Origin of the sequence: Streptomyces sp. NPDC004126 (assembly GCF_050275515.1) — a bacterium.
Lineage (GTDB): Bacteria > Actinomycetota > Actinomycetes > Streptomycetales > Streptomycetaceae > Streptomyces.
On record NZ_JBNNPF010000017.1, the window covers coordinates 99,122 to 154,634 of the forward strand.

Consider the following 55,513-nt stretch of genomic DNA (forward strand, 5'->3'; position numbering starts at 1 on the left):
TGTCGGCCAGCGCCCCGCGCAGCCCGATCGAGGCCTCCAGCTCCGCCCGCGCCCGGTCCAGACGCCCCTCGCACAGCGCGAGGACGCCGAGCTCGTGGTGGAAGTACGCCTGCTCCGCGACCTCCCCCGCCTTCCGCGCGGCCTCCGCGCCCGAGCGCAGCACCCGCCCCCAGGCCTCCCAGGACGGCGCCGCCGCCAGCGCCGGGGCGGCCGTGCGGGCCAGCAGCACGGCGGCCACCACATCGGCCCCGCCCAGCGCGGCGAGCACCGCGTCGGCCTCCGCCGCGACCCGCTCCGGGGTCACCGAGGCGTGCCCGGTCCACCAGGCGTAGTGCCGGGCGGCGGTACGCGCCTCCTCGGCGGCGCTCTCCGCGTACCCGGCCTCCTCCAGCTGCCGCGCGACCCCCTCCGCGAGCCGGTAGCGCGGCCCGACGGGGGTGATCAGGCCGCAGCCGAGGAGTTCCGCGACGGCGGCGTCGGCGTGCGTGTCTCCGACCAGCGCGGGCAGGTGGGCGTGGTGCGGGAGTTCCCCGCCCAGGGCGCAGGCGCTCCGCAGGGCGGCCCGGGCCGACTCGCTCACCCGGGAGGCCAGCAGCTCGGCGGGGGCCGCGGCCTGCGCCAGGGTGGGCAGCGGCACGTGGGAGGGGTCGCGGGGGCGTTCCTCGAAGACCCCGGGCTCCTCGTCCTCGTCGTCGGCGGAGCCTCCGTTGAGCTCGTCGCGCTGCCGCAGCAGGGCGGCGGCCTGTACGAAGCGCAGCGGCAGCCCCTCGGAGGCGAACCGCAGGTCCTCCGCCCAGGCCGTCTCCTCGTCGGTGAGCGGCCTGCCGGTGGCGGCCTCCAGCAGCCGTGCGCAGTCGTCCCGGCCGAGTCCGCCGAGGAAGACCTCCTCCAGGTGCGCGTCGTCGGAGGGGTCCTTGGCGTCGGGGGCGGCGGCGAGCAGGTAGGCGCATTCGGGGGTGGCGCGCAGCAGCTCGTCGAGGGCGGCTCCGCCGAGCTCCAGGTCGTCGAGGAGGACGATCGCGCCGATCTCGGCGACGCCCGCGAGGAGTTGCGTACGGTCGGGGCGCTCGTCGCGGGTGTCGTACACGGTGGAGTAGAGGGTGTGGAGCAGTTCGGCGGGCTGCTGCCTGCCGTGGCCGCCGAGGCGGACGACCCCGTCGGGCGCGAGGTCGGCGCAGTCGGCGGCGACCGCGTCGAGGAGGACGGTGCGGCCGGATCCGGCGGGGCCGGTCAGCCGTACGGAGCGGCCGCGTCCGAGGAGGCGTACGAGCCGCTCCCGCTCGTCCGCGCGCGCCAGGAGCGGCAGGGCGGGCACGGGCGGCCCGGGCAGTACGGGCGGGCGCGCGGCGGCGTCCCGGTCGGCGCGGGAGGCGGCGGAGCGCTTGGCGGGGCGGCGGCCGGCAGCCTGGCGGGCTTCGGGCCGCAGGGGCTCGATCTCGCTGCCGTCGACGGGGTTGACGGTGAGGGTGAACTCCCCGCTGGTCAGGGTCACGACGCGGGCGGGGGCCGGCGGCTGCGCGGCGGATCCCGGTGCCGGGGTCTTGGCCGTCGCGGACTTGGCCGTCGCGGACTTGGCCGTCGGCATCGTGGCGGTCGACGTCGTCGGGGCCGCGGCCGGTGTCCCGGCCGGCCGGCCCGCCGCGGCCCGTTCGTCCCGGCCCGGCTGCCCCTGTGTACGCTCCATGCCCCTGTCCCCCGATCGCGCCGCGCGCCCGCCGCCGTCTTCGTCGTGCCCGGCGCCCGCTCACGTCGTTGTCGCCACCGGTCCGGTTTCGCCCGACCCTAGACCGTTGACGGGGCCGCCGTCACCGCCGGGGTGCCTTCACCACCGGACCGCCACGGTTCCCGCCGCCGGTCCTCGCGGTCAGTCCTTGCGGCCGGTCACGGCGACGGTGACGCCGATGCCGATCATGGCGAGCCCGCCGGTGCCGCCGATCATGGAGAGGCGGCGCGGGGATCCGGCGAACCAGTCGCGGGTGGTGGCGGCGGCGAGGCCCCAGAGGCTGTCGAAGACGATCGCGATCAGGTTGAAGACCAGGCCGAGCACGAGCATCTGGAGCATGACCTGCCCCTGCTCCCGGTCGACGAACTGGGGCAGCACCGCGGCGAAGAAGACGATGGTCTTGGGGTTGGCCACGCCGACCGCGAAGCCCTCGCCGAGGGTGCGCAGGGTGCCGTGCGCCTCGGGGGCCGCCTCGGCGACCGCGGCCTGCAGCGATCCGCGGCCGCGGAAGGCCTTGACGCCCAGGTACACGAGGTAGGCGGCGCCGGCCAGCTTCAGGGCGGTGAAGACCAGGACGGAGCGTTCGACGACGGCGCCGACGCCGAGCGCCACGGCCACGACGAGTACGTACGATCCGAGCGTGTTCCCGGCCACCGTGGTCAGCGCGGCGCGCCGGCCCTGGGCGAGCGCCCGTCCGACGACGAAGAGCACGCTGGGGCCGGGGATCACGATCAGCACGAGGGACATGGCCGCGAAGGCCAGCAGTCTGTCGGTGGACACCATGGACCCATGTAAACCGAGCCCGCCCCGGGGGCGCAGCCCCTTTTCCCCGACCCGGACCCCGACCCGGACCCCGGCCCGGGCCCGGCCCCCTGCCCCCGGTCACACCCGGGGCAGGGACTCCGCTTCCAGCCCGCCCTCGATCGCGAGGATGCGGTGCAGCCGGGTCGCGACGAGCAGCCGCTGCATCCGGTCGGGCACCCCGCGCAGGACCAGGCGCCGTCCGGTCCGGCCGGCCCGCCGGTGCGCCCCCATGATCACGCCGAGTCCGGTCGCGTCCCAGGAGTCCAGGCCGGTGAGGTCGAGCACGAGGTCGCCGTGGCCGTCGTCGAGGGCGGTGTGGAGGACCGTACGGGCGTCAGCCGCGCTGCGCACGTCGAGGCGGCCCCCGACAGCGAGTTCGGCGTGGTCGCCCCTGATGTGCATGTGTGCTCCCCGGCTTTACTGCGTACGTGTGGTCCGACGGGTCCGTGGTCGGCAACTCTCACTGCAACTGACTGCCGTGCGGGCGGTGAAGTTGCCGACCGTGAGCGAACCGATACCTAATTCACCCCGTAGGGTGCGGGGATTCGAACGCTCGTGCTCAGTGCTTGTAGAAGCCCTGGCCGCTCTTGCGGCCGATGTCGCCCGCGTCGACCATGCGGCGCATCAGCTCCGGCGGCGCGAACTTCTCGTCCTGGCACTCGGTGTAGATGTTGCTGGTGGCGTGCAGCAGGATGTCGACGCCCGTGAGGTCGGCGGTGGCGAGCGGGCCCATGGCGTGCCCGAAGCCCAGCTTGCAGGCGATGTCGATGTCCTCGGCGGTGGCCACGCCCGATTCGTAGAGCTTCGCGGCCTCGACGACGAGGGCGGAGATCAGGCGGGTGGTCACGAAGCCGGCGACGTCGCGGTTGACGACGATGCAGGTCTTGCCGACCGACTCGGCGAACGCGCGGGTGGTGGCGAGGGTCTCGTCGCTCGTCTTGTAGCCGCGCACCAGCTCGCAGAGCTGCATCATCGGGACGGGCGAGAAGAAGTGCGCGCCGACGACCCGCTCCGGGCGCTCCGTCACGGCCGCGATCTTGGTGATCGGGATGGCGGAGGTGTTGGAGGCCAGGATGGCGTCCTCGCGCACGATCTTGTCGAGCGCGCGGAAGATGTCGTGCTTGACCTCGAGCTTCTCGAAGACGGCCTCGACGACGATGTCCACGTCGGCGACCGCGTCGAGGTCGGTGGTCGTGGAGATCCGCGCGAGCGCCGCCTCGGCGTCCTCGGCGGTCATCCTGCCCTTGGAGACGAACTTGTCGTAGGAGGCCTTGATGCCGTCCGTGCCCCGGGTCAGCGCGGCATCGGTGACGTCCCGCAGGACGACGTCCCAACCCGCCTGAGCGGAGACCTGAGCGATCCCGGAACCCATCAGTCCCGCGCCGATGACGGCGAGCTTCCCAGCCACTGCACACCCCTCGTTGTTCTCAGTACGACCCGGCCTCGTAGCCTCTCCGGCGGAGACTAGCGCCCGTGAGGGGCGGAGTGACCGCGAAGTAACACGCGTCACGTCTCAGATGACGGACATCACAATGAACCGGCAGTGGCCGTAGACGGGTTCGGCCACTCGTTCGTGTGATCGTCGGGGAATCGGCACGTACGGTCGAGGGCCTCAGCCCTAACGTCACGGCATGACGACCACGCGGATGACCGAAGGGACCGGCTACGCCCGGTACTCCTTCAGGCTTCGCACGTCGTCCGGCGCGCTCGCGGCCCTTCTGGACGAGTGGGACCGGTGCCGGTGGATCTGGAACGAGTGTGTGGCCAAGTCCATGCAGGTCCACGCCCGGAACAAGGCCAGGCCCGAGGGCACCGACAAGGAGACCTGCGGTCCAGCTCAGCTCGACAGAATGCTGACCGACGCCCGCGCCCGAATGGGATGGGTGCGAGAGGGCAGCAGCGTTCCGCAGCAACAGGTAGTCCGCGACTTCGGCAAGTCCAAGGCCAAGGCACAAAAGGACATCCGCGATCGGCTTCCCACGGCGCGCCGGGCCGGGATGCCGAAGTGGAAGACGAAGCGGGAAGCGCTGCCGAGCATGAACTACACAAAGCGCGGCTTCCGGCTGAGGGACGACCGCTTGCACCTGGCGGGCGGGATCGTGCTGTCCGTGGTGTGGTCGCGTGATCTGCCGGCCGAACCGTCCAGTGTGCGCGTCTACCGGGACAGCCTCGGGCACTGGTACGCCAGCTTCGTGCTCCCCGCCCCTGCCGATCCGTTCCCGTCCACGGGACGGGCCATCGGTGTCGACTGGGGAGTCACGGAGACCGCGACCACGACCAGCGACGAACACGACCTGCCGCACGCACGGCACGGGCAGAGGACGGCCAGGGGGCTCGCTCGCTACCAGCGGATGATGGCCAGGCGGAGGCCCGCGAAGGGGAAGGCTGCTTCCAAGGGCTACAAAACCGCGAAGAGGCAGGCTGCGAAGCTGTACAAGAAGGCCGCTCGGCAACGTCAGGACACAGCCCGCAAATGGGCCAAGGCCGTGGTCCGCGATCACGACGTCCTGGCAGTGGAGGACTTCCGCCCGGGTTTCCTGGCCAAGTCGACCATGGCCGGAAAAGCAGCGGACGCCGCCATCGGCGCCGCCAGGAGGGCTTTGATCGAGATGGGCCTCAAGCACGGACGGACTGTGCACCTGGTCCATCCCGCGCACACCACGATGGACTGCGGGCGGTGTGGAGCGAGAGCCAAGCACGCACTGCCGCTGGGTATGCGCACCTACACCTGCACCGCGTGTGGAGCCGTGTCCCCCAGGGACAAGAACTCGGCACACGTGATGCTCGTCCGGGCTGGTCTGGCCCCGGCCGGCGCTGATCGCACAAGACCCGGCCGGGCGCAGCCCGGTCAGGCGGCGTGAGCCGGGAATTTCCGCTCAGACCCGGATACGGAGCCCCCTCCGTCCGGCTGGGAAAGCAGTCAAACTGGAACGGGTCACGAGGCGTGCGCGGCCGCGCAGTTCAGATTTCGCCACCTTCGTACCGGGCCGGCCGCGCCTGGAGGCGGGCCGGTTCCCAGCGGGCCGCCGGGACGCGGCCGAGGGCCGGGGCCGTCGCGGCGCGGCGGGCGGCTTCGTCCCGGTCGCGGTGGTCCTGCGGGGTCCCGGGGCGGCGGCGGGAGGCGAGGGAGCCCGCCGGCTCCTCGATCTCCCGGGCCGCGTCGGCCGGCCGCCGGACCTCGTACGCGTCGTCGTTCGATGCGCCGCTCCCCCGCTCGACGGTACGCGGCCGGCGGGCCCGTCTACGCTGGCGCCATGGTGAACCTGACGCGCATCTACACCCGTACCGGCGACAAGGGCACGACCGCCCTGGGCGACATGAGCCGGACGCGGAAGACGGACCTGCGGATCTCCGCGTACGCCGACGCCAACGAGGCCAACGCCGCCATCGGGACGGCGATCGCGCTGGGCGCGCTGCCGGAGGAGGTGGTGAAGGTCCTGGTCCGCGTGCAGAACGACCTGTTCGACGTCGGCGCCGACCTGTGCACCCCGGTGGTGGAGGACCCGGAGTACCCGCCGCTGCGGGTGGAGCAGTTCTACGTGGACCGGCTGGAGGCGGACTGCGACGTCTTCAACGAGCAGTTGGAGAAGCTGCGCAGCTTCATCCTCCCCGGCGGCACCCCGGGCGCGGCCCTGCTGCACCAGGCCTGCACGGTGGTCCGCCGGGCCGAGCGCTCCACGTGGGCGGCGCTGGAGGAGCACGGCGAGGTGATGAACCCGCTGACGGCCACCTACCTCAACCGCCTCTCCGACCTCCTCTTCATCCTGGCGCGGACGGCCAACAAGGAGGTCGGGGACGTGCTCTGGGTCCCCGGCGGCGAACGCTAGGGGCGCTTGGTTTCGGCCAGTCCGGCGTCCTGGTCCTCGGCGCCCGCCGGGGCCTTGCGGGGCCAGATCGTGTAGCTCGCGGCGATCAGGGCCTGGATGCCGACGATCTTCAGGGCGAGGCCCTGGCACGCCTGGAGCTGGGCGGTGTCGGCAGCGTCGCCGACATACCAGACGCCGGCCTGGAGCAGTCCGTACGCGACCGCGGCGGCGGCCAGGCTGCGCGCCCACAGCTTCCACTCGTGGACGGCGCGGGCCTTGCCGTACTTGGTTCCGGGCGGTTTCGGGCCCCCGGCGAAGCGGTGGGCGGCGTGCCCGTCGAGCCACTTCACGGTGTAGTGCCCGAATCCGGCGGTGTAGCCGATGTAGAGCGCCGCGACGCCGTGCCGCCAGCTCGGTTCGCCGCCGTTCCTCAGGTCGACGAAGGACGCCACCAGCAGGACCAGCTCCAGCAGCGGCTCCAGCAGCAGCAGCGCGGCGCCCAGCCGGGGCATTCCGGCCAGGTAGCGCAGCGCCAGGCCGCCCGCCAGCAGCACCCAGAAGCCGACCTCACAGGCGATGATCAGCCCGACGAGCATGACGGCCCTCCTTCCCTTCCCCGGTTCCCCGTTCCTCCTCCAAGGGTTCCGGCCGCCGCGCCCCGCCGCGTCGTCGCCAGTGACGAAAGCCCACTGCATCCTTCGGTGTAGCGCCGCATCAGCCCGGGTGCCGAGGCCCCGCCGCGCCGGACCGTGTTGGATGGGGGCGTGCTCCCCAAGATCCCCCGCCCGCACCGCGACGACGTCGTGCTCGCCGGCGTCAGCGTGCTCGTCGGCCTGCTGCTGTGGGCGCTGGGCGTGCACAGTTCGCCCAGCCGGAACTTCCTGCCCGACTGGGCGGTGCTGGTCCCGCTGCTGGTGCTCGGCGCCCTGGAGCTGCTGCGCCGCACCACGCCGAGCGTCACCCTGTCCGTCGGCACCGTCGCCGTGGTCATGGACCAGTTCACCATCGGCAACATCGCCAGCGTCATCATCTTCACCGACCTGATGTACGCGGCCGTGGTCTACGGCAGGCCCGCCATGGCCCGCCGGCTCCCGGTCAGCACCGGCCTGGTCACCCTGGCCGTCACCATCGGCTCCCTGGTCTGGCTGCGCACCCCGCAGGCCCTGCTGATCGGCGTGATCACCGGCATCGTGAGCTTCGCCCCGGCCCTGACCGGCGCGACCCTGCGCAACCACCGCGAGGCCGCCGAGGCCGCCCGGCTGCGCGCGGAGCAGACGGCGCTGCTGGCGGAGATGGACCGCAGCCAGGCCGTCGTCGCCGAGCGCGCCCGGATGGCGCGCGAGCTGCACGACATGGTGGCCAACCACCTCTCGGCGATCGCCATCCACTCCACCGCCGCCCTCTCCATCGACTCCCCCGCCACCAGCCGCGAGGCGCTCGGGGTGATCCGGGAGAACAGCGTGCAGGGGCTGGCGGAGATGCGCCGGCTGATCGGGCTGCTGCGGGACGCGGGCGCGGAGCAGGAAGCCGTCGCCGTGCCCTCCCTGGACGGTCTGGACGCCCTGCTGGGGCAGGCCCGTACGAACGGGTCGGCGAGCGGTCTGGACTTCGTCCTGGCGGACGAGCGGCCCGCCGGGGCGGCGCTTCCCGCGCCGGTGGAGCTGGCGGCGTACCGGATCGTGCAGGAGTCGCTGACCAACGCCCTCAAGCACGCCGCCCCCGGCACGGTCCGGGTCCGCGTGGCGCACGGCGCGGGGCTGCTGACCGTGGCGGTGGACTCCCCGTACGGGGACCGGCCGGACCCGCGCGCCCCGGGTTCCGGGGCCGGGCTGATCGGCATGCGGGAGCGTACGGAGCTGCTGGGCGGGACGTTCACGGCGGGCGCGGCGGACAGGGTGTGGCAGGTGCGGGCGGTACTGCCCGCCGAGGAGAGGGCGGTGCAGTCATGACCATCAGGGTGCTCGTGGCCGAGGACCAGCGGGCCGTACGGGCCGGTCTGGTGCTGATCCTGCGCAGTGCGGGCGACGTCGAGGTGGTGGGAGAGGCCGCCGACGGGGAGGAGGCGGTGCGGCTGGCGGACGAGCTGCGGCCGGACCTGGTCCTCATGGACGTGCAGATGCCGAGGCTCGACGGGGTGTCGGCCACCCGGCAGGTGGTGGAGCGGGGGCTGGCGGACGTGCTGGTCCTGACCACCTTCGACCTGGACGAGTACGTCTTCGGCGCGCTGCGGGCGGGGGCGGCGGGCTTCCTGCTGAAGGACGCGGACGCGGCGGAGCTGATCGCGGCGGTGCGGACGGTGGCGCGCGGCGAGGGGCTGATCGCCCCGGCGGTGACCCGGCGGCTGATCGCCGAGTTCGCGGCGCCGAAGGTGGTGCGGGCGCCCGTGCGGCCGGGGGCGGCCGCGGCGGTGGAGTCGCTGACGCGGCGCGAGCGGGAGGTGCTGGGGGCGCTGGGCGAGGGGTTGTCGAACGCGGAGATCGCCGTGCGGCTGGACATGGCGGAGGCCACGGTGAAGACCCACGTCAGCAGGCTGCTGGGGAAGCTGGAGCTGCGCAGCCGGGTCCAAGCGGCCGTGCTGGCGCAGGAGTTGGGGATCTAGACGGCCTCCGGAGCTAAGGTCTGGACCTCTTGACGCTTGGTCCAGACCTTTCTAGTCTCACCGCATCACTGTGGTGAGCGTGCCATGACAAAGAGCGACACGAGGCGTGCTCACGGGCGGCGCAGGTCCCACCCCCATGTACCGGTCGGCCCCACGATCGGTACGGACCTACGGAGGAGCACCCTTGAGCACAGCACCCCCACGACCCAACCGTCTGTTCAGGAGGCTGGCCGCCACCGTGGCGGCCCTCGCCCTGCCCGTCGCCGGCCTCGTCGGCCTGGCCGGCCCGGCGCAGGCGGCCCCCTCCGCGACCGCGACCTACACCAAGGTCTCCGACTGGGGCTCCGGCTTCGAGGGCAAGTGGACGGTGAAGAACACCGGCACCACCACCCTCAGCAGCTGGACCGTGGAGTGGGACTACCCGGCCGGCACCCGGGTGACCTCCGCCTGGGACGCCACCGTCACCAGCTCGGGCAACCACTGGACCGCCAAGAACGTCGGCTGGAACGGCACCCTGGCCCCCGGCGCCACCGTCAGCTTCGGCTTCAACGGCACCGGCGCCGGCGCCCCCTCCGGCTGCAAGGTCAACGGCGGCTCCTGCGACGGCGGCACCAACCCCACCGACAACCCGCCCTCGGCCCCCGGCACCCCCACCGCGACCGGCGTCACCGAGAACGCGCTGACCCTGTCCTGGACGGCGGCCACCGACGACAAGGGCGTCAAGAACTACGACGTCTACCGCAACGGCGGCAAGCTGACCACCGTCACCGGCACCACCTTCAACGACGGCGGCCTGACCAAGGGCACCACGTACACCTACGCGGTCACCGCCCGTGACACCGCCGACCAGACCGGCCCCTCCTCGGGCGAGCTCACGGTCACCACGCCGGGCGGCGGCGGCACCGAGCCCCCGGACCCCGGCGCCAAGGTCAAGCTCGGCTACTTCACCGACTGGGGCGTCTACCAGCGCAACTACCACGTGAAGAACCTGGTCACCTCCGGCAGCGCCGCGAAGATCACCCACATCAACTACGCCTTCGGCAACGTCCAGAACGGCAAGTGCACCATCGGCGACGCCTACGCCGACTACGACAAGGCCTACACCGCCGACCAGAGCGTCGACGGCGTCGCCGACAACTGGGACCAGCCCCTGCGCGGCAACTTCAACCAGCTGCGCAAGCTCAAGGCCAAGTACCCGAACATCAAGGTCCTCTACTCCTTCGGCGGCTGGACCTGGTCCGGCGGCTTCGGCCAGGCCGCCCAGAACCCGGCCGCCTTCGCCGACTCCTGCTACGCCCTGGTCGAGGACCCCCGGTGGGCGGACGTCTTCGACGGCATCGACATCGACTGGGAGTACCCCAACGCCTGCGGCCTGTCCTGCGACACCAGCGGCGCGGCCTCCTTCAAGAACCTGATGTCGGCCCTGCGCACCAAGTTCGGCGGCTCCAACCTGGTCACCGCCGCGATCTCCGCCGACGGCTCCAACGGCGGCAAGCTCGACCTCGCCGACTACGGCGGCGCCGCCCAGTACGTCGACTTCTACAACGTCATGACGTACGACTTCTTCGGCGCCTGGGACGCCAAGGGCCCCACCGCCCCGCACTCCCCGCTGACCTCCTACGCCGGCATCCCGATCGCCGGCTTCAACTCCGAGGCCGCGATCACCAAGCTCAAGGGCAAGGGCATCCCCGGCTCCAAGCTCAACCTCGGCATCGGCTTCTACGGCCGCGGCTGGACCGGAGTCACCCAGGACGCCCCCGGCGGCACCGCCACCGGACCCGCCCCGGGCACCTACGAGCAGGGCATCGAGGACTACAAGATCCTCAAGACCAGCTGCCCGACCACCGGAACCGTCGCCGGCACCGCCTACGCCAAGTGCGGCAGCAACTGGTGGAGCTACGACACCCCCGCCACCATCGCCTCGAAGATGACCTGGCTGAAGAACCAGGGCCTCAAGGGCGCCTTCTTCTGGGAGTTCAGCGGCGACACCGCGAACGGCGAACTGGCGAACGCGATCCACACCGGTCTGCAGTAACCCCCACGCACTGCACTGCCCGGTGTACGACGAAGCCGGGGAGGCGGGACCGTCCCCCGCCTCCCCGGCTTCCTCACGTACGTACCGGCCCGTATCAGGCCACGTTCACCCTCTGCCCGGGCGGCGCCGCCTCCAGCCACGCCAGGAACCCGGTCAGCGCGTCCTCGCTCATCGCCAGCTCCAGGCGCGTCCCCTGGTGGGAACAGCCGAGCACGACGGCGTCGGACAGCAGGGCCAGCTCCTCCTCGCCCTCGGGCGCACGCCGCGCGAGGACCTCGATGGAGGAACGCTCCAGCAGCCGGCGCGGGCGGGGCGAGTACGAGAAGACACGGAACCACTCGATCCGGTCACCGCTGTAGCGGGCGACCCCGTAGACCCAGCCCTTGCCGGAGACGTCGGGCTCCTCGGCCACGCCCCAGCGCATGCTGCAGTCGAAGGTCCCGCCGGACCGCTGGATGAGTCTGCGGCGCAGCCCGAACACGAACAGCCCGATCACCACCAGGGCTACGACCAGGCCGCTCACAAGCAGAGCGAGGAGCATCTTCACCGACCTCCTCGCTCATCGAAAACCGCACAAACAAAAGTACGTACATCGCCTCAGCCGCGACCCGGTCCGGAAAATTCCGGACCCGACCGCGGCTGAGGTATCAAACTGTTCGGTACGGGGCTCAGTGCCCCGCGACCGCGCGCAGCCGGACATCGGCGCGACGTTCGGCGGCCGCGTCGGCCTCCGACTTCGCGCGCTCCAGTGCCCGCTCCGCCCGCTGGACGTCGATCTCGTCCGCGAGCTCGGCGATCTCGGCCAGCAGGGACAGCTTGTTGTCCGCGAACGAGATGAATCCGCCGTGCACCGCGGCGACGACAGTGCCGCCCTCGCTGGTACGGATGGTCACCGGGCCCGATTCCAGCACACCGAGAAGCGGCTGGTGACCGGGCATGACGCCGATGTCGCCGGACGTGGTGCGGGCGACGACCAGGGTGGCCTCGCCGGACCAGACATTGCGGTCCGCCGCGACCAGCTCGACGTGCAGCTCAGCAGCCAAGGTGGCTCCTCGGGTCACCACCCGGCGGGTCAGCCGGGTGTTGGGTCAAATTCTAATGGGCGTGGGGAGAGGGACGGGACACACCCGCCCCCCTCCATGAAACCTGCGAGCCGGATGCGCTCCTCGCGGAGCGCGCCGGATCAGGAGACGCCCAGCTCCTTGGCGTTGGCCTTCAGGTCCTCGATGCCACCGCACAGGAAGAACGCCTGCTCGGGGAAGTGGTCGTAGTCACCGTCGCAGATCGCGTTGAACGCGGTGATCGACTCGTCGAGCGGAACGTCCGAACCGTCCACGCCGGTGAACTGCTTGGCGACGTGGGTGTTCTGCGACAGGAAGCGCTCGACACGACGGGCACGGTGGACAACGAGCTTGTCCTCCTCGCCCAGCTCGTCGATACCGAGGATCGCGATGATGTCCTGGAGGTCCTTGTACTTCTGGAGGATCCCCTTGACGCGCATCGCCGTGGCGTAGTGGTCCGCCGCGATGTACCGCGGGTCGAGGATGCGGGACGTCGAGTCCAGCGGGTCCACGGCCGGGTAGATGCCCTTCTCGGAGATCGGACGGGAGAGAACCGTCGTCGCGTCGAGGTGGGCGAAGGTGGTCGCCGGCGCCGGGTCGGTCAGGTCGTCCGCGGGGACGTAGATCGCCTGCATCGAGGTGATCGAGTGACCACGGGTCGAGGTGATGCGCTCCTGGAGGAGACCCATCTCGTCGGCCAGGTTCGGCTGGTAACCCACCGCGGAGGGCATGCGGCCGAGCAGGGTCGACACCTCGGAACCCGCCTGGGTGTACCGGAAGATGTTGTCGATGAAGAAGAGCACGTCCTGCTTCTGCACATCGCGGAAGTACTCCGCCATGGTCAGACCGGCGAGGGCGACGCGCAGACGCGTGCCCGGCGGCTCGTCCATCTGGCCGAAGACGAGGGCCGTCTTGTCGATGACGCCCGAGTCGGCCATTTCCTCGATGAGGTCGTTGCCCTCACGGGTACGCTCACCGACGCCCGCGAAGACCGACACACCGTCGTGGTTGTTGGCGACGCGGTAGATCATTTCCTGGATCAGAACGGTCTTGCCGACACCGGCACCACCGAACAGACCGATCTTTCCACCCTTGACGTACGGGGTGAGAAGGTCGATGACCTTGACGCCGGTCTCGAACATCTCGGTCTTCGACTCGAGCTCGTCGAAGCGAGGGGCCTTGCGGTGGATCGGCCAGCGCTCGGTGACGTTGGCGTTCTCCTCCGGGTAGTTCAGCACCTCACCCAGGGTGTTGAACACCTTGCCCTTGGTGAAGTCACCGACGGGGACGGTGATGCCCTCGCCCGTGTCGGTCACCGGGGCCTGGCGGACCAGACCGTCGGTGGGCTGCATGGAGATCGTGCGGACCAGGCCGTCACCCAGGTGCTGGGCGACCTCAAGGGTCAGCGTCTTGAGCGCGCCGTCCTCGGCCGGGTCGGAGACCTGGACCTTCAGCGCGTTGTAGATGTCGGGCATCGCGTCGACGGGGAACTCCACGTCGACGACCGGGCCGATGACCCGGGCGACGCGGCCCGTGGCGGCGGCCGTCTCAACAGAGGTCGTCATTACTTGTCACTCCCCGCGGTCGCGTCGGCCATGGCGCTGGCGCCACCGACGATCTCGCTGATTTCCTGGGTGATTTCGGCCTGGCGGGCCGCGTTGGCAAGCCGGGAGAGGCTCTTGATGAGGTCTCCGGCGTTGTCGGTGGCCGACTTCATCGCGCGGCGGCGGGCGGCGTGCTCGGAAGCGGCCGCCTGCAGCAGTGCGTTGTAGATACGGCTCTCGACGTATCGCGGCAGCAGGGCGTCGAGGACGTCCTCCGCCGACGGCTCGAACTCGAACAGCGGAAGGATCTCGCCCTTCGCACCGTCCTCGTCCGCGGCCTGGTCGAGGCTGAGCGGCAGCATCCGGCCGTCGACCGCGTTCTGCGTCATCATCGACACGAATTCCGTGTAGACGACGTGCAGCTCGTCGACGCCGCCCTCGGCCGTCTCCGTCTGGATGGCCTCGATCAGCGGCCCCGCGACGCGCTTGGCGTCGGCGTAGGCCGGGCTGTCGGTGAAGCCGGTCCACGAATCCGCGACCTTGCGCTCGCGGAAGCCGTAGTAGGCCAGACCCTTACGGCCGACGATGTACGTGTCGACCTCCTTGCCCTCGCCGCGCAGCCGCTCGGTGAGCCGCTCCGCCTGCTTGATGGCGTTGGAGGAGTAGCCGCCGGCCAGACCGCGGTCGCTCGTGACGAGCAGAATCGCGGCACGGGTCGGCGTCTCGGCCTCGGTCGTCAGGGCGTGCTTGGTGTTCGAACCGGTCGCCACCGCGGTCACCGCGCGGGTGAGCTCGGTCGCGTACGGCATCGACGCCGCCACCTTGCGCTGGGCCTTGACGATGCGCGAAGCCGCGATCATCTCCATCGCCTTGGTGATCTTCTTGGTCGCCGTGATGGCACGGATGCGACGCTTGTAGACCCGGAGCTGCGCTCCCATGAGTCAGGTCCCTTCCGTCGTCACTTGGAGACGTTGACGGCCGGTGCGTCCTCGCCCAGGAGCTTGCCGTCCGAGGTCTCGAACTGACGCTTGAAGCCGGCGATGGCGTCAGCGATCGACGTCAGGGTGTCGTCCGACATCTTGCCGCCGTCGGCGATGGAGGTGAGGAGGTCCTTGCGCTCGCGGCGCAGGTGCTCCAGCAGCTCCGACTCGAAGCGACGGATGTCGTTGACCGGGACGTCGTCCATCTTGCCGGTGGTGCCAGCCCAGACGGAGACGACCTGCTCCTCGACGGGCATCGGCTGGTACTGGCCCTGCTTCAGCAGCTCGACCAGGCGCTTGCCGCGCTCCAGCGAAGCCTTCGAAGCGGCGTCCAGGTCGGAACCGAAGGCGGCGAACGCCTCCAGCTCACGGTACTGGGCGAGGTCCAGGCGCAGACGGCCGGAAACCTGCTTCATGGCCTTGTGCTGGGCGGAGCCACCGACGCGGGAGACCGAGATGCCGACGTTCAGCGCCGGGCGCTGGCCCGCGTTGAACAGGTCGGACTCCAGGAAGCACTGGCCGTCGGTGATGGAGATGACGTTGGTCGGGATGAACGCCGACACGTCGTTCGCCTTGGTCTCGACGATCGGCAGACCGGTCATCGAACCGGCACCCATGTCGTCGGACAGCTTCGCGCAGCGCTCCAGCAGACGGGAGTGCAGGTAGAAGACGTCGCCCGGGTAGGCCTCGCGGCCCGGCGGACGGCGCAGCAGCAGCGAGACGGCGCGGTAGGCGTCGGCCTGCTTCGACAGGTCGTCGAAGATGATCAGGACGTGCTTGCCGGCGTACATCCAGTGCTGGCCGATGGCGGAACCGGTGTACGGCGCCAGGTACTTGAAGCCGGCCGGGTCGGACGCCGGGGCGGCGACGATCGTCGTGTACTCGAGCGCGCCGGCGTCTTCCAGGGCGCCGCGAACGGACGCGATGGTCGAGCCCTTCTGGCCGATGGCGACGTAGATGCAGCGGACCTGCTTGTTCACGTCGCCCGAGCGCCAGTTGTCGCGCTGGTTGATGATCGTGTCGACGGCCAGCGCGGTCTTGCCGGTCTGGCGGTCGCCGATGATCAGCTGACGCTGACCACGGCCGACGGGCACCATGGCGTCGATGGCCTTGTAGCCGGTCTGCATGGGCTCGTGGACCGACTTGCGGACCATGACGCCGGGGGCCTGCAGCTCGAGGGCGCGACGGCCTTCGGTCGCGATCTCGCCGAGACCGTCGATCGGGTTGCCGAGCGGGTCGACGACGCGGCCGAGGTAGCCCTCGCCGACGCCTACGGAGAGGACCTCACCGGTGCGGTGCACCGGCTGGCCCTCCTCGATACCGCTGAACTCGCCGAGGACGACCGCACCGATCTCGCGCTCCTCGAGGTTGAGGGCGAGACCGAGGGTGCCGTCCTCGAACTTCAGCAGCTCGTTCGCCATGGCGGAGGGCAGGCCCTCCACCTTCGCGATGCCGTCGCCGGCAACGCTGACCGTTCCGACCTCCTCGCGCGAGGCCGCGTCCGGCTGGTACGACTGGACAAAGGTCTCCAGTGCGTCCCGGATCTCCTCCGGCCGGATCGTGAGCTCCGCCATCTGGGTTCCCTGCTCTCCTTGTTGGGCCTGAAGCTTCTTAGGGGTCTGGGGGTGACCCCCAGGAATCTTCTGCAAGTTCTGCACGGCCCAACCGGGCCGCTAGGAATGCTTTGTATCTGTGTGGTGGCGGCTGGTCAGCCGGCCATGCGGCGCGACGCCTCGGCGAGGCGGTCCGCGATGGTGCCGTCGATGACCTCGTCGCCGACCCGCACCGAGATCCCGCCGAGGACCGCGGGGTCCACGTCGAGGTTCAGGTGCATCTGGCGGCCGTACAGCTTGGCCAGCACCGCGCCGAGACGCTGCTTCTGCACGTCGCTGAGCGGGATCGCGCTGGTCACGGTGGCGACCATGCGGTCCCGGCGCTCGGCGGCGAGCTTGGAAAGGGACTCGAGTCCCGCTTCCAGGCTACGTCCACGCGGGTGCGTGACGAGACGGATCACCAGGCGCTCGGTGACGGCGTTCACCTTGCCGCCGAGCAGGCTGCGCAGCAGCTCGCTCTTGGCGGAGCCGGTGGCGGCGCGGTCGGTCAGCGCGGCGCGCAGCTCGGTGCTGGAGGCGACGATCCGGCCGAAGCGGAAGACCTCGTCCTCGACGTTGTCGAGGGCACCGGCCTGCTGGGCCGCCGTGAGGTCGGCGGTGGCCGCCAGCTCCTCCAGCGCGTCCACCAGGTCGCGGGACTGCGACCAGCGGGAGCGCGCCATGCCGGACACCAGGTCGAGGGTGTTCCCGTCGACCTGGCCGGACAGCAGCCGGCCGACCAGCTCGGCCTTGGCCTCGCCGGACTGCGCCGGGTCCGTGATGACCCGACGCAGCGAGACCTCACGGTCGAGCAGCGCGGTGACGGCTGCCAGCTCACCGGCGAGCTTCGCCGCGTCGACGGACGTGTTGTCCGTCAGCGCGTCGAGACGCTCGCGCGCGGAGGCCAGCGCCTCGCGGCTCGCTCCGTTCATCGGGCCGCCTCGGCCTTCTCCTCAAGCTCGCTGAGGAAGCGGTCGATGGTGCGGCTCTGACGAGCGGCGTCCTCGAGGGACTCGCCGACGAGCTTGCCGGCCAGGTCGGTGGCGAGCTTGCCCACGTCCTGACGCAGCGCCTGCGCGGCGGCCTTGCGGTCTGCCGCGATCTGGGCGTGACCGGCAGCGATGATCTCCTCACGCTGCCGCTGGCCCTCTGCGCGCAGTTCTTCCTTGAGCGCAGTGCCCTGCTCCAGCGCGTCCTGGCGCAGGCGCGCGGCCTCGTGCCGGGCCTCGGCGAGCTGGGCCTTGTACTGCTCCAGCACGCTCTGGGCCTCGGTCTGAGCGGCTTCGGCCTTCTCGATACCGCCCTCGATCTGCTCGCGGCGCTCGTCCAGAACCTTGTTGATGTTCGGGAGGAGCTTCTTCGCGAGGAAGCCGAAGACGATGACGAAGGCGATCAGACCGATGACGAGCTCGGGGATCGGCGGGATGAGAGGGTTTTCCATCTCAGCCGCGAGAACCATGAGGTTCACATCAGTGCCTTTCGTCTAGTGGGCTGTTCGTCGAGACCGAGGATCAGGAGCTCGGGTAGACGAACGGCATGACCAGACCGATCAGGGCGAGCGCCTCACAGAAGGCGAAGCCGAGGATCTGGTTGGCGCGGATCAGGCCGGCAGCCTCGGGCTGGCGGGCGAGGGCCTGGGTGCCGTTACCGAAGATGATGCCGACGCCGACGCCGGGGCCGATGGCCGCGAGACCGTAACCAACGGAGCTGAGGGAGCCGGTGACGGCGGCAAGGGTCTGGGACATGCCAGTTCTTCCTTCTCTTTCACGGACCGGTGGGGGTTGGCCACCGGACGAATACGGGGGGCTGAGCGGGGGCGGGCCTGGCTCAGTGGTGCTCGGCGAGCGCGCCCTGGATGAAGCTGCAGGCCAGGAGGACGAAGACGTACGCCTGGACAGCCTGGATGAAGAGCTCGAAGGCGGTCATCACGATCACCATCACGAACGACACACCGGCGTAGGCGATGCCGATGCCGTTCAGCAGGTACCAGCTGGCGATCGTGAAGAGCAGCAGCAGGGTGTGACCGGCGAACATGTTCGCGAAGAGTCGGACCGCGTGGGTGAACGGGCGCACCAGGACGTTCGAGAAGAACTCGATGACCATGATGAGCGGCAGGACGCCGCCGAGGCTCTTGTCGTAGCCGGTGAGGTTCTTCAGGCCGCCGACGAAGCCGTGGCGCTTGAAGGTGACCGACATCCAGATCACGTAGACGATCAGGGCGAGGACGGCCGGGTACGCGATGATCGAGGTCACCGGGAACTGTGCCACCGGGACGATCGACCAGACGTTCAGGATCCAGACGAAGAAGAACAGCGAGACCATGAAGGGGACGTACTTCTCGCCCTCCTTCTTGCCGAGGGTCTCGTAGACGATGCCGCGGCGCACGAAGTCGTAGCCGGCCTCGCCGACCATCTGGAGCTTGCCGGGGACGATCTTCGCCTTGCCGAAGGCGGCCCAGAAGAAGGCCACGATGATGATCGAGCCCAGGAGGGCCAGCAGCATCGGCTTGTTGAAGTAGGCATTGCTGCCCGCTTCGCCCCAGAGCGGCTCGAAGAGGAACGAGTGCAGGCCCGGGCCGGGGAAGCCACATCCGTCGAAGATGTGACAGTCGGTCTCGAAGGCGAGGACCTGCGTCGGGTCAGCACTCACCGCGGGCTCCTTCAGCGTGGCGCATAGGTACGGCAACCTCGTTGTGTCGGCGCGGCGCGAGGCCGCGGTTCGGCACTGGACTGGTGTAACGGGTGTGGGGGCGGCAGTCAGGCATCGAGCCTCGCGATGGAACAGGCGTCAGCTCAGATGCCCGCGCCCGCAGAGCCGCAGTTGGAACCGGACGATAGCAGCATCTCGAACGCACACTTATCCCGGCCCTACCCCTCACGACTTGGACCCCGGGTTTTCGGGCTTTTCACCCTTGGTCGAGTCCGGCTCGACGTAAAGGATCTTCGCCTTCATGTGGGCACGCGTCTGTGCGCCGATCCACACGAGGGTGGTGGCGACGAGCGTGATGGCGAACGCCCGGGGGTTGAACAGTGTCGTGTTCTTGAACACGGCGAGAAAGACGAAGAGCAGCAGGATCTGCGCGGCGTAGAGCATGAGGCCCATGGCCTGGAACAGATGCGGCAGGGATTTCGCAGTGCGCTGCAGGACGACGAATCCGAGACCCATGAACAGGATCACGACCACGGTCGCGACGACTGATCCGACAGCACCCTTGCCTCCGACGACCAGACCGCTGATCACGGCGGCGATTGCGCCGGCGGCAGCAGTGGGTACGGCGGTTTGCAGGAGGGATCGGACGTCATCTGACCGCATGGCGGTTTGCTCCGCGTGGTGGTGGGGGCACGGACTCGTACGGGAACTCGTACGGGGACGAGCGTAAGCCCGGTCCGAGTGAGAGCCTCGGGCCAATGGACCGTCGCACTACGGTCCTTCGGCTCTGTCGCCGGGTTTAGTGAACGGTATCACAAACTATTTGATGAGAGCTTTACCTGTCAGGTGTGCTGACTGTCACACATGAGGGCTAACGCGCCCGTGTGTGCAAGACAAGCCGCCTCATTGTCTGGTAAAGGGCGCCCATGTCGGAAATGCGCCCGGCCCGTCAGCGTGCCGATCCGGCCTTACGCCGGTCGGGGAGGCGCGAACGGGGGCCTACCGCGGTCGCGCCGTTGACGCCCGACACCCCCGCCACGACGGGCCTCGCCGGCTGCGGCTCCACGCCCTCGTCCTCCCGCACGGCCGCCTCCGCGGCCCGCTCGGTGTGCCGGTAGCGCGGCGGGACCAGGCCCTCGGCCCAGCGCGGCGCCCGCGGGGTGAACCGGGGCATCAGGAGCAGTACGAGACCCAGCGCGCTCAGCGCGGCGAGGGACAGCACGATCCACATCGACGCCGAATGCACCGAATAGGCCACCGTGCCGAATGCGATCAGGCCTGACCAGAAATACATGATGAGTACGGCACGGCTGTGGGAATGCCCGAGTTCCAGGAGCCGGTGGTGCAGGTGTCCGCGGTCCGCGGCGAACGGCGACTGGCCGTTCCAGGTGCGCCGCACGATCGCCAGGACCAGGTCCGCCATCGGAATGGCGATGATGGTCAGGGGCAGCAGCAGCGGGATGAAGACCGGCAGCATCGCGTGGGTGGCGTTGCGCTCACCGCCGACGAAAAGCGCCATCGTGTCGGGGTCCACCTGCCCCGTGATCGAGATCGCCGAGGCGGCCAGCACGAGGCCGATCAGCATCGAGCCGGAATCCCCCATGAAGATCCGGGCGGGATGCATGTTGTGCGGCAGGAAGCCCAGGCACATCCCCATCAGGATCGCCGCGAAGAGGGTGGCGGGGGCGGCGGATTCGATGCCGTAGCCGAACCAGATCCGGTAGGCGTAGAGGAAGAACGCGCATGTGGCGATGCAGACCATGCCCGCCGCCAGGCCGTCGAGACCGTCGACGAAGTTCACCGCGTTGATGGTGATCACCACCAGCGCCACGGTGAGCAGGGTGCCTTGCCACTGGGTCAGCGCCACCGTGCCGATACCCGGAACCGGAATCCACAGGATGGTCAGGCCCTGCATGACCATCACGCCCGCGGCGATCATCTGGGCGCCGAGCTTGATGAGCGCGTCGAGTTCGAACTTGTCGTCCAGGACGCCGATCAGCCAGATCAGCGCCGCTCCCGAGAGCAGTGCTCTGGGCTCGTTGGAGCGTTCGAAGACGCCGTTGAGGTTCTGCAGGTGGTCGGCGATCAGCAGCCCCGCGCACATGCCGCCGAACATGGCGATTCCGCCGAGCCGCGGAGTGGGCTCGCGGTGCACGTCACGCGCACGGATCTCCGGCATCGCGCCGGCCGCGATCGCGAACTTCCGCACGGGCCCGGTCAGCAGGTAGGTCACCGCGACCGTGACGCAAAGCGTCAGCAGATATTCACGCACTGGCTGCCCCAGATGTATCGCCGGCCATCTCAGCCCCACACATTAGCCGCGATGTCACCAGGGACGAGGACGCACGGAGGCCCCGTTCCGGTTGCACTACTCCATGCTCGTACCGGTTACGCCCCGTACGGGGGAAATCCACCCGTCAGGGCGGCCACCTCGGCCCGCGTCCGGGCCGCGTCCCCGCCCAGCGCGGCGGCGAACAGCTCGGCGATCCGGGCCATCTCCGGCTCCCCCATCCCCTGCGTGGTCACCGCCGCGGTGCCCAGGCGGATGCCGCGCTGGTCCCCGTACGGCAGCGCGCAGGTGTCCAGGACGATCCCGGCGGCGGCCAGCCGGCCGCGCGCCGTCGGCCCGTCCACGCCGAGCGCCGCCGGGTCGGCGCTGATGAGGTGGGTGTCCGTCCCGCCGGTCGTCACGGCGAACCCGCGCTGCGCCAGGGCGGCGGCCAGGGCGCGGGCGTTGGCCACGACCCGGTGCGCGTACCGGGTGAAGGGCGGGGCGGCCGCCTCGCCGAAGGCCACCGCCTTCGCGGCGATGGAGTGCATCTGGGCGCCGCCCTGGGTGAAGGGGAACACCGCCCGGTCGACCCGCTCCGCGAACTCGCCGCCGCACAGCACCATCCCGCCGCGGGGGCCGCGCAGCACCTTGTGGGTGGTCGCGCAGACCACGTCCGCGTACGGGACGGGACTGGGCGCCGCGCCGCCGGCCACGAGCCCGATCGGATGGGCGGCGTCGGCGATCAGGTAGGCCCCGACCTCGTCGGCGATCTCGCGGAAGGCCGAGTACTCCAGGTGCCGGGGGTAGGAGATGGACCCGCACACGATGGCCTTGGGCCGGTGCGCCCGCGCCAGCCGCTGCACCTCCTCGTAGTCGACGAGCCCGCTCTCGGCGTCGACGCCGTACCCGACGAAGTCGAACCAGCGGCCGGAGAAGTTGGCGGGCGAGCCGTGCGTGAGGTGCCCGCCGTGCGCCAGCCCCATGGCCAGGACGGTGTCCCCGGGCCGCAGCAGCGCCGCGTAGGCGGCCAGCACGGCCGCGGAACCGGAGTGCGGCTGCACATTGGCGTGCTCGACCCCGAAGAGCGCCCTGGCCCGCTCCACGGCCGTCCGCTCGGCGAGGTCCACGTACTCGCAGCCGCCGTGGTACCGGGCGCCGGGGTACCCCTCGGCGTACTTGTTGGAGAGCACGGACCCCAGCGCGGCGAGCACGGCGGGCGAGGTGAAGTTCTCGGCGGCGCTCATCTGCAGCGTCTCCGCCTGCCGGCGCCGCTCCCCGTCCAGCACGTCGGCCATCTGCGGATCCTGCTGGCGCAGGGCGTCCGTGGGCTGGGTCATGACGCTCATGGCGCGACTCCCGCACAGTGGGGGCTACCGGTACCAGCCACTGTAGGCTCCCGCCGCCGCTGCCGCTCCCCGCCCGTTCCCCCGGGGCTCAGCGGCCGGCGTCGACGCCCGTCAGGGCCGTGACGACGGGGTCCAGGGCCTGGTTGATCTCGTCGCCGATCGAGCGGAAGAACGTGATCGGCGCCCCGTACGGGTCGTACACCTCGTCCGCGTCGGCGGACGGCGCCAACAGCCACCCGCGCAGCGCGGCGGCGGCCCGTACCAGGGCCCGCGCCCGCTCCGCCATGCCGTCGTCCAGCGGCGGCAGCGTGGCCGGGTCTATCGCCCGTACGAGCCGGGTGAACTCCTTCAGCGTGAAGGTCCGCAGCCCCGCCGAGTGGCCCATGGAGATGACCTGCGCCCGGTGGTCCCGCGTGGCGGTGAGCACCAGGTCGGCGCGTATGACGTGCTCGTCGAGCAGCTCGCGCCCGGTGAACCCCGACGCGTCCGCGCCGAAGTCCGCCAGCACGGCCGCCGCGTTGGCCTCCATCGGGGCGCCCTCGTGGCCCCAGGTGCCGGCGCTCTCCACGATGAGGTCCTCGGCCGGCAGGCCCAGGACGCCGAGGCGGTGGGCGAGCGCGTGCCGCGTCAGCCGCTCGGTGATGGGCGAGCGGCACACGTTCCCGGTGCTGACGTGGAGTATGCGGAAGGTGTCTCCCTTGGCTATGCCACGCCCCTGAGGGCTCACGGAGCCACCTCGAGGTCGGGTACGACCTCCCGCAGCTGTGCGGCGCTCAGCGCCCCCTCGCGCAGCAGTACGGGAACCTTCCCGGTGACGTCGACGATCGACGACGGCTCGGTGCTCGGCGTGGGGCCGCCGTCCAGGTAGACGGACACGGAGTCGCCCAGCATCTCGCGCGCCGCGTCGCAGTCGGCGGGCGCCGGGTGCCCGGACAGGTTGGCCGAGGAGACGGCCATCGGGCCGACCTCGGTCAGCAGCTCGATCGCGACGGGGTGCAGCGGCATCCGCACGGCGACGGTCCCGCGGGTCTCCCCCAGGTCCCAGGCCAGCGACGGCTGGTGCTTGGCGACCAGCGTGAGCCCGCCCGGCCAGAAGGCGTCGACGAGTTCCCACGCCTGCTCGGAGAAGTCCGTGACGAGGCCGTGGAGGGTGTTCGGGGAGCCGATGAGGACGGGGGTGGGCATGTTCCGGCCGCGCCCCTTGGCGGCGAGCAGGTCGCCGACGGCCTCCGCGCTGAAGGCGTCCGCGCCGATCCCGTACAGGGTGTCGGTGGGCAGCACGACGAGCTCTCCGCGGCGGACGGCGGAGGCCGCTTCGCGCAGACCCGTCTTGCGGTCCGTCGCGTCGTTGCAGTCGTATCGCCGGGCCATCAGCGGATCTCCTCGTGCAGCGTGGGGGTGGCGGGGGCGGCGCCGGCGCGGGTCACGGCATGGCCTTGCGGGCGGTCGCGAAGCGCGGGCGGTTGTTCAGGTCGGGGTGGTCGGCTGCGTCGGCCCAGCCCCGCTCGTCGGCGAAGATCCACGGCACCTGGCCGCCCTGCGTGTCGGCGTGCTCGATCACGACGATGCCGCCGGGCCGCAGCAGCCGGTGCGCGGTGCGCTCGATGCCGCGGATGGTGTCGAGGCCGTCCTCGCCGGAGAACAGCGCCATCTCGGGGTCGTGGTCGCGGGCCTCCGGGGCGACGTACTCCCACTCGGTGAGCGGGATGTACGGCGGGTTGGAGATGACCAGGTCGACCTGTCCGTCCAGCTCGGGCAGCGCGGTGAGCGCGTCGCCCTGGTGGACGGTGACCCGGGAGCCCTCGGCGTTCTTGCGGGTCCAGCGCAGCGCGTCCTCGGACAGCTCCACGGCGTGCACGCGCGAGCGCGGCACCTCCTGGGCCATGGCGAGGGCGATGGCGCCGGACCCGGTGCACAGGTCCACGATCAGCGGCTCGACCACGTCCATGGCCCGGACGGCGTGTATGGCCCAGTCCACGACCGACTCGGTCTCGGGCCGGGGCACGAACACCCCGGGGCCGACCTGGAGCTCCAGGTACCGGAAGAAGGCCCGGCCGGTGATGTGCTGGAGCGGCTCGCGCGCCTCGCGGCGGGCGACGGCCTCCCAGTAGCGGGCGTCGAAGTCCGCGTCCTTGACGTGGTGCAGTTCCCCCCGCTTGACGCCGTGCACGAAGGCCGCGAGCTCCTCCGCGTCGAAACGCGGTGAGGGCACGCCGGCGGCGGCCAGCCGCTGGGTGGCCTGGGCCACCTCGGCAAGCAGCAAGTTCACGCTGGTCCTCCGGGCTGCTGTCATGGGGGTCCCCCCCTGCTCGAGCGAAGCCGAGAGCTTGGGGGAGGGGGGTTGGGGCGAGGGTCAGTGCGCGGCGGCGAGCTTCGCCGCGGAGTCGGTGTCGACGCAGGCCTGGATGACCGAGTCGAGGTCGCCGTCGAGCACCTGGTCCAAGTTGTACGCCTTGAAACCGGTCCGGTGGTCCGAGATCCGGTTCTCCGGGAAGTTGTACGTACGGATCTTCTCCGAGCGGTCCACGCTGCGCACCTGGCTGCGGCGCTGGTCGGAGGCCTCCTGCTCGGCGGCTTCCTGGGCGGCGGCCAGCAGGCGCGAGCGCAGGATGCGCATGGCCTGCTCCTTGTTCTGGAGCTGGCTCTTCTCGTTCTGGCAGGAGGCGACCACGCCGGTCGGGATGTGCGTGATGCGCACGGCCGAGTCGGTGGTGTTGACGGACTGGCCGCCGGGGCCGGAGGAGCGGTACACGTCGATGCGGAGGTCGTTCATGTTGATCTCGACCTCGACCTCCTCGGCCTCCGGGGTGACGAGCACGCCGGCGGCGGAGGTGTGGATGCGGCCCTGGGACTCGGTGGCCGGCACGCGCTGGACGCGGTGCACGCCGCCCTCGTACTTCATCCGGGCCCACACGCCCTGGCCGGGCTCGGTGGCCCCGTTGCCGCCCTTGGTGCGGACGGAGACCTGGACGTCCTTGTAGCCGCCGAGCTCGGACTCGGTGGAGTCGATGATCTCGGTCTTCCAGCCCGCGCGCTCGGCGTAGCGCAGGTACATGCGCAGCAGGTCGCCCGCGAACAGGGCGGACTCGTCGCCGCCGGCGCCGGCCTTGATCTCCAGGAGGACGTCCTTGTCGTCGCTGGGGTCGCGCGGGACGAGCAGCAGGCGGAGCTTCTCGGTGAGCTCTTCGCGCTGGGCGCTCAGTTCCTTGACCTCGGCGGCGAAGTCGGGGTCGTCGGCCGCCAGCTCCTTGGCCGTCTCGATGTCCTCGGCCGACTGCTTCCAGGCTCGGAAAGTCGCGACGATCGGCGTCAGCTCCGCGTAGCGCTTGTTCAGCTTGCGGGCGTTCGCCTGATCGGAGTGGACCGAAGGGTCGGCGAGCTTCTTCTCGAGGTCGGCGTGCTCGCCGACCAGGTCCTCGACCGCTTCGAACATCGGATGCTCCTGGGGTGAAAAAAGTCAAAAAGGGGCTGGGCTGTCGATACGACGACAAAGGCGCCGGTCCGGCCGCCCCCGCGTGGTCAGGGGGCGGCCGGTGACCGGCGCCTGGGTCGCGCTACTTCTTGGCCGCACCCTTGCCGAAGCGGGCCTCGAAGCGGGCCACGCGGCCACCGGTGTCGAGGATCTTCTGCTTGCCCGTGTAGAACGGGTGGCACTCGGAGCAGACCTCGGCACGGATGGTGCCCTCGGTCAGGGTGCTGCGGGTGGTGAACGACGCGCCACAGGTGCAGCTGACCTGGGTCTCGACGTACTCGGGGTGAACATCGCGCTTCAAGGTGTCTCCTAGATTCGGGAGGGCGCCGGGTCGCAGGAGCCGAATTGCGCACTGCGTGAACCGGGGCCGACAGACCAGTCTGCCAGGACCGGGCCGCCTGTCAAAATTCCGGGAACGATGCCTTCAACAGGAGGGGCCCGGCATCTATTCCTGCCGGGTCCCGGCAGGGAAGGACCGGGCCGGGCTAGCGGACGATCGAGCCCGCGGTGCTCTTGTCCCCGTTGGAGTGCTCGGTGGCCGCGGCGGGGATGGGCTGGTCGGCCAGCAGGGCGTCCCAGACCATCTTGGAGTCCTTGGGCAGGATCGCCACCCGGTCCCTGTCGAGCGGGTCCGGGCCCACCGGCAGGGTGATCATGTGCATGTTCTCGGCGCTGATGCCCTGGAGGCCCTGGGCGAAGCTCGCGAGGGACTTCACGTCGCCGAGCGCCTTGTCGGTGGTGATCGCCTTGGTGGCGGAGTCGGCGAGGCCGTAGAGCTTCTTCGGGCTGTCGAACACGCCCACGCCCTTGACCTGCTTGATCAGCGCCTTGATGAAGGCCTGCTGGAGCTGTATTCGGCCCAGGTCGCCGCCGTCGCCGACGCTCTTGCGGGTGCGGACGAGGCCGAGGGACTGCTCGCCGTTGAGCTTGTGGGCGCCGGCCGGCAGGTCGAGGTGGCTGCCGTCGTCCTTGATCGGCTTGGTGGTCGTGAGCTCGACCCCGCCGAGGTTGTCGATGATCTTCTTGAAGCCGGTGAAGTCGACCTCGATGTAGTGGTCCATGCGGATCCCCGACATCGCCTCGACGGTCTTGACGGCGCAGGCCGCCCCGCCGATGGTGAAGGCCTCGTTGAACTGCGCGCGCTGCCTGGGGGCGCTGGTCTTGCCCTTGCCGGTGGGGCAGGCGGGCCGCGGGAGCATCGTGTCGCGCGGTATCGAGACGACGCTGGCCTGCTTGTGGCCCTCGTAGAGGTGGATGATCATCGCGGTGTCGGAGCGGGCCGAGCCGCCGTCGTCCGCGCCGTACTCGCTGTTCGCCCCGTCGCGGGAGTCGGAGCCGAGCACCAGGATGTCCATCGAGCCGTTGTCGACGTTCGGCGGGCGGTCCTTGCCGAGGGCCTGGTCGATGTCGACGCTGTGCAGGTTGCCGTTGAGCTTGAAGTAGAACCAGCCGAGGCTTCCCCCGCCCAGCAGGACCACCCCCGCAGCGGTCCAGGCGGCGACCCTGAGGCCCCTGCGGCGGCGCGGCTGCGCCCGGCGCCCGCGCCTGCGTGCCGCCCTGCGACCGCCCCTGCTGTCCTCGCTCATGCTCTCCTCGGTCCTGGCTCCGTTGCCGACTGCTCTCTCACACAGACGGACTAGCGCATTCCAGGGTTCCACGGAGCGCGGACCGCTCCGCACGCCCCCTCCCCTAAGGACAATCCGTGACCGGAGAGTCACCGAAGGTCCTGCATCCAGGCTCAAAGGGTCGCGTACGGGGCCCCGCGGGCGCAGGCGTGCGGCGAAGCTCGCACAAAAGGAACCGCCCCCGCCGCGGTTGCGGCGGGGGCGGTTCCGTGTTCGGGCGACCCGGTCAGTCGTCGTTCTTGCCGGCCGGGGTCGTCTTGGCGATCTGCATCAGGAACTCGGCGTTCGACTTCGTCTGCTTCATCTTGTCGAGCAGCAGCTCGATCGCCTGCTGCGAGTCGAGCGCGTGCAGCACCCGGCGCAGCTTCCAGACGATGGCGAGCTCCTCGCTGTTGAGGAGGATCTCCTCCTTGCGCGTACCCGACGGGTCGACGTCGACGGCCGGGAAGATGCGCTTGTCGGCGAGCTTGCGGTCGAGCTTGAGCTCCATGTTGCCGGTGCCCTTGAACTCCTCGAAGATCACCTCGTCCATGCGCGAGCCGGTGTCGACGAGCGCGGTGGCCAGGATGGTCAGCGAGCCGCCGTCCTCGATGTTGCGCGCGGCACCGAAGAAGCGCTTCGGCGGGTACAGCGCGGTCGAGTCGACACCACCGGACAGGATGCGGCCGGAGGCGGGCGCCGCGAGGTTGTACGCGCGGCCCAGACGGGTGATGGAGTCCAGCAGGACGACCACGTCGTGACCCAGCTCGACGAGGCGCTTGGCGCGCTCGATGGCCAGCTCGGCGACGGTGGTGTGGTCCTCGGCCGGGCGGTCGAAGGTCGAGGAGATGACCTCGCCCTTGACCGACCGCTGCATGTCGGTGACCTCTTCCGGACGCTCGTCGACCAGGACGACCATCAGGTGGCACTCGGGGTTGTTGGTGGTGATCGCGTTGGCGATCGCCTGCATGATCATGGTCTTGCCGGTCTTCGGCGGGGCCACGATCAGACCGCGCTGTCCCTTGCCGATCGGCGACACGAGGTCGATGATGCGGGTCGTCAGCACGCCCGGGTCGGTCTCCAGACGGAGCCGGTCCTGCGGGTAGAGCGGGGTCAGCTTCTGGAACTCCGGCCGTCCGCGGCCGGATTCGGGCGCCATGCCGTTGACGGAGTCCAGGCGCACGAGGGCGTTGAACTTCTCGCGGCGCTCGCCGTCCTTGGGCTGGCGGACCGCACCGGTGGTGTGGTCGCCCTTGCGCAGGCCGGCCTTGCGGACCTGGGCGAGGGAGACGTACACGTCGTTGGGGCCGGGCAGGTAGCCCGAGGTCCGGATGAACGCGTAGTTGTCGAGGATGTCGAGGATGCCCGCGACGGGGATCAGCACGTCGTCGTCGGCGACCTGCGGCTCGTTCGGCGCGAACTCGTCACGGCCGCGACGGCCTCGGCGGTCGCGGTAGCGTCCGCGACGGCCGCGACGGCCGTCCTCGTCGAAGTCGTCCTGCGGGCCGTTGTCCTGACGGTCCTGACGGCCCTGGCCGCGGCCGCCCTGCTGCTGGCGGTCGCCGCGGTCCTGACGGTCCTGGCGGCCGCCGCCCTGCTGCTGGCCCTGCTGGGCGCCCTGCTGCTGGCCCTGCTGCTCGTCGGCCTTGGCGCCGCGCTCGCGGCGGCCCTGCTGACGCTCGCCGCGCTCACCGCGCTCACCACGGTCGCCGCGGTCACGGCGGTCGCGGCGGGTGCGGCCCTCGCCGGCCTCCTGCGCCTGGCCCTGGGGCTGGGCGGAGACGGCGGTGGCGGCCTCGGCCTTGGCCTCGGGCTGCGCGGCCGGGGCCTCGGTCTTCTGCTCGACCTGCACGGCGGCGGGGGCCGAGGACTCGGGGCTGCCGGAGGGAGCGGTGGCCCGGCGGCGGCGGCGCTCGCCGATCGGGGCGTCGTCGCTGGCCGGCTGGCCCGGGATCTCGATCTGGGCCTGGGCGGCGGGCTTCTCGGCGGGGGCCGCGGCGGCGGCCTCGCCCGTACGGGCCTTGCTGGTGGCGCGGCGCTTCGGCTTGGCCTCGGCGGCGTCGGCGGCGGGGGCCGCGGCGGCGGCCTTGGGGGCGCTGCCGCCCTGCGCCTCCTTGATGACCTCGATCAGCTGGCTCTTGCGCATCCGCGCGGTGCCCCTGATACCGAGGCCCGACGCGACCTGCTGCAGCTCGGCCAGGACCATGCCCTCAAGGCCGGTGCCGGAGCGGCGGCGCTTCGGGGCCGCGCCCGCGGCGGGGGCACTGGTGTCGACGTTGGTGTCGGCAGCGCCCATCAGATCGGTGGTGTCGCTCACGAAGGGTCCTTCCCTGGAGCGGACGTCGGCCTGTCTGGCTCGGCGACCGGTTGTGCTGTCCGACAACGGTCCGGGTGTGTGGACCGTGCCGGGGCGGTGGTCCGCCGGTAAGAGTTACGGCGGAGAGAAACGTGCATGGTGGTTCCGGCGAGAAGCCCCCGAGCTGGAAAGCGTGGGAATGTCACGCCGATTCCGGAGCGTGCTCGAAACTGCTGGCAGCGATCAAAGCAGTCGGGGAGGCTCCCGGAAGAAATGTGGTCCCGGATGGGGACACTGAGCACCGAGCCATGGCGGCTTCGGATGCGCACTTGAGGTTAACACTACCGGATCCAACAGACATTCCCCCTCTCAATCACCGGCAATCGCCCGTCGTGGGCGGGCGGCCTGCCCGGCCGTCCGCCCACGCGGGCCGTGTCGTCACGACACGGGCTGACCGCCCTGGGCGCCCAGCGGCAGGACGCTCGCGCCCGCGGCGTCGAGCGCGAGCCGGTTGGCGGCCCACCCCTCGCCCGCGAGCCGCGCGACCTTGTCGGCCGCGCCGTTGTCGACCAGCGCGAGGACCGTGGGGCCCGCGCCGGAGATGACCGCGGGGATGCCGTCCGCCCGCAGCCGGTTGACGAGTGCCACGCTCTCCGGCATCGCCGGGGCCCGGTACTCCTGGTGCAGCCGGTCCTCGGTGGCCGGCAGCAGGAACTCGGGGCGCCTGGTCATGGCCTCCACGAGCAGGCCCGCGCGGCCCGCGTTGACGGCCGCGTCCACGTGCGGGACGGTGCGCGGCAGCAGGCCGCGGGCGGTCTCGGTCAGGACCGGCTTCGACGGGACGAAGACCACCGGAACGATGGAATCCGCGGGGTCCATCCGGAGCGCCTTGGCGCTGCCCCCCTCCATCCACGCCAGGGTGAAACCGCCGAGCAGACAGGCGGCGACGTTGTCGGGGTGGCCCTCGATCTCGGTGGCGAGCTCCAGCAGCGCCGCGTCGTCGAGCTTGGCCTCCCCGCCTATGGTCACGGCGCGGGCGGCGACGATGCCGGCGCAGATCGCGGCGGAGGAGGAGCCGAGGCCCCGGCCGTGCGGGATGCGGTTGGCGCAGACGACCTCCAGCCCGCGCGGCTGCCCGCCCAGCAGGTCGAAGGCGGTGCGCATGGAGCGTACGAGGAGGTGGCTCTCGTCCCGCGGGAGGGTGTCGGCGCCCTCACCCGCGATGTCGATGTCCAGGCCGGAATCGGCTACCCGGACGACGACGTCGTCGTAGAGCCCCAGGGCCAGGCCGAGGGCGTCGAAGCCGGGGCCGAGGTTGGCGCTGCTGGCGGGGACGCGCACCCGTACGGCGGCGGCGCGGAACGCTGGACCTGCCATCGGTCGATGACACTCCTTGTGACTGTGCGGGATCCGGCTGCTGCGCGGGATCTTCGCTGCGAATGTACTGGAGAACGTACGACACCCGAAGGCCCTTGGGGCAGCACCGCGGTCATATGCGCGGTGGCGGATGTAAGTACAGCGTATCGAAGGAAGGTTCTCCCGCGACATAGGGCGCACAGGAGGCGCACGATGCGTGTCGGTGTCTTCCGCCGGATCCGGAGGGATCGCCGTTGGCCTTTTGGTGCCGTACCGCCCGGGTTGCCGGATTCCGGGGACTTCCGGAATCCGGCAACGGGGCTCGGGGCCCCCTCAGGGGCCGGGAAACGGGGTCAGACCAGGCCGAGACGGACGGCCGCGGCCTCGGCGTCGACCGGGACGGTGACCGGCTGCGGAGCGCCGGCGACGGCCCAGTCGGGGTCCTTGAGGCCGTTGCCCGTGACGGTGCACACGATCTTCTGGCCGGGGTCGACCAGGCCGGCCTCGGCGGCCTTCAGCAGACCGGCGACCGACGCGGCCGAGGCGGGCTCGACGAAGACGCCCTCCTGCGCGGCCAACAGGCGGTAGGCGGCCAGGATCTGGCGGTCCGTCACCTCGTCGATGAAGCCGCCCGACTCCTCGCGCGCGGCGAGCGCGTAGTCCCAGGAGGCCGGGTTGCCGATGCGGATCGCGGTGGCGATGGTGTGCGGCTCCTTGACGACCTCGCCGCGCACGATCGGTGCGGAGCCGGAGGCCTGGAAGCCCCAGACCCGGGGCGTGCGGGAGGCCAGACCGTCGGCCTTGTACTCCTTGAAGCCCTTCCAGTACGCCGTGATGTTGCCGGCGTTGCCGACGGGCAGCACGTGGATGTCGGGGGCGTCGCCGAGCGCGTCGACGATCTCGAACGCGGCCGTCTTCTGGCCCTCGATGCGCACCGGGTTGACGGAATTGACCAGCGCCACCGGGTAGTTGTCGGACAGCGCGCGGGCCAGGTCCAGGCAGTCGTCGAAGTTGCCGTCAACCTGCAGGATCTTGGCGCCGTGCACCAGGGCCTGGCCCATCTTGCCGAGCGCGATCTTGCCGCGGGGCACGAGGACCGCGGACACCATGCCGGCGCGTACCGCGTAGGCGGCGGCGGAGGCCGAGGTGTTGCCCGTGGAGGCGCAGATGACGGCCTTGGCGCCGTCCTCCTTGGCCTTGGTGATGGCCATGGTCATGCCGCGGTCCTTGAAGGACCCGGTGGGGTTCGCGCCCTCGACCTTGAGGTGCACCTCACAGCCCGTGCGCTCGGAGAGCACCTGGGCGGGGACGAGGGGAGTGCCGCCCTCGCGGAGCGTGACCACGGGAGTCGTGTCCGTCACCGGCAGCCGGTCGCGGTACTCCTCGATGATGCCGCGCCACTGGTGGGTGCGATTGCTGCTCATGGGTCCTTACTCCCCTTCAACACGCATGATGCTGGCGACACCGCGCACGGTGTCCAGCTTCCGCAGCGCCTCGACGGTCCCGGAGAGGGCGGCGTCGGGTGCGCGGTGGGTGACGACGACGAGGGAGGCCTCGCCGTCCTTGCCCTGCTGGCGGACGGTGTCGATGGAGACACCGTGCTCCGCGAAGGTGGTCGCCACCTGGGCGAGGACGCCCGGCTTGTCCGCCACATCGAGGCTGATGTGGTAGCGGGTGACGACGTCCCCCATGGGGCTGACCGGCAGCTGGGTGTACGCCGACTCGCCGGGCCCCGTTGCCTCGGCGAGCTTGTTGCGGCAGACGGCGACGAGGTCGCCGAGGACCGCGGACGCGGTCGGCGAGCCGCCCGCGCCGGGCCCGTAGAACATCAGCCGTCCGGCGGCCTCGGCCTCGACGAAGACGGCGTTGTACGCCTCGCGGACGGAGGCCAGCGGGTGGCTGAGCGGGATCATCGCCGGGTGGACGCGGGCGGTGACGGACTCGCCGTCCGCGGCGCGCTCCAGGATGGCGAGGAGCTTGATGGTGCAGCCCATGCGCTTGGCGGAGGCGAAGTCCGCGGCGCTGACCTCGGTCATGCCCTCGCGGTACACGTCGTCGAGGCGGACCCGGGTGTGGAAGGCGATGCCGGCCAGGATCGCGGCCTTGGCGGCGGCGTCGTAGCCCTCGACGTCGGCGGTGGGGTCGGCCTCGGCGTACCCGAGGGCGGTGGCCTCGTCGAGCGCCTCCTGGTAGCCGGCGCCGGTCGAGTCCATCTTGTCGAGGATGAAGTTCGTCGTGCCGTTGACGATGCCCATCACCCGGTTGATCTTGTCGCCGGCGAGGGACTCGCGCATCGGGCGGACCAGCGGGATGGCGCCCGCGACGGCGGCCTCGTAGTAGAGGTCCAGCCCGGCCTGCTCGGCGGCGGCGTGCAGGGACGCGCCGTCCTGGGCGAGCAGCGCCTTGTTCGCGGAGACGACGGAGATGCCGTGCTCGAAGGCGGTGGTGATCAGGGTGCGGGCGGGCTCGATGCCGCCGATGACCTCGATGGCCACGTCGATGTCACCGCGTTTGAGGAGGGCGGTCGCATCGGTGGTGACGAGGGCGGGGTCGATGCCCTCGCGCACCTTGGAGGGACGGCGCACAGCCACGCCGGCGAGTTCGACGGGCGCGCCGATCCTGGCTGTCAGATCGTCGGCGTGCGTCGTCATGATGCGCGCCACCTCTGAGCCGACCACTCCACAGCCCAGCAGCGCCACCTTCAGCGGACGCGTACGCATCATTGACCTACGCCTTTCGATCTTTCTTCGCTCCCGGCGCGCGGTTTTGCGCGCCAGGTAGGAACCAGTCTCACTCAATGGACAGGAGTTTCCATCTCCGGTCCATTGAGTGAGACGTGTACGGGATGTACCTGGACGTCTATTTTGGGGGTCCGGACCCTTCCCCCCGAAATATGGGGGTCATCCGAGGTCGAGGGACAGGAGATCTTCTTCCGTCTCGCGGCGGACGATCACCCGCGCCGCGCCGTCGCGCACGGCGACGACGGGCGGGCGGAGCGCGTGGTTGTAGTTGCTGGCCATGGAGCGGCAGTACGCCCCGGTGGCGGGCACGGCGAGCAGGTCGCCGGGGGCCAGGTCGGCCGGCAGGAAGGCGTCCTTCACGACGATGTCACCGCTCTCGCAGTGCTTTCCGACGACGCGGACGAGCATCGGCTCGGCGTCGGAGACGCGGGATACGAGGGTGACCGCGTATTCGGCGTCGTACAGGGCCGTACGGATGTTGTCGGACATGCCGCCGTCGACGGAGACGTACGTGCGCAGCCCCTCCAGCGGCTTGATGGTGCCGACCTCGTAAAGGGTGAAGGCGGTCGGCCCGACGATGGCGCGGCCGGGCTCGACGGAAATGCGCGGGGCCTTGAGCCCGGCGCTCTCGCACTCCCGCGCGACGATCTCGGTGAGGGCCTTGGCGATCTCGTGCGGCTCGCGCGGGTCGTCGGCGGAGGTGTAGGCGATGCCGAGGCCGCCGCCGAGGTCGATCTCGGGCAGCTCGACGCCGTGCTCGTCGCGTACGGCGGCGAGCAGCCGCACGACCCGCTTCGCGGAGACCTCGAAGCCGGCCATGTCGAAGATCTGCGAGCCGATGTGGGAGTGGACGCCGAGCAGCTCCAGGGAGTCGTGCCCGAGCGCCCGGCGGACGGCCTCGGCGGCGGACCCGTCGGCGACGGCGATCCCGAACTTCTGGTCCTCGTGGGCGGTGGCGATGAACTCGTGGGTGTGCGCTTCCACGCCCACGGTCACCCGGATCTGCACGGGCTGCCGCACCCCCAGCTCGGCCGCGATGTGCGCGACCCGCGCGATCTCCTGGAAGGAGTCGAGCACGATCCGCCCGACGCCGGCACCGATGGCCCGCCGGATCTCGCTCTCGGACTTGTTGTTCCCGTGGAAGGCGATCCGCTCGGCGGGCATCTCGGCGGCGAGGGCGGTGGCCAGCTCCCCGCCGGAGCAGACGTCGAGGTTCAGCCCTTCCTCCTTGAGCCACTTCACGACGGCCTTCGACAGGAACGCCTTCCCGGCGTAGAACACGTCGGCGTCCTTGCCGAAGGCGTGCGCCCAGGCACGGCAGCGGGCCCGGAAGTCCTCCTCGTCGAGGAAGTAGGCGGGGGTCCCGAACTCCTCGGCGAGCCGGGTCACTTCGATCCCGCCGACGCTGACGACGCCGTCCTCGCCCCGGGTGACGGTACGGGACCACACCTTCTCGTCGAGCGCGTTCAGGTCGGCCGGCGGCGGGGCGTAGTGGCCCTCGGGCAGGACGTCGGCGTGGCGGGGCCCGGCGGGGTGCGCGGAACGGCTCATCGGAATCTCTCTTCGCGGTTCACAGGAAGTCTGGGGCGTCGATGCCGAGCAGGGCGAGGCCGCCGGCCAGCACCGTCCCGGCGGCTTCGGCGAGTGCCAGCCGGGCGCGGTGGGCGGCCGAGGGTTTCTCGTCCCCCTTGGGCAGGACCTGGTGCTGGAAGTCGAGGAGCGCGTCGGCGACGGCGACGAGGTGCCGGGTGAGCCGCTCGGGGGCCTGGTGGTGCGCGGCGGCCTCCAGCACGAGCGGGTACTCGCCGAGCAGCCGCAGCAGCTCGCGGCCGCCGGTGTCGTCCCCGGGCTCACCGCGGAACCCGAGATCGGCGGCGTTGGTCCCCAGCGCCCGGACCCGGGCATGGGCGTACCGCACGCGGAAGAACTCACTGGACTCGTCCTGGACGAGCAGGCCGGGGGTGAAGGAAGGGGTCTCGCGGGCCGGTACGCAGAGCATGGCCCAGGCGGCGGCGTCCGCCCCGTACGCGGCGACGACGTCCCCGTCGCGGCGGGCGACGGGCGCGACGCGCGGCACGGGCCCGTCCGGGACGCCCTGGCTCTCCTGGATCCGCCGCACGGCGGCCCGTACGGCACTCCCCCGCGGCTCCGCACCGGACGCGTGCCCGTACCGGAGGCCGCTCCCCCGCACCTCCCGCACGAGGGCGGCGGCGGAAACGGGGGCGAGGCTGAAGTTCAGGAAACCCGGGCCGGTGATCTCCACACCCTCGATCCCCGGCTCGTCGGCGAGGAGCCGGCCCGCGAGCACCCGGGCGACCTCACGGGGCTCCAGCCGGGCGCCCTTCGCAACCTGGAGCGCGACGGGGCTGGCGTACTCCCCCACTCCGCCGGGCCGGGTCCGCTCGACGACCACCCGCTCGGGCACGCCGACGGCGAGCTCACCGCCCTCGACGGCACGGCGTACGGCTTGTACGACGGCACGAGAGAGGTCGGCGGGGATCACGGAACCCAGCCTAGGCGAGAAGCCCCTGGGCCATGCATCGGGTTTCGGCATGTGAACAGGAGGCCGCGCTCAGGCCCCCCGGCCGGCCCTCCCGGCCCTCCCCGCGGGGGCACCCTTCCGCTCGACGAGCCGCCGTACGACCCGTACCAGCTCGGCGGGCTCGAAGGGCTTGGCGACGAACGCGTCCACCCCGGCGGCGATCCCGGCCTCGACCTCGTGCTGCGTACAGGCGCTGACGATGGCGACGGGCACGTGCCGCGTCCGCGGATCGGCCCGCAGCTGCGCGGCGGCCCCGAACCCGTCCAGCCGGGGCATGACCACATCAAGGGTGATCGCGTCGGGACACACCCGGTGCACCACGTCCAGACACTCGGCACCATCGCTCGCGGTCACGACCTCGAAGCCCTCCAGCTCGAGATTGACCTTGATCAGCTGCCGGATGACCTTGTTGTCGTCGACAACAAGCACCCGGCCTGAGGCGCCTGGCACAACTTGAGAGTAGGTCGCCCTAAGCCCCCGCGTCCGGGTTTTTGCCACTTCCACCCCCTCCGGGCGACCGACCTCCCCCTCCCGCCCAAATCCGTTCCTGATCACCCTGCGGAAGCTGGTAGTGTTCAACCCGTCGCCGCAACGCGAACGACACGCCCCCGTAGCTCAGGGGATAGAGCAACGGCCTCCGGAGCCGTGTGCGCAGGTTCGAATCCTGCCGGGGGCACTTCGCAGGAAGTGCCCAAAGACCCCGCCATCAGCGGCAACGCTGAAGCCGGGGTCTTCGCGTATGTGCCGCCAACTGCCGCCGCGTGTACGCGTACGCCGGGCATGCCGAACGGTACCCCTGCTCCAAGACGCCGGATCGGCACGGGCGGCAGGCCCGACGACGGGCCGGCTTCAATCGGTCTCCCGTACGTAGCAGCCCGAGTATTCGCTGCCTGAGAACTTCGGCAGGTCGTTTCGGAAGAAGTAGATGCCCCCTTCGCTTGCCCCGTTGCGGATTTCATCCACGGCGTTCTTCGAGACCAGGATGCAGAACTTCTTGGTCAGCGGACTGCGGCTGCCCGCCCGGCTCAGCTGAAGGGATCCCTCGTATCGACCCGGCTGGAAGCTCCAGCCGTCCGCCTGGAACAGGAAGATCGGCTGCTGCGGCTTGTCCTGGCTGACCAGGAACGGTGCGGGATCCCCGGACCACCGGTACGACAGCCAGTCTTCGGCCGGGTCGAAATCCCACTCGCCGACCTCCCTCCAGTAGAAGACCGGCGCCTTCCTGGACGCGATCGTTGCGGCCGGGACGAACTCGAGGCGCGCACCGCTCACGAGCTCGACGTTCTGGGTCCTGACCCTGGTGGAGACGGTGGGCTGGACGTAGAAGCGGGTGTCCGTGCCCATCATCCCGATGCGCATGAGATGAGGCAGCGCCAGATCGGTCTCCGGCGTCTTCTGGAGTTCGGTGAAGTTGTAGAGCGAAAAGGCCAGGGCGACGACGCCGGCCATGGTGGCGGCCCACTTGTGCACGGCGTCGAAACGGCTCCTCCGGGCCTCCGCCGTTCCCTCATCACTGTCGACCATGCTCTTACCCTGGCCCCGGACCGGAGCCTTCAGCCCGCTGCGTTGCTCCATCCGGCGAACCCGCGGCCATCCACGAGGGCCGCCCGTGCGAAGGCATTTGCTTCCGCACGACAAGTGACCCGTCAGATGCGGGACTTGTCCAAGGACGGGATGTCCTGCTCCGGGGCGGGGGTCAGCGCCAGGGTCAGGGCCGTTGCCGCGAGGGAGATGAGGCCGCCTGCCGAGAGGGACCAGCGGGGGCCCCAGTGGTCGGAGAGCCAGCCTGTGAGGAGGGCGCCGAGGGGGGTGGTGCCCATGAAGATCAGGGTGAAGAGGGCGATCACGCGGCCGCGGTAGGCGGGGTCCGAGCCGAGTTGGATGCGGTGGTTGGCGGCCTGGGCGAAGTACATCATCGCGAAGCCCGTGAGGGACAGGAGGAGGCAGGCCGTCGGGAGGGTGGGGGCCAGGCCCGTGAGGGCTTCCGCGGCGCCGAAGGCCAGGGCCGAGCCGGTGACCACGGCCTCCGTCGGGCGGGTGCGGCGGGCCGTCGTCGCGAAGGCGGCCAGCAGGGAGCCCGCCGCGAGGGAGCTGCTCAGCAGTCCGAAGGCGGCCGAGCCGGTGCGGAACTCGGTCTTGGCCAGGAGGGGGAGGGTCAGCTGGAAGTTGAAGCCGGCCAGGCCCAGGACACCGGTCAGGGCGAGGGGGAGGACCAGGTCCGGGCGCCGGGAGACGTAGCGGAGGCCGTCCGTGATCCGGGGGCTGGACGTGGGGGCGGGCGGGCCGTGGAGTTCCGCGGGGCGCATCAGGACGAGGCCGGCCACGGCGGCCAGGTAGCTGCACGCGTTGAGCAGGATGACCGGGCCGACGCCGAGGCGGGCGATGAGCAGGCCGGCGGCGGCCGGGCCGGCCACCCGGGCGGCGTTGAAGTACGCGCCGCTCAGGGCCGAGGCGTTGGGGAGCAGTTCGTTGCCGACCATCTCGCCGACGAAGGCGATGCGGGTGGGTGCCTCGACGGAGTTGACCGTGCCGAGGAGGAGGGCGAAGAGCCAGATGTGCCACAGGCGGACGTCGCCCCAGACGACCCACAGGCCCAGGGCGAGGGCGAGGGTGCCGGATGTGAGGTTCGCCAGGACCAGGATGCGGCGTTTGCTGTGGCGGTCGGCGAGCCGGCCGCCGTAGAGGGTGAGGAGGAGGACGGGCGTGAACTGGAGGGCGGTGACGACGCCCAGTGCCGTGCCCGAGTCGCCCGACAGCTCCAGCACCAGCCAGTCCTGCGCGATCACCATCATCCAGGTGCACGTCACCGAGAGGAGCTGGCCGAGGAAGAAGAGGCGGAAGTTGCGTACGGAGAGGGAGTCGAAGGCGCGTTTCAGGGTGAGCACGGGCGGTAGTTTCCCTTCGCTCCCTCGATTCTCCGTGGTCGTGGCGGGGCGGCCACTCGTGGGCGGTTCCGGTGGTCCGTACGAGGGCGGCGGGCCGGGGTTGGTGGGTTCGGGGGGTGGGTGGCGGCCGGGGGCGTGCGTAGGGTGGTTTTTGAGGCCGCTTTGTGCCCGTTGACCAGGTGCTTTGCGGCGAGGGAGCGCACAGAGGATGGGGCGACGAGGATGCGTGAGCTTGCGGAGACGGCGCGGCGGTGGTCGGCCGAGGGGCGGGTGGCGTTCCTGGCCCGGCCCGTGACCGAGCAGGGTTTCGGACCCCGGGACCCCGCCGGGGCCGTGCTCGTGGACGCCCGCGGGGAGTGCGTCGGGGCCCTGTACCGGGGGGTGTTCGACGCGGAGCTGATCGCGGAGGCCGCGGCCCTGGGCGGCGGCGGGGAGGCCGCGCGGGTGTGCGAGGTGTCGGTCGGGGCCGGCGAGGCCACGGAGGCGAAGCTGACCTGCGGCGGGCAGGCGGAGGTGCTGCTGCAGCCGCTGTCCGCGATCCCCGCCGAATGGTGGGAGCTGCTGGGCACCGGGGCCGGGGTGGCGCTCGTGACCCGGCTCAGCGAGGGCGCGGACGGTGCCGTCAGCGAGGTCGTACGGGCCGGCGACGCGCCGGCCGACGACGCCGGGCGGCGTGCCGGGGAGCTGCTGGGGACCCGGCGGCCCGGGCGGGACGCCTTGTACGGGGGCTCGGGGCTGGTGCTGGTGGAGGCGTACCCGTCGGCCCCGTACGTGGTGATCGGCGGGACCGGGGAGCTGGCCGAGGTGATCGGCGCGCAGTCGGCGCTGCTGGGCTGGGAGTCCGCCGTGGTGGAGGACGCGGCGGAGGCGGAGAAGGTGCTGACCGCGCACCGGGACGCCGCCTGCCTGGTGCTGCTCAGCCATGAGCCGGACTTCGACGTGCCGACCCTGCGGAACGCGCTCGCGCTGGGCGTCCCGTACGTCGGTGCGCTGGGGTCGCGGCGTACCACCGCGCGGCGCCGGGAGGGCCTGGTGGCCGCCGGGGTGGGCGAGGCCGAGCTGGCGCGGGTGCACGGGCCGATCGGGCTGGACCTGGGGGCCAAGACCCCGGCGGAGACGGCGCTGGCCATCTGCGCCGAGATCCTCGGGGTGCTCGGGGGCCGGGACGCGCGGGGGCTGCGGGACTCGGACGGGCCGCTGCGCTGAGGAGCGATCGAGAGCGATCGACCGCCCCCGTCATCCATTCGGAGTAGGGGGCGGTATGCGCCCCGGGGCGGTGGGGGCCGGGCCGACGGCCGGTTTCCGGGGGGATTCTTTGCGCTGCTCCCACGTGCAAAAGTAGCAAAAGCGGGAAAATGGGCTCTATGGACACGATCCTCAGCGTGGACAAGATCCTGACCAACATCGCGTGGTTCTTCGTCGTCGGCATCGTCATCGCCGGCGTCCTGCTCGCCGGGTTCAAGCTGGGCCAGCGGGTCCGGGAGAAGGAGCCGCCGCCGCCCACCCCGGAGAGCCAGCCGCACCTGCCCGAGGGCGGGGCGGTCCACGAGGTCCGCGAGGAGCGTGACCCGGTGGAGATCCCCGAGGGCGGCCTGCGGCCGCACGAGATGCAGGGCTACGGGAACTTCGGCTCCACCACCTCCAGCCGTGCAGACGAGGTGAGGGCCGAGCGCGAGTCCGGCTACAAGAAGCCGGAGGGCCCGGGACCGCACCCGCAGCCCGGGGCACCGCCCGACGCGGGACGCGGCGCGCACGCCTGACCGCCCCGTCACTGCTACAGGCCCTCTGACCTGCGCCTCCCGCGCGGGTCAGAGGTCTGTTCGCAGCCGCAGCACCTCCGGCGGCGGATGGCGCGCCGAGCTGTGCCGGACCTCCGCCGCAAGCGGCGGGTCGAGCAGGCGGAACGGCACCTCGCCGAGCCCGATCGCCGTCACCGTGGCCCCGCCCCCGTCTCCGCCCCCGCCCGCACCCCCGGCCCGGCCCGGGTCGCGCTCCGCGACGGCCGCCGCCAGCTCGGTGCGCAGCACCGCCGACAGCGGGCTCGACACCAGGGGCGCCTCGTCCTCCTCCCCGGGCAGGACCAGTACGAGCGCCAGCGGGCGGCGCGCGGTGCCGGTGTAGCCGATCACCGCCGCGTCCCGCACGCTGGTGTGCCGGAGCTTGCGCCAGGCGCGCCGCCCGGCCGGGTAGGGCTGGTCCAGCCGCTTCACGACCAGGCCCTCGATGCCGCTGGCGGGCAGGGTCTCGTACCAGGTCCGGGCCAGCTCCGGGTCGGTCGTCATCGGCACCGGCTGGAGCGGCGGGCCCAGCGGCAGCAGCAGGTCGACCAGCAGGGCCCGGCGCCGTTCGTAGGGGCGGCCGCGCACGTCCACCCCGGCCAGCTCCAGTACGTCGAAGGCCGCGTACGAGGCCGGCAGGCTCTGCGCGAGCACCGCGGCCCGCGCCGCGTTGGCCGCCGCCGCGCGCCGCTGGACCAGCGCGAAGTCCGTGCGGCCGGCGTGCCAGACGACCACCTCCCCGTCCAGTACGGTCCCCGCGGGCAACTGCCGTGCGGCCGCCGCCAGATCGGGGAAGGCGCCGGTGACGACGCGGCCGGAGCGGGCCTGGAGCACCACGTCCTCCCCGGTGCGCAGCACGACCATGCGGTGGCCGTCGAACTTCGGCTCGTACGCCAGGCCCGGCGCCCGGGGCAGGGTCCGTACGGTGGCGGCGAGCGCGACCTGGACGGCTGTCGGCGGGGTCACGGCAGCCTCCCGGCCCGTCCGGGGTCGGTCAGCGGGGCGAGGAGGTCGCCGTCGCGGGCCAGCCGGGGCGGGATGTCGTCGGCGAGGAACACCAGGTCGTGGGGGTCGCGGCAGGCTTCGACCTCCGCCCAGGAGACGGGCGCGGAGACGGTCGGCAGTGCCCGCGCGCGCAGCGTGTAGGGGGCGGCGGTGGTCTTGGCGGCGGCGTTCTGGCTGTGGTCGACGAAGACCTTGCCGGGGCGCAGTGCCTTCGCCATGCGGTGGACGACCAGGTCGGGGAGCTCGGCCTCGGCCTCCTGGGCGAGGGCCTTGGCGTACGCGGAGACGCGCGCGGAGGAGACCGGTTCGAGCGCCACGGCCAGGTGGAGGCCCTTGGCGCCGGAGGTCTTGGCGTACGCGGTCAGGCCGTCGGCGGCGAGGCGCTCGCGCAGCCACAGGGCGGCGGCGCAGCATTCGGCGACGGTGGCGGGCGGGCCGGGGTCGAGGTCGAACACGAGCCGGTCGGCGACGGCGGGGGCGCCGGCCCGCCACTGGGGGGTGTGGAACTCGACGACGAGGTTGGCCGCCCACATCAGGGAGGCCAGGTCGGACACGACCACCTGTTCGGCCCGTTCGTCCTCGGAGCGGGGCACGGGGGTGGTCTTCACCCAGGCGGGTGTGCCGGGCGGCGGGTTCTTGGTGAAGAAGAGCTGGCCGTCCGGGCCGTCCGGATAGCGCAGGAAGGACAGCGGGCGGTCCTTGATGTGCGCGAGGAGGGCGTCCGCGACGGTGGCGTAGTAGTGCAGCACCTCGCCCTTGGTGAAGCCGGTCCCCGGGTAGAGGACCTTGTCCAGGTTGCTGAGCGCGATGCGACGCCCCTCCACCATCGTGATCGGCGTCATACGATGAGATTGCCACGAATCAGGAGGAACCGTGCGATCCATTTGGAACGGGGCGATCTCCTTCGGCCTGGTCAGCATCCCGATCAAGCTCGTGAACGCCACCGAGAGCCACTCGATCTCCTTCCGTCAGATCCATGTGGCCGACGGCGGCCGCGTCCGTTACCGCAAGGTGTGCGAGCTGGACGGGGAGGAGGTCTCCTCCGACGAGATCGGCAAGGGGTACGAGGAGGCGGACGGGTCGATCATCCCGATCACGGAGGAGGACCTGGCGCGGCTGCCGATCGCCACGGCGAAGACGATCGAGATCGTGTCGTTCGTGCCCGCCGACGAGATCGATCCGCTCCAGATGGACGCCGCGTACTACCTCGCGGCGAACGGGGCCACCGCGGCCAAGCCGTACACGCTGCTGCGGGAGGCGCTCAAGCGCAGCCGGCGGGTGGCGATCGCCAAGTACGCGCTGCGGGGCCGGGAGCGGCTGGGCATGCTGCGGGTCGTCGACGACGTGATCGCGATGCACGGACTGCTGTGGCCGGACGAGATCAGGGCGCCGGAGGGGGTGGCCCCGGAGGCCTCGGTGTCCGTACGGGAAGCCGAACTGGACCTGGCCGACGCGCTGATGGCGACGCTGGGCGAGGTGGAGATGGCCTCCCTGCACGACGACTACCGCGAGGCCGTGGAGGCGATGATCGCGGCGAAGGCGGGCGGGGCGTTCGAGCCCGCGGAGGCGGTGGTGGAGCCGGCCGGCGGGCAGGTGATCGACCTGATGGCGGCGCTGGAGAACAGCGTGCGGGCCGCCAGGGCCTCGCGGGGCGCGGAGGAGGCCGGGGAGGGCGGTACGGGGGCGGAGGTGACCCCGATCCGGCGCGGGACGGCGTCGGCCGCGGCCGCGCCGAAGGCGGTGGGCGGGAAGAAGTCGACGGCCGGGGCCGCCGGGCGCAAGACGGCCGCGGCGGGGCGGAAGACCGCGGCGAAGTCAACCTCGACGGCCTCGTCCGCCGCCGCCGAGTCGGGCGGCAAGAAGTCGACTTCGGCCGCGTCGAGGTCCGCTCCCACGGCCCGTAAGACCTCCTCCGCGGCCGCGAAGTCGGCCTCCGCGGCAACCAAGTCGGCTTCCACGGCGCGGAAGTCCACCTCGACCGCCGCCAAGTCCGCTTCCGCCGCCGCGAAGAAGACCGCCGCCGCGAAGAAGGCCGAGCCGCGCAAGCGGAGTTCGGCCTGAGGGCCTCCTGAGCCGGCCCGGTCAGGACAACGCGCCGCTCCACGCCGGGCGGGCGCGGGCCACGGCGAAGAGGGCTTCGATCTCCGGGGGTTTGAGCGTCGCCGGCGTGCCCCGCAGGAGGGTCGTCAGGGTCGGGGGCTGGAGGACCAGCACGTCGCGCTGCGTCGGCGCCACCTCCACCCGGGCGGCGTCGGCCAGGGCCAGGACCGGGGTGACCGGCGCGGCCAGCACCCGGGCGGCGCAGGCGGCCGCCCGGCGGATCCAGCGGGGGTCCGGGCGGGGCTCGGCGCGGCCCACGGTCAGCAGGAGGTCCCCGACCTGGGCGCGCTGGCGCCGCCCCGGGACCGTACGGACGGCGAGGACGCCCGGCGGGCCGATGAGCAGGTGGTCCAGCAGCCCCAGACCGGGAAGCGGCACGTCGTGCAGGGCCCGCCAGTCCGAGGCCTCCAGCAGGTCGACCTCCGCGCCCGTGCGCTGCCGGGCCTGCAGCTCCTGCCGCATCCGGTGCCGGGCCCGGCTGCCCTGGGACCCGTACGCCAGCTCGCCCAGCAGGGTCTCGCCGGGCCGGTTCGGGGCGAGGTCCCGGTCGGGCGGCAGGCTCAGGCCCCGCAGCTCGGCGGGGGTGGGCACCGGCGGCGGGCCGATGGTCCAGTCGCGGGTCAGGTACGGGCGCAGGACCGCGAGCACCGCCTCGCGCTGGTCGTCCGCCAGGACGCTGATCCGGTTGGCCTGCCGGTCGTACCAGGCCACGGCCTGGCCGTCGGGCCGGTTGACGTAGAGCCGGCCGCGGCCGGGCCGGCCGCTCGGAAGGACCTTGAGTCCGCGCATCGGCCTCACCCCCGCCGTCCATGGGAGCAGGCGCCGCGCCACCGGGCAATCCCTCGGTTGTGTAACAGCTCCGTCGGCTCCCTGCTGCCTTCCTGTTACAAGGTCATCGCTCTACCGCAACGGCCGGGCCCTACTTTTGTGCCGTCTGGAAGCGCCAGGCCCTGACCCATGCCGAGGGAATCCCGTGGAAACCGCCCGCCGCCGCACCATCGTTCGCGCCACCGCCGTGACCGCATGCGCCGGCGCGCTCCTGGCACTGCCGACCGCCGCCGCGCTCGCCGACGGGGTGCCGGCCGCCTCCGGCGCGCAGCGGACCCTGGTCAGCAGCATCTCCCTCGCCGACGGCCGGTCGACCGCGAAGGTGTACCGCCTCGCGAAGGACGCGTACCAGGCCGAGATCCTGCGCGCCGGCGCCAAGGTCGCCACCCTGACCAGCCGGGACGGGTCCACCGGGGTCGGCGCCGCCGGTGAGCTGCACGCCGCGCTGCGGCCCGACGGGCGGCTGTCCTCCTGGGTCGGCGACACCGTGCCCGGGGGCGGCTCCCACGCCGTCGCCGGTGACGGCCACAAGACCGGGACCCGGCACGGCGCGGGCGGCGCCGGGCAGGTCGTGCCCGCGTCGCTGGACACCCCTGCCGGCACCCCGGCCAAGGGCGGCTCCGGCGCCCCCGGCACCGCCGAGGCGCTGCGTCTGAACACCCTGGCCGACGGGCCCGGCGACGGCGTGCTGCTGCTCGCCGCGGGCGGCGGCATCGCGGCCATCGGCGCCGCCGGGCTGGGTTTCGCGATGCTGCGGCGGGGGCGTACGGACGGCTGAGCTCCGCCTCTGGGCGACAAATGCGGTCGAGCTGTGCATAAGGTTGGCTGGATATCGACCACCGCCGACCGGCCGCGCTCAGAGGAGGGCCCGCACGTGCGCACCCCCTCCCCCGCGGCACTGCTGGTGGCGGCCCTGCTGCTGCCGCTGGCCGCCGGCTGCGGGGACACCGGCGGGCTCGCCTCCGCCGGGCCGACCCCGACCGCCAGCGGCCCCGTACACCTGTGGCCCGAGCGCCGGGGCGCCGAGGTGCCGCCCGCCGATCCGGGGGGCGCGCCGCCGGAGTACGTACGGGGGCTGCCGAAGGTCACCGACCAGAACGTGCACGAGGTCGACCCGGTCGCGCTGGTGCAGGCCGAGCTGCGCGCTCATCCGGACATCAGCGTCGGCCCGGACGGCATGCCCGCGGAGACCGCCGCCGCGATCCGCGCCTGCGGGAAGACCGGGCAGGACCCGGCCGCGTGCCCGGTGCGGCAGCCGTACTACCGGGACCTGACCGGGAACGGGAAGGACGAGCTGGTGATCGGCATCGAGCTGCCCGACAGGATGATGTCCGTACGCGTGTACACGGTGGACGCCGGCGGCCGGCTCAACCGGATCATGGCCACCACCGAGACCGTGATCGGCGTGGAGCTGGCGGGGCGGGACGTCATCCTGCGCGTGCCGAGCGGCAACCCCGGATACGAACTGATCACCGCCTGGTCCTGGGACGCGAAGCAGCGGACGATGCTGCCGGAGCGCGAGCAGGTCGTACGGGTGCCGGCCGGGGCGGCCGCGTCGCCGTCGCCGTCCCCTTCCAACAGCCCTCCGGGCGCGCCGTGAGGGCGTGGCTGCCGGCGTGGACGGCCACGCTGACCTGGAAGTCAGCCTGTTTCATCGTGGTGATGTGCTGCGCGCTCGCGGCGGTGCTCGGCGTACTGGTGCACGTGGAGGTGACCCGGCAGACGGTGGCGGCGGCCCGCGACAAGGCGCTGGACAAGCTGGACGAGGCCTCGTACGCGTACGAGGCGGGCGAGACCCTGCCGCCGCAGTCCGGACTCGATCCGGCGGGGCTGCCGCCGGAGCTGCGGGCGCTCGCGCTGAGCGGCCGGCGCGGAACGCTCGTCGGCGACGCCGGCGGGCGGCCGGTGATGTGGGCGGCGGCCCCGGCCGACGGGAAGGCGCTGGCCACCCTCATCGACTACGGGCAGAGCGCGGGCACCATCCGGGGCCTCGACAACGCGATCATCGGCTCCTCCGTGCTGGCCCTCGGCGGCACCCTGCTGGTCGGCGCCTTCGCGGTGACCCGGGTGACGCGGCGGCTGCACCAGACGGCGACGGTCGCACGCCGGATCACCCAGGGCGACCTGGACGCGCGGGTCGGCGACCCGCGCACGGAGGACCCCGCACGGCACCAGGACGAGGTGTCGACGGTGGCGGCCGCGCTGGACACCATGGCCGGGACCCTCCAGCGGAAGCTGCAGAGCGAGCAGCGCTTCACGGCGGACGTCGCGCACGAGCTGCGCACCCCGCTGACGGGCCTGCAGGCGGCTTCGGAACTGCTGCCGGAGGGGCGGCCGACGGAGCTGGTCCGGGAGCGGGTGCGCACGATGCGGCAGCTGACGGAGGACCTGCTGGAGATCTCCCGGCTGGACTCGGGGAGCGAGCGGGTCGACACCGACCTGCACCAGCTGGAGCGGCTGGCCCGGCGGGTGGTGCGGGCGTCGGGGCTGGAGACCGAGGTGGTCGTGGTGCGGGACGCGCACGTGGAGACGGACCGGCGGCGCCTGGAACGGGTGCTCGGGAACCTCCTCGCCAACGCCCACAAGCACGGGCGGGGCCCGGTGGTGCTCACGGTGGACGGCCCGGTGGTGACGGTACGGGACCACGGCGACGGGTACCCCGAGTACCTCCTCACGGACGGGCCGCAGCGCTTCCGCAGCGGGGGCAAGGGGCACGGCCTCGGCCTGACGATCGCAGCGGGCCAGGCGGAGGCCATCGGCGCCCGCCTGGAGTTCCGCCGGGCGCGGGGCGGCGGCGCGGAGGCGGTACTGACGCTGCCCCTGCCACTGCCACTGCCCTAGCCGGGCGGGGCGTGGGCCCCCGGGGCCCCGCCCCGCCTCAGCGGCCGCCGCCGCGGGGCTTCGTCCACGGCCAGCGGAGCTTCGGCTTCTCGCCCGTCGGGGAGTAGGTGTACTTCCACCCCTTCTGGAGCCCCAGCCGCTTCGTGTAGCCCGACGGCACGCGCTCGTACAGCAGCACCGTCGGGGGGCCGCCGTCCGCCGCCGGGACCGGGATCTCGTACCACTTCGGCGGATGGCCCGTCGGGCCCACGAGGATCGGGAGGACGCGGCCGTCCATCGGCCCGCCCTCGAAGGGGGTCGGTTCGCTTCTCACCCCACCAGTGTCACAGGAGGTGCGCGGCCTCGGAGACCACCGGGATGACGCGGCGGGCCAGGACGCCGGCCGGGCCGTCCGGGCGTTCCAGGGCGAGGGCCGCGCGGGCCGCCGCGGCCGTTTCGGGGTCGGTGGCGGCGGTGGCGGTGAGCAGGGCGATGAACTGGTCGACCAGCCAGTCGCGGAGGGTGGCGGTCTCGGGCTGCTTGCCCTCGTCGATCCAGATGAGCGAGGCGGCCTCCACGGCCGTGATCCAGGTGCGGACCATCATCCGCAGCCGCGCGCCCGGGGCGGGGACGCCGAGGTGGAGGAGGATCTGTTCGGCGGCGGCGCGGCGGATGCCGTCCACCGTGGCCGTGGTGCGGGAGGTCTCCACGACGCTGCCGCCCTGGAGCAGCGCGGCGAAGCCGGCGTCGTGTTCGTCGACGAAGGCCAGGTAGCGGTCCAGGACGCGGGACAGCCGCCGGGTGAGCGGGCCGGTCTGGGGCTCGGCGAAGCACAGTTGGAGGAGGTCCGCGGCCGAGCGCAGCGCGGCTTCGTACAACTGCTGTTTGCCGCCCGGGAAGTAGCGGTAGACCAGCGGGCGCGAGACGCCCGCGGCCTCGGCGACGTCGTCGAGGGAGATCTCCTCCGGGGCGCGGTGCGCGAACAACGACAGTGCGGCGTCGAGGAGCTGGGCGCGCCGCTCCTCGACGCTCAGTCTGCGGTACGCCCGTACGGTCATGCCCGCAGAGTAGACGACCGGTCTACGCGAGGAGGCCGGAGCTGCGCCAGAGCCTGCGGCCGACGCCGCGCAGGACGCCGATGTCGTCGAGGAAGTCGGTGAGGCGCTTGGCGCCGGTCTGCATGACCTCGCGGCGGTGGCCGCTGGCCTTGACCTGGGCGACGGCTTCGCGCCGGTCGAGGCCGACGTTGTCGTAGACGGTGGGGTTGACGAAGGCCACGGAGAAGACGCGGGCGGCCTCGCCGCAGCTGATCCTGGTGAGTTCCTGCTCCCAGCGCGGGGCGGTCAGCATCTGGCGGCGCAGTTCCTCGCGGGCGTAGCGGACGTGCCGGGCCTCCTCGATGACGTGGATGCGGGTGACGCCGCGGACGAGGGGCTGGATGCGCTCGTCCGGGAAGGTCAGGCGCTGCATCCAGTCGAGGATCTCCTCGCCGAGGAGGGTGCAGGCGAAGGAGCCGGGGGTGGTGGAGACGGTCTTGAGGATGCGGGCGAGGTTGTGGTTGAGCCGGGTGACCGGGTACTCGGGGGCTCCGCCCTTCTGGATCATGCGGGCGAACATCATGGAGTGCCGGCATTCGTCGGCGATCTCGGTGAGCGCGTAGCGGACGTGGTTGCTGGTCAGCGACTTGTCGTAGATGTGCCGGACCAGGAGCTGCATGAGGATGATCTCGAACCAGATGCCGAGGGAGGCGAGTGAGGCGGCCTCGTGGCGGGAGAGGTCGATGCGCTGCTCCTCGCCCATCTTCTTCCACATCGGAGTGTCGTAGAGGGAGAGCAGCTCGGGCGGCCAGTAGTACTTGCCGTCGATCGGCGGGGCGTCCCAGTCGAGTTCCCGGTCGGGGTCGAAGGAGTGCTTGGCGGAGGATTCGAGGAGTCGTTCGGCGATCTGCTCGCGGTCCTTGAGGAGGCCGAGGGCGTCCCTCAGCGCGGCTCGTTCCGTCACTGTCGTCATGGCTTCGGGCACCTCGCGGTCGGGTTGCCTGGTCGGGTCACCTGTCGGGTTACCTGCGGTCACCCCTTATGAGACTCCTTGTCAGCAAGGTCGTCAATCCCCCTCGCACGACTTGTTGACCCCACGTCTACCAACGTGTGACGCTGCCAACTGTCCACTCCCGCACGGCAGTACGCGAGAAGCAGTACGCGAGACGAGGAGGCGTCAGTGTCGACGCACGAGCTCTACACCCAGGCCCCGGACCAGACCGTGTGGCCGGTCCCCGCCTCCGGCGCGGCCCGCTTCAGCTGGGAGTACGACGGGGGACGCGACCGCCTCCTCGCCCTGTACCAGAAGGGCAAGGACAAGCAGTGGGACGGCGCCAAACGCATCGACTGGGACATCGAGGTGGACCCGTACGACCCCCTCGGCACCCCCGACGAGACGCTGACCCTCCACGGCACCCGGCACTGGGCGAAGATGACCGAACGGGACAAGGGCGAGCTGCGCCGGCACTACAGCGCCTGGAACTTCAGCCAGTTCCTGCACGGCGAGCAGGGCGCGATGGTGTGCGCGGCACGCATCGTGGAATCCGTGCCGGACCTGGACGCGAAGTTCTACTCCGCCACCCAGACCATGGACGAGGCCCGGCACGCCGAGATCTTCGGGCGCTTCCTGCACGAGAAGGTCGGGATGCTCTACCCGATCAACAACAGCCTCCAGGGGCTCCTCGGCGACACCCTGCGCGACTCCCGCTGGGACATGCCCTACCTCGGCATGCAGGTGCTCATCGAGGGGCTGGCGCTGGCCGCCTTCGGGATGATCCGCGACACGACGGACAAGCCGCTGCCGAAGCAGATCCTCGCGTACGTGATGCAGGACGAGGCCCGCCACGTGGCCTTCGGGCGGATGGCCCTGCGCGACTACTACAAGCAGCTCACGGACGCCGAGCTGCGCGAGCGCGAGGAGTTCGTCATCGAGGGCTGCCACCTGATGCGCGACCGGCTGCGCGGGGTGGAGGTACTGGAGAACTTCGGCATCCCGAAGCGGGAGGCGGTGCAGTACACCGAGCAGTCGGAGTTCCTGCACCTGTTCCGCAAGCTGCTCTTCAGCCGGATCGTGCCGTGCGTCAAGGACATCGGGCTGTGGGGGGACCGGCTGCAGAAGGCGTACCTGGAGATGGGCGTCTTCGAGATGGGCGACTCCAACCTCGACCTGCTGATGGCCCAGGACGAGGAGATCGCCGAGTCCCTCGACCGCGAGCGCTTCGCGGCCGAGGAGCGCGAACGGGTGGCGGAGGTGGAGGCCGCCATCCAGGAGGGCGCGCAGGGCTAGGCAGGGCCGGCCCGCAGCGCGGCCTCCATCACCGCCCGCGCGATCGGGGCCGCCGCGCCGTTGCCGCTGATGTCCCCGCGCACCGCCGAGGCGTCCTCGACCACCACCGCGACCGCCACCGCCGGCTGCGGCGCGTCCCGCCCTCGGGCCCAGCCGATGAACCAGGCGTAGGGGGTACCGGCGTTGCCGACGCCGTGCTGCGCGGTGCCCGTCTTGCCGCCGACCAGCGCGCCCGGGATCGCCGCGTTGCGCCCGGTGCCGTCCTCCACCACCTTCACCATCAGCTCCTGCACGCGCAGCGCCGTGGCCGGGCTCATCGCCCGGCTCAGGGTGCGCCGGTCGGTGCGCCGCACCAGGGAGCCGTCGTCCTGGGTCGTGCGGTCCACCAGGTAGGGGGTGCGGATCTCGCCCCCGTTGGCCACGGCCGCCGCGACCAAGGCCATCTGCAGCGGGGTGGCCTTGGTGTTGAACTGCCCGATCGAGGACAGCGCCAGCTGGTCGGGGCTCATGTCCGTGTCGAAGTTCGACCGCGACACCCACGACGGGACCCGCAGCCCCTCGTCGTTGAACCCGAAGCGCTCCGCCGCCTCCACCATCCCGCGCAGCCCGACCCGCACCCCGATGTCGGCCATCACCGTGTTGCAGGACCACTGCACCGCCTCCGCCATCGACGCCTCCGCGCAGCCCGTGGCCGCGTTCGGCAGCAGCGTGCTGGTGCCGGGCAGTGCGTACGGGTCCGGGGTGCGGGTCGGGGCGTCGACGTCGGCGACCACGCCCGTGTCGAGGGCGGCGGCCGCCGTCACGATCTTGAAGGTGGACCCCGGCGGGTAGGTCTCGCGCAGCGCCCGGTTGAGCATCGGCCGGGTGGGGTCCGCGTTCAGCCGCTCCCAGGCCGCCTTGACCCGCGCACCGGTGCCGGAGAGCAGGCCCGGGTCGTACGAAGGACTGCTGACCAGGGCGAGGATCCGGCCCGTGGCCGGCTCGACGGCGGCGACCGCGCCGCGCTTGCCGCCGAGCCCCCGGTACGCGGCCCGCTGGACGGCGGCGCGCAGGGTGGTCGCGGCGTTGCCGCCGCCGGGGCGGCCGCGCGAGAGGTCGTACCAGAGCGGGAAGGCGGACAGTCCCGGGTCGGTGCCGGAGAGGACGGCGTCCTCGGCGCGCTCGACGAAGCTGGTCCCGTACGTCTGGGAGGAGAAGCCGGTGACGGGCGCGTAGAGCGGGCCGTCGGTGTACGTCCGCTCGTAGCGCAGCAGCTGGCCGCTGTCGCGGGAGCCGGTGACGGGCCGGCCGTCGACCAGGATGTCGCCGCGCGGTTCGGCGTAGCGGTCGATGGCGGGGCGCTTGTTGGCGGGGTTCGCGCCGTAGGCGGCGGACTCCCACACCTGCACCCGGGCGACGTTGGCCAGCAGGGCGGCGAGCAGCAGGGCGCAGAAGTACGCGCACCAGCGGATGTAGCGGATCACGCGGCCCCCTCCCGCGCGACTCCGGACCCGAGGCCGGGTCCGGGCCTGCGGGCGCTGTCGCTGAGCCGGACGAGGAGGGCGACGATGATCCAGTTGGTGACCACGGAGGAGCCGCCCTGCGCGAGGAAGGGCATGGCCATGCCGGTGAGCGGGATCAGGCCGGTGACGCCGCCCGCGATGACGAACACCTGGAGGGCGACGATCGAGGCGAGCCCGGTGGCGAGCAGCCGCCCGAAGGGGTCGCGCAGCGCGAGTCCGGCACGGAAGCCCCGGGACACCAGGAGCCCGTAGAGGAGCAGGATGGCGGTGAGGCCGACGAGGCCGAGCTCCTCTCCGGCGGTGGCGAGGACGAAGTCCGACTTGGCGGCGAAGCCGATGAGGAAGGACTGCCCGTGCCCGAGGCCCGCGCCGAGCAGGCCGCCCGCGGCGAAGGCGAAGAGGGACTGGGCGAGCTGGCCGGGGCCGTCGCCGCGCTCGATGGAGGCGAAAGGATTCATCCAGTCCTGGACCCGGCTGTGGACGTGCGGTTCGAGGGTGCCGACGGCGTACGCCCCGAGGGCGGCGAGCAGCAGCCCGATGGCGATCCAGCCGATCCGCCCGGTCGCGGTGAACAGCATGATCACGAAGAGGCCGAAGAAGAGGAGGGAGGTACCGAGGTCCCGTTCCAGGACGAGTACGCCGACGCTGAGCAGCCAGATCGCGAGGATCGGCCCGAGCACCCGGCCGGGCAGGAGGCGGAGCTTCCAGAAGAGCCGGCGTCCGGTGAGGGCGAGGGCGGTGCGGTTCGCGGCGAGGTAGGCGGCGAAGAACAGGGCGAGCAGGATCTTGGCGAACTCCCCCGGCTGGAAGGACAGCCCGGCGAAGCGGATCCAGATGTGGGCGCCGTTGACGGCCGGGAAGAACACGGGGAGCAGCATGAGGGTGAGGGCGGCGGTGACGGACAGGTACGCGTACCGCTGGAGCGCCCGGTGGTCGCGCAGCAGCATCAGGACGAGGACGAACAGCACCACCCCGAGCGCCGACCACCGCAACTGGTCCCCCGCACCGGGCGCCCCGGGGGTGGCCAGGTCGAGGCGCTGGATGAGCACCAGGCCGAGCCCGTTGAGCAGGACGGCGATGGGCAGCAGGAGCGGATCGGCGTACGGGGCCCTGAGCCGCACGGCCAGGTGCGCGAGCAGCGCGGCCCCGCCGAGCCCGGCCGCGTAGGGGGCCGCGGGGGCCCGGGTGCTCTTGCCGTCCGCGGCGAGGCCGACGTAGAGGTGGCCCAGCACGGAGATCAGGACCGCGCCCGCGAGGAGCGTCAGCTCGATACCGCGGCGCTTGGCGGCCCGTGCGTCGGGGGGCGGCGGCGGAGCGGGCTCCGTCACCTTCGCCGTCAGAGCGGTCATGCAGGGAAACGTAGCAAGGTCGCGGCTGGTATGTCCGCTTATGTCATAGGGTGCCGAAGAGTCGTCAGAAACGGTCAGGAGTGAGGAGCCCCGGCTCATGGGACCTGTGGAATTCATCGTCCTCGCCTTCCCGGAGGAACAGCTCCGGGTCCCGGCGGTCGAGGCCGTGATGGGACTGCGCAAGACCGGGGTGGTCCGGCTGATCGACGGCCTCGTCACGACGAAAACGGCCTCGGGGGAGGTACTGGCGGCGGAGTTCGACGAGTTCGTGGAACTGCGGGGCATCCTGGCCGGCCGTGACGTGGCCCGGCTGATCGGCCCGGAGGACGTCCGCGAGGCGGCGGAGCTCCTGGACCGGGGCAGCTGCGCGCTGCTGCTGGTGGTCGAACACGTCTGGGCCCAGGACGCGGCCGTCGCCGTACGGGCGGCGGGCGGACGGATCGTCGGCTCGGTCCGGATCCCGGCGGAGCGGGTGGGGGCGGCGTGATGTTCATCCGTCCGGTGGGTGTCACGGTCAGGGCCGCGGTCCGCCCGGCGGGCCGCCCCCTCCTGCGGGGCCTGCTGCGCCGGGCGGCGGGCGCGGCGGAGTGGGCGCAGGCGGAGGACACCGGGGAGGCGGTGGTGGAGGGCTTCGGGGACGAGTACGGGGACGAGTTCGGGGACCAGTTCGGTGACCGGGTGGGGAAGGCGGGCGGGGAGCCCTGGGCGGAGGAGCCCGGCCCGGCCCCCACCGCCGAGGAGGAACCGCAACCGGCCCCGACGGAACCCCCCTCCGCACCCGGCCCGGCCACCCCGGCGGCCCCACCACCGCCCGGGAGCCTGGTCGCGGAGCTGCGCCAGCTGGCCGACCTGGTCCGGGAGGGCCTCCTGACCCCGGAGGAGTTCACGACGGCGAAGGCCCGCCTGCTGGCGGGCGGGGGTGCGGGGGCGGGGTCGTAGCGGGCCCGTCCCGGGAAGGGCCGGGGGCTTCCCGTCAGTCCCATCGTCCTTCCGGGGCGGGCCGGTCCCTCAAGGGCGCTCCCTGCGGTCGCGTCGCTTCGCGATGGCCTTCGGCCACCCTTGACCGACCGCCCCGCCCCGGAACGCCGAAAGACTGCCGGGAAACCCCCGAAGGAACGGTCATGGGGGGAGAGAGGCGAGGAGCGCTCCGTCAGTGACGAGACGAGGGGCCGGGCGCCGGCACGCCACGCATACGGGCCCTCAGATGCCTTGACTCCGGGCCGGGTGTGCGACTACCCGCACGAGAGACCGAACAGAGCAGCTCAGGGGGCAGGTGGGCGCTTCAGATCGCTACGCGCTCCTCATTTCTCAGCGTCCGACGACCGTCCGGGGCTGATACCCGCACCAGAGGCCGAAAAGACCAGCCCAGGGAGCCGACAGGCGCGACAGATCGCTACGCGCTCCCCTGATCTCGGCGGCCGGCGGCCGTCTGGGCGACTGCACGGCCCGTCGCGATCGGCCGTAGGCCGGGCGGCCTACGGCCGATCGCCGCATGACGGA

At 71.7% G+C, this 55,513-nt stretch carries 54 protein-coding genes and 1 tRNA gene (1 of these 55 only partly in view); 15 read left to right on the top strand and 40 right to left on the bottom strand.

Features of this window, described 5'->3' with window-relative positions; translation table 11 throughout:
• The 4 genes from ACQKM2_RS18250 to ACQKM2_RS18265 form a co-directional block, all read right to left on the bottom strand.
• Positions 1 to 1,684: the 5' portion of an ATP-binding protein gene (locus tag ACQKM2_RS18250; RefSeq protein WP_427710857.1), read on the bottom strand. Its footprint begins 791 nt before the window's first position; the window shows 1,684 of its 2,475 coding nt (coding positions 1–1,684); the start codon lies at positions 1,682 to 1,684; the stop codon falls past the left edge of the window.
• Between the two features lie 180 nt (positions 1,685 to 1,864).
• On the bottom strand, positions 1,865 to 2,506 hold the full coding sequence (locus ACQKM2_RS18255; protein ID WP_427710859.1) for a LysE family translocator: 642 nt from the start codon (positions 2,504 to 2,506) through the stop codon (positions 1,865 to 1,867).
• A 99-nt stretch (positions 2,507 to 2,605) separates the two neighbouring features.
• Entirely contained in the window at positions 2,606 to 2,929 is a 324-nt protein-coding gene (locus ACQKM2_RS18260; protein ID WP_125603340.1) for an STAS domain-containing protein, read from the bottom strand.
• 157 nt (positions 2,930 to 3,086) lie between these two features.
• Positions 3,087 to 3,935 (bottom strand): 3-hydroxyacyl-CoA dehydrogenase family protein, encoded by an 849-nt coding sequence (locus tag ACQKM2_RS18265; RefSeq protein ID WP_427710861.1) that lies wholly within the window; start codon positions 3,933 to 3,935, stop codon positions 3,087 to 3,089.
• A 223-nt stretch (positions 3,936 to 4,158) separates the two neighbouring features.
• Here ACQKM2_RS18265 and ACQKM2_RS18270 point away from each other — a divergent pair, with 223 nt between their 5' ends.
• Positions 4,159 to 5,388 (top strand): RNA-guided endonuclease InsQ/TnpB family protein, encoded by a 1,230-nt coding sequence (locus tag ACQKM2_RS18270; protein ID WP_427710863.1) that lies wholly within the window; start codon positions 4,159 to 4,161, stop codon positions 5,386 to 5,388.
• 393 nt (positions 5,389 to 5,781) lie between these two features.
• Positions 5,782 to 6,354, top strand: coding sequence for a cob(I)yrinic acid a,c-diamide adenosyltransferase (locus ACQKM2_RS18275; RefSeq protein ID WP_007266601.1), 573 nt, complete (start codon positions 5,782 to 5,784; stop codon positions 6,352 to 6,354).
• On the opposite strand, the gene ACQKM2_RS18280 is transcribed toward ACQKM2_RS18275, so the two are convergent.
• Positions 6,351 to 6,929, bottom strand: coding sequence for a hypothetical protein (locus tag ACQKM2_RS18280; protein WP_427710865.1), 579 nt, complete (start codon positions 6,927 to 6,929; stop codon positions 6,351 to 6,353). The two genes, ACQKM2_RS18275 and ACQKM2_RS18280, sit on opposite strands and share 4 nt — an antisense overlap.
• 156 nt (positions 6,930 to 7,085) lie before the next feature.
• Between ACQKM2_RS18280 and ACQKM2_RS18285 the strand changes: the two genes are divergently transcribed.
• The 3 genes from ACQKM2_RS18285 (at position 7,086) to ACQKM2_RS18295 (ending at position 10,967) form a co-directional block, all read left to right on the top strand.
• Positions 7,086 to 8,282, top strand: coding sequence for a sensor histidine kinase (locus ACQKM2_RS18285; protein WP_427710941.1), 1,197 nt, complete (start codon positions 7,086 to 7,088; stop codon positions 8,280 to 8,282).
• On the top strand, positions 8,279 to 8,932 hold the full coding sequence (locus ACQKM2_RS18290) for a response regulator (protein WP_427710867.1): 654 nt from the start codon (positions 8,279 to 8,281) through the stop codon (positions 8,930 to 8,932). The genes ACQKM2_RS18285 and ACQKM2_RS18290 overlap by 4 nt, the downstream gene beginning before the upstream one ends.
• Before the next feature lie 136 nt (positions 8,933 to 9,068).
• Positions 9,069 to 10,967, top strand: coding sequence for a glycosyl hydrolase family 18 protein (locus ACQKM2_RS18295; RefSeq protein WP_427710869.1), 1,899 nt, complete (start codon positions 9,069 to 9,071; stop codon positions 10,965 to 10,967).
• Positions 10,968 to 11,061: 94 nt separating this feature from the next.
• Here ACQKM2_RS18295 and ACQKM2_RS18300 read toward each other — a convergent pair whose 3' ends face one another.
• The 25 genes from ACQKM2_RS18300 to ACQKM2_RS18420 form a co-directional block, all read right to left on the bottom strand.
• A complete protein-coding gene (locus tag ACQKM2_RS18300) occupies positions 11,062 to 11,508 on the bottom strand; it encodes a DUF2550 domain-containing protein (protein WP_125816350.1) in 447 nt (148 codons plus the stop codon).
• Between the two features lie 127 nt (positions 11,509 to 11,635).
• Positions 11,636 to 12,010 (bottom strand): F0F1 ATP synthase subunit epsilon, encoded by a 375-nt coding sequence (locus ACQKM2_RS18305; protein ID WP_007266595.1) that lies wholly within the window; start codon positions 12,008 to 12,010, stop codon positions 11,636 to 11,638.
• Positions 12,011 to 12,150: 140 nt separating this feature from the next.
• A complete protein-coding gene (gene atpD, locus ACQKM2_RS18310) occupies positions 12,151 to 13,593 on the bottom strand; it encodes a F0F1 ATP synthase subunit beta (RefSeq protein ID WP_401250393.1) in 1,443 nt (480 codons plus the stop codon).
• A complete protein-coding gene (locus ACQKM2_RS18315; protein ID WP_427710872.1) occupies positions 13,593 to 14,510 on the bottom strand; it encodes a F0F1 ATP synthase subunit gamma in 918 nt (305 codons plus the stop codon). Before ACQKM2_RS18315 ends, atpD begins: the two co-directional genes overlap by 1 nt.
• 20 nt (positions 14,511 to 14,530) lie before the next feature.
• Positions 14,531 to 16,126, bottom strand: coding sequence for a F0F1 ATP synthase subunit alpha (gene atpA, locus ACQKM2_RS18320; RefSeq protein WP_427710874.1), 1,596 nt, complete (start codon positions 16,124 to 16,126; stop codon positions 14,531 to 14,533).
• Positions 16,127 to 16,260: 134 nt separating this feature from the next.
• Positions 16,261 to 17,076, bottom strand: coding sequence for a F0F1 ATP synthase subunit delta (locus ACQKM2_RS18325; RefSeq protein ID WP_427710875.1), 816 nt, complete (start codon positions 17,074 to 17,076; stop codon positions 16,261 to 16,263).
• A complete protein-coding gene (locus ACQKM2_RS18330; protein WP_362471677.1) occupies positions 17,073 to 17,603 on the bottom strand; it encodes a F0F1 ATP synthase subunit B in 531 nt (176 codons plus the stop codon). Before ACQKM2_RS18330 ends, ACQKM2_RS18325 begins: the two co-directional genes overlap by 4 nt.
• Positions 17,604 to 17,655: 52 nt before the next feature.
• Positions 17,656 to 17,889, bottom strand: coding sequence for an ATP synthase F0 subunit C (gene atpE, locus ACQKM2_RS18335; RefSeq protein WP_007266589.1), 234 nt, complete (start codon positions 17,887 to 17,889; stop codon positions 17,656 to 17,658).
• 82 nt (positions 17,890 to 17,971) lie between these two features.
• The gene (gene atpB / locus ACQKM2_RS18340) at positions 17,972 to 18,808 is read right to left on the bottom strand and encodes a F0F1 ATP synthase subunit A (RefSeq protein ID WP_007266588.1); all 837 of its coding nucleotides are present in this window, start codon (positions 18,806 to 18,808) and stop codon (positions 17,972 to 17,974) included.
• 210 nt (positions 18,809 to 19,018) lie between these two features.
• The gene (locus ACQKM2_RS18345; protein WP_427710877.1) at positions 19,019 to 19,456 is read right to left on the bottom strand and encodes a hypothetical protein; all 438 of its coding nucleotides are present in this window, start codon (positions 19,454 to 19,456) and stop codon (positions 19,019 to 19,021) included.
• A 286-nt stretch (positions 19,457 to 19,742) separates the two neighbouring features.
• Positions 19,743 to 21,077, bottom strand: coding sequence for an MraY family glycosyltransferase (locus ACQKM2_RS18350; protein WP_427710942.1), 1,335 nt, complete (start codon positions 21,075 to 21,077; stop codon positions 19,743 to 19,745).
• A gap of 104 nt (positions 21,078 to 21,181) precedes the next feature.
• Positions 21,182 to 22,411 (bottom strand): serine hydroxymethyltransferase, encoded by a 1,230-nt coding sequence (gene glyA, locus ACQKM2_RS18355; protein ID WP_427710878.1) that lies wholly within the window; start codon positions 22,409 to 22,411, stop codon positions 21,182 to 21,184.
• A gap of 88 nt (positions 22,412 to 22,499) precedes the next feature.
• Positions 22,500 to 23,138, bottom strand: a complete 639-nt coding sequence (locus ACQKM2_RS18360; RefSeq protein WP_427710880.1) for a protein-tyrosine-phosphatase — start codon at positions 23,136 to 23,138, stop codon at positions 22,500 to 22,502.
• On the bottom strand, positions 23,135 to 23,782 hold the full coding sequence (locus tag ACQKM2_RS18365; RefSeq protein WP_007266583.1) for an L-threonylcarbamoyladenylate synthase: 648 nt from the start codon (positions 23,780 to 23,782) through the stop codon (positions 23,135 to 23,137). The genes ACQKM2_RS18360 and ACQKM2_RS18365 overlap by 4 nt, the downstream gene beginning before the upstream one ends.
• Before the next feature lie 52 nt (positions 23,783 to 23,834).
• A complete protein-coding gene (prmC, locus tag ACQKM2_RS18370; protein WP_007266582.1) occupies positions 23,835 to 24,680 on the bottom strand; it encodes a peptide chain release factor N(5)-glutamine methyltransferase in 846 nt (281 codons plus the stop codon).
• An 84-nt stretch (positions 24,681 to 24,764) separates the two neighbouring features.
• The gene (gene prfA / locus ACQKM2_RS18375; RefSeq protein WP_427710882.1) at positions 24,765 to 25,844 is read right to left on the bottom strand and encodes a peptide chain release factor 1; all 1,080 of its coding nucleotides are present in this window, start codon (positions 25,842 to 25,844) and stop codon (positions 24,765 to 24,767) included.
• Positions 25,845 to 25,965: 121 nt separating this feature from the next.
• Complete coding sequence (gene rpmE / locus ACQKM2_RS18380) at positions 25,966 to 26,184, bottom strand: 50S ribosomal protein L31 (protein ID WP_007266580.1); 219 nt, start codon at positions 26,182 to 26,184, stop codon at positions 25,966 to 25,968.
• Between the two features lie 184 nt (positions 26,185 to 26,368).
• Positions 26,369 to 27,469, bottom strand: a complete 1,101-nt coding sequence (locus ACQKM2_RS18385) for an LCP family protein (RefSeq protein WP_427710885.1) — start codon at positions 27,467 to 27,469, stop codon at positions 26,369 to 26,371.
• 265 nt (positions 27,470 to 27,734) lie between these two features.
• Positions 27,735 to 29,804: a transcription termination factor Rho gene (gene rho, locus ACQKM2_RS18390; protein ID WP_427710886.1), complete on the bottom strand. Its 2,070-nt coding sequence runs from the start codon at positions 29,802 to 29,804 to the stop codon at positions 27,735 to 27,737.
• A gap of 417 nt (positions 29,805 to 30,221) precedes the next feature.
• Positions 30,222 to 31,160, bottom strand: coding sequence for a homoserine kinase (gene thrB / locus ACQKM2_RS18395; protein ID WP_427710888.1), 939 nt, complete (start codon positions 31,158 to 31,160; stop codon positions 30,222 to 30,224).
• Between the two features lie 332 nt (positions 31,161 to 31,492).
• Positions 31,493 to 32,563: a threonine synthase gene (thrC, locus tag ACQKM2_RS18400; protein WP_125599038.1), complete on the bottom strand. Its 1,071-nt coding sequence runs from the start codon at positions 32,561 to 32,563 to the stop codon at positions 31,493 to 31,495.
• Between the two features lie 6 nt (positions 32,564 to 32,569).
• Entirely contained in the window at positions 32,570 to 33,862 is a 1,293-nt protein-coding gene (locus ACQKM2_RS18405; protein WP_164720960.1) for a homoserine dehydrogenase, read from the bottom strand.
• 177 nt (positions 33,863 to 34,039) lie between these two features.
• Positions 34,040 to 35,431 carry a diaminopimelate decarboxylase gene (gene lysA / locus ACQKM2_RS18410; RefSeq protein ID WP_427710890.1) on the bottom strand — a complete coding sequence of 464 codons (1,392 nt, stop codon included), beginning with the start codon at positions 35,429 to 35,431 and terminating at the stop codon, positions 34,040 to 34,042.
• A 19-nt stretch (positions 35,432 to 35,450) separates the two neighbouring features.
• On the bottom strand, positions 35,451 to 36,383 hold the full coding sequence (nrtL, locus tag ACQKM2_RS18415) for an ArgS-related anticodon-binding protein NrtL (protein ID WP_427710891.1): 933 nt from the start codon (positions 36,381 to 36,383) through the stop codon (positions 35,451 to 35,453).
• A gap of 69 nt (positions 36,384 to 36,452) precedes the next feature.
• Entirely contained in the window at positions 36,453 to 36,926 is a 474-nt protein-coding gene (locus ACQKM2_RS18420) for a response regulator (RefSeq protein ID WP_427710944.1), read from the bottom strand.
• Between the two features lie 100 nt (positions 36,927 to 37,026).
• On the opposite strand from ACQKM2_RS18420, the gene ACQKM2_RS18425 reads away from it, so the two are divergent.
• Positions 37,027 to 37,098, top strand: a tRNA-Arg gene (locus ACQKM2_RS18425).
• A 173-nt stretch (positions 37,099 to 37,271) separates the two neighbouring features.
• Here ACQKM2_RS18425 and ACQKM2_RS18430 read toward each other — a convergent pair.
• Together ACQKM2_RS18430 and ACQKM2_RS18435 are read right to left on the bottom strand one after the other, a co-directional pair.
• Positions 37,272 to 37,997 (bottom strand): hypothetical protein, encoded by a 726-nt coding sequence (locus tag ACQKM2_RS18430; RefSeq protein WP_427710892.1) that lies wholly within the window; start codon positions 37,995 to 37,997, stop codon positions 37,272 to 37,274.
• A gap of 71 nt (positions 37,998 to 38,068) precedes the next feature.
• Positions 38,069 to 39,307: an MFS transporter gene (locus tag ACQKM2_RS18435; protein WP_427710894.1), complete on the bottom strand. Its 1,239-nt coding sequence runs from the start codon at positions 39,305 to 39,307 to the stop codon at positions 38,069 to 38,071.
• Positions 39,308 to 39,529: 222 nt separating this feature from the next.
• On the opposite strand from ACQKM2_RS18435, the gene ACQKM2_RS18440 reads away from it, so the two are divergent.
• Both ACQKM2_RS18440 and ACQKM2_RS18445 read left to right on the top strand, forming a co-directional pair.
• A complete protein-coding gene (locus tag ACQKM2_RS18440) occupies positions 39,530 to 40,513 on the top strand; it encodes an XdhC family protein (protein ID WP_427710895.1) in 984 nt (327 codons plus the stop codon).
• A 158-nt stretch (positions 40,514 to 40,671) separates the two neighbouring features.
• Positions 40,672 to 41,067 carry a DUF6479 family protein gene (locus tag ACQKM2_RS18445; protein ID WP_427710897.1) on the top strand — a complete coding sequence of 132 codons (396 nt, stop codon included), beginning with the start codon at positions 40,672 to 40,674 and terminating at the stop codon, positions 41,065 to 41,067.
• A 48-nt stretch (positions 41,068 to 41,115) separates the two neighbouring features.
• On the opposite strand, the gene ACQKM2_RS18450 is transcribed toward ACQKM2_RS18445, so the two are convergent.
• Both ACQKM2_RS18450 and ligD read right to left on the bottom strand, forming a co-directional pair.
• Positions 41,116 to 42,051 (bottom strand): ATP-dependent DNA ligase, encoded by a 936-nt coding sequence (locus tag ACQKM2_RS18450; protein ID WP_427710899.1) that lies wholly within the window; start codon positions 42,049 to 42,051, stop codon positions 41,116 to 41,118.
• A complete protein-coding gene (gene ligD / locus ACQKM2_RS18455; protein WP_427710901.1) occupies positions 42,048 to 42,932 on the bottom strand; it encodes a non-homologous end-joining DNA ligase in 885 nt (294 codons plus the stop codon). Before ligD ends, ACQKM2_RS18450 begins: the two co-directional genes overlap by 4 nt.
• Positions 42,933 to 42,963: 31 nt before the next feature.
• Between ligD and ACQKM2_RS18460 the strand changes: the two genes are divergently transcribed.
• A complete protein-coding gene (locus tag ACQKM2_RS18460) occupies positions 42,964 to 44,151 on the top strand; it encodes a Ku protein (protein ID WP_427710902.1) in 1,188 nt (395 codons plus the stop codon).
• 21 nt (positions 44,152 to 44,172) lie between these two features.
• On the opposite strand, the gene ACQKM2_RS18465 is transcribed toward ACQKM2_RS18460, so the two are convergent.
• Positions 44,173 to 44,979, bottom strand: coding sequence for an NERD domain-containing protein (locus tag ACQKM2_RS18465; protein ID WP_427710904.1), 807 nt, complete (start codon positions 44,977 to 44,979; stop codon positions 44,173 to 44,175).
• Between the two features lie 184 nt (positions 44,980 to 45,163).
• Between ACQKM2_RS18465 and ACQKM2_RS18470 the strand changes: the two genes are divergently transcribed.
• From ACQKM2_RS18470 to ACQKM2_RS18480, 3 genes are all read left to right on the top strand, one after another.
• Positions 45,164 to 45,796 carry a hypothetical protein gene (locus ACQKM2_RS18470; protein ID WP_427710905.1) on the top strand — a complete coding sequence of 211 codons (633 nt, stop codon included), beginning with the start codon at positions 45,164 to 45,166 and terminating at the stop codon, positions 45,794 to 45,796.
• A gap of 96 nt (positions 45,797 to 45,892) precedes the next feature.
• Positions 45,893 to 46,618, top strand: a complete 726-nt coding sequence (locus ACQKM2_RS18475; RefSeq protein ID WP_427710906.1) for a hypothetical protein — start codon at positions 45,893 to 45,895, stop codon at positions 46,616 to 46,618.
• A 62-nt stretch (positions 46,619 to 46,680) separates the two neighbouring features.
• The gene (locus ACQKM2_RS18480) at positions 46,681 to 47,859 is read left to right on the top strand and encodes an ATP-binding protein (RefSeq protein ID WP_427710907.1); all 1,179 of its coding nucleotides are present in this window, start codon (positions 46,681 to 46,683) and stop codon (positions 47,857 to 47,859) included.
• A gap of 37 nt (positions 47,860 to 47,896) precedes the next feature.
• Here ACQKM2_RS18480 and ACQKM2_RS18485 read toward each other — a convergent pair whose 3' ends face one another.
• From ACQKM2_RS18485 to ACQKM2_RS18495, 3 genes are read right to left on the bottom strand one after another with little or no spacing between them, the layout of a single operon-like run.
• Positions 47,897 to 48,172: a hypothetical protein gene (locus ACQKM2_RS18485; RefSeq protein ID WP_427710909.1), complete on the bottom strand. Its 276-nt coding sequence runs from the start codon at positions 48,170 to 48,172 to the stop codon at positions 47,897 to 47,899.
• Positions 48,173 to 48,182: 10 nt separating this feature from the next.
• Entirely contained in the window at positions 48,183 to 48,896 is a 714-nt protein-coding gene (locus ACQKM2_RS18490; protein WP_427710910.1) for a TetR/AcrR family transcriptional regulator, read from the bottom strand.
• A 22-nt stretch (positions 48,897 to 48,918) separates the two neighbouring features.
• On the bottom strand, positions 48,919 to 49,848 hold the full coding sequence (locus ACQKM2_RS18495; protein ID WP_427710911.1) for an AurF N-oxygenase family protein: 930 nt from the start codon (positions 49,846 to 49,848) through the stop codon (positions 48,919 to 48,921).
• Positions 49,849 to 50,055: 207 nt separating this feature from the next.
• Between ACQKM2_RS18495 and ACQKM2_RS18500 the strand changes: the two genes are divergently transcribed.
• Positions 50,056 to 51,162 (top strand): ferritin-like domain-containing protein, encoded by a 1,107-nt coding sequence (locus ACQKM2_RS18500; RefSeq protein ID WP_427710913.1) that lies wholly within the window; start codon positions 50,056 to 50,058, stop codon positions 51,160 to 51,162.
• Here the strand turns inward: ACQKM2_RS18500 and ACQKM2_RS18505 are convergent.
• Positions 51,159 to 52,625 (bottom strand): penicillin-binding transpeptidase domain-containing protein, encoded by a 1,467-nt coding sequence (locus ACQKM2_RS18505; protein WP_427710914.1) that lies wholly within the window; start codon positions 52,623 to 52,625, stop codon positions 51,159 to 51,161. The genes ACQKM2_RS18500 and ACQKM2_RS18505 overlap by 4 nt on opposite strands.
• A complete protein-coding gene (locus ACQKM2_RS18510) occupies positions 52,622 to 54,013 on the bottom strand; it encodes an FtsW/RodA/SpoVE family cell cycle protein (protein WP_427710916.1) in 1,392 nt (463 codons plus the stop codon). The genes ACQKM2_RS18505 and ACQKM2_RS18510 overlap by 4 nt, the downstream gene beginning before the upstream one ends.
• A gap of 97 nt (positions 54,014 to 54,110) precedes the next feature.
• On the opposite strand from ACQKM2_RS18510, the gene ACQKM2_RS18515 reads away from it, so the two are divergent.
• Complete coding sequence (locus tag ACQKM2_RS18515; protein WP_427710918.1) at positions 54,111 to 54,500, top strand: DUF6325 family protein; 390 nt, start codon at positions 54,111 to 54,113, stop codon at positions 54,498 to 54,500.
• Complete coding sequence (locus tag ACQKM2_RS18520) at positions 54,500 to 54,952, top strand: SHOCT domain-containing protein (RefSeq protein WP_427710920.1); 453 nt, start codon at positions 54,500 to 54,502, stop codon at positions 54,950 to 54,952. The genes ACQKM2_RS18515 and ACQKM2_RS18520 overlap by 1 nt, the downstream gene beginning before the upstream one ends.
• Positions 54,953 to 55,513 lie beyond the last annotated feature (561 nt).

What these genes read in the sequence shown, in the direction of transcription:
- ACQKM2_RS18255 (WP_427710859.1), bottom strand. Translation starts at nt 2,506, where the DNA reads ATGGTGTCCACCGACAGACTGCTGGCCTTCGCGGCCATGTCCCTCGTG.
- ACQKM2_RS18260 (WP_125603340.1), bottom strand. Translation starts at nt 2,929, where the DNA reads ATGCACATCAGGGGCGACCACGCCGAACTCGCTGTCGGGGGCCGCCTC.
- ACQKM2_RS18270 (WP_427710863.1), top strand. Translation starts at nt 4,159, where the DNA reads ATGACGACCACGCGGATGACCGAAGGGACCGGCTACGCCCGGTACTCC.
- ACQKM2_RS18275 (WP_007266601.1), top strand. Translation starts at nt 5,782, where the DNA reads ATGGTGAACCTGACGCGCATCTACACCCGTACCGGCGACAAGGGCACG.
- ACQKM2_RS18280 (WP_427710865.1), bottom strand. Translation starts at nt 6,929, where the DNA reads ATGCTCGTCGGGCTGATCATCGCCTGTGAGGTCGGCTTCTGGGTGCTG.
- ACQKM2_RS18290 (WP_427710867.1), top strand. Translation starts at nt 8,279, where the DNA reads ATGACCATCAGGGTGCTCGTGGCCGAGGACCAGCGGGCCGTACGGGCC.
- ACQKM2_RS18295 (WP_427710869.1), top strand. Translation starts at nt 9,069, where the DNA reads ATGTACCGGTCGGCCCCACGATCGGTACGGACCTACGGAGGAGCACCC.
- ACQKM2_RS18300 (WP_125816350.1), bottom strand. Translation starts at nt 11,508, where the DNA reads ATGCTCCTCGCTCTGCTTGTGAGCGGCCTGGTCGTAGCCCTGGTGGTG.
- atpD (WP_401250393.1), bottom strand. Translation starts at nt 13,593, where the DNA reads ATGACGACCTCTGTTGAGACGGCCGCCGCCACGGGCCGCGTCGCCCGG.
- ACQKM2_RS18315 (WP_427710872.1), bottom strand. Translation starts at nt 14,510, where the DNA reads ATGGGAGCGCAGCTCCGGGTCTACAAGCGTCGCATCCGTGCCATCACG.
- atpA (WP_427710874.1), bottom strand. Translation starts at nt 16,126, where the DNA reads ATGGCGGAGCTCACGATCCGGCCGGAGGAGATCCGGGACGCACTGGAG.
- ACQKM2_RS18325 (WP_427710875.1), bottom strand. Translation starts at nt 17,076, where the DNA reads ATGAACGGAGCGAGCCGCGAGGCGCTGGCCTCCGCGCGCGAGCGTCTC.
- ACQKM2_RS18330 (WP_362471677.1), bottom strand. Translation starts at nt 17,603, where the DNA reads ATGGTTCTCGCGGCTGAGATGGAAAACCCTCTCATCCCGCCGATCCCC.
- atpE (WP_007266589.1), bottom strand. Translation starts at nt 17,889, where the DNA reads ATGTCCCAGACCCTTGCCGCCGTCACCGGCTCCCTCAGCTCCGTTGGT.
- ACQKM2_RS18345 (WP_427710877.1), bottom strand. Translation starts at nt 19,456, where the DNA reads ATGCGGTCAGATGACGTCCGATCCCTCCTGCAAACCGCCGTACCCACT.
- glyA (WP_427710878.1), bottom strand. Translation starts at nt 22,411, where the DNA reads ATGAGCGTCATGACCCAGCCCACGGACGCCCTGCGCCAGCAGGATCCG.
- ACQKM2_RS18365 (WP_007266583.1), bottom strand. Translation starts at nt 23,782, where the DNA reads ATGGCCCGGCGATACGACTGCAACGACGCGACGGACCGCAAGACGGGT.
- prfA (WP_427710882.1), bottom strand. Translation starts at nt 25,844, where the DNA reads ATGTTCGAAGCGGTCGAGGACCTGGTCGGCGAGCACGCCGACCTCGAG.
- ACQKM2_RS18385 (WP_427710885.1), bottom strand. Translation starts at nt 27,469, where the DNA reads ATGAGCGAGGACAGCAGGGGCGGTCGCAGGGCGGCACGCAGGCGCGGG.
- thrB (WP_427710888.1), bottom strand. Translation starts at nt 31,160, where the DNA reads ATGGCAGGTCCAGCGTTCCGCGCCGCCGCCGTACGGGTGCGCGTCCCC.
- thrC (WP_125599038.1), bottom strand. Translation starts at nt 32,563, where the DNA reads ATGAGCAGCAATCGCACCCACCAGTGGCGCGGCATCATCGAGGAGTAC.
- ACQKM2_RS18405 (WP_164720960.1), bottom strand. Translation starts at nt 33,862, where the DNA reads ATGATGCGTACGCGTCCGCTGAAGGTGGCGCTGCTGGGCTGTGGAGTG.
- lysA (WP_427710890.1), bottom strand. Translation starts at nt 35,431, where the DNA reads ATGAGCCGTTCCGCGCACCCCGCCGGGCCCCGCCACGCCGACGTCCTG.
- ACQKM2_RS18430 (WP_427710892.1), bottom strand. Translation starts at nt 37,997, where the DNA reads ATGGAGCAACGCAGCGGGCTGAAGGCTCCGGTCCGGGGCCAGGGTAAG.
- ACQKM2_RS18440 (WP_427710895.1), top strand. Translation starts at nt 39,530, where the DNA reads ATGCGTGAGCTTGCGGAGACGGCGCGGCGGTGGTCGGCCGAGGGGCGG.
- ACQKM2_RS18445 (WP_427710897.1), top strand. Translation starts at nt 40,672, where the DNA reads ATGGACACGATCCTCAGCGTGGACAAGATCCTGACCAACATCGCGTGG.
- ligD (WP_427710901.1), bottom strand. Translation starts at nt 42,932, where the DNA reads ATGACGCCGATCACGATGGTGGAGGGGCGTCGCATCGCGCTCAGCAAC.
- ACQKM2_RS18465 (WP_427710904.1), bottom strand. Translation starts at nt 44,979, where the DNA reads ATGCGCGGACTCAAGGTCCTTCCGAGCGGCCGGCCCGGCCGCGGCCGG.
- ACQKM2_RS18480 (WP_427710907.1), top strand. Translation starts at nt 46,681, where the DNA reads ATGTGCTGCGCGCTCGCGGCGGTGCTCGGCGTACTGGTGCACGTGGAG.
- ACQKM2_RS18490 (WP_427710910.1), bottom strand. Translation starts at nt 48,896, where the DNA reads ATGACCGTACGGGCGTACCGCAGACTGAGCGTCGAGGAGCGGCGCGCC.
- ACQKM2_RS18495 (WP_427710911.1), bottom strand. Translation starts at nt 49,848, where the DNA reads ATGACGACAGTGACGGAACGAGCCGCGCTGAGGGACGCCCTCGGCCTC.
- ACQKM2_RS18510 (WP_427710916.1), bottom strand. Translation starts at nt 54,013, where the DNA reads ATGACCGCTCTGACGGCGAAGGTGACGGAGCCCGCTCCGCCGCCGCCC.
- ACQKM2_RS18515 (WP_427710918.1), top strand. Translation starts at nt 54,111, where the DNA reads ATGGGACCTGTGGAATTCATCGTCCTCGCCTTCCCGGAGGAACAGCTC.
- ACQKM2_RS18520 (WP_427710920.1), top strand. Translation starts at nt 54,500, where the DNA reads ATGTTCATCCGTCCGGTGGGTGTCACGGTCAGGGCCGCGGTCCGCCCG.